The following is a 56,653-nucleotide window of genomic DNA, read 5'->3' on the forward strand; positions in this document are numbered from 1 at the left end:
GCCCGCGTTTCCTCGGTGCGGTAGTGCCACCCGGAAATCACTTCGTCGAGCGGGTGGCCTTCCGGCGGAGCCACGCGGGTCATGATTTCCATCTCGCCGTCGATGACGAGTTTGTCATCCGACGGTCCGCCGGCAATCGCCGCGCACTGTGCGCCCAACACGAATGCGACACCTGCCGCTAAAGAAAGTCTATAGGATCTGGCCAAATCGTCTCCTCCCGATTGTCCCGGCCTTCAAATGTCACGGTCTATTCGACCGTGATCTTGTTCTCTGATTCGTAGATGCTGCCATCGTCATCCACCCAGGTGAACTTGAAGGTTCCGCTGTTTTCGACCTTTGCGTTGAACTCCATGTAGGGGTTCGCCGAAACGGCCGGGTCCATGTCGCATTCAAAGACGAGCTGGCCGTCGAATTCGCACTTGAACGTGTTGATGATCTGCCGCGGGACGAGGTTGCCCTCCTTGTCCTTGCGTTGACCGGATTCCATCGGATGGCTGATAAGCGTCTTGATGGTGATGACTTCGCCCTTGGATGCCTTCTTCGGCACTTTCACGCGGGGTTTCGGATTTGCCATGATGTGTTCCTCTGTGTCCTGATCTTCTCGCTCAGCCGCCGCAGCCGCCGATGGTGACCTTGACTTCCTTGCGGTCGATGAAGGTGGAACCATCATTCATCTTGGCCACGGCAATCACGTTCTGGGTCTTGGCCAGCCGGATTCGCGTTTTGGCTTCCGCGGCACCGCTCATTGCGGTGAAGTGGAAGGTCGCAACCGCCGGACTGGGGTTGCCTTCCGCCAGGATCAGGACGGATTCCACGTAGTTGTCTGCCGTCATCGGGCTTTCAACCGAAACGCCGACCGGCACGGTGTTGCCGTTCTCGGCGATTTCCGGCGTATCGAGGGTTACGGTCCCCGTCGCCGGCTCTGCACCGCCGGTAAAGGCCTTGATGGCGGCTTCGGTATCATCTGTCGCCGCGAATGAAATCCGCGGGGCAACGGCCACGAAGGCGGCAGCGCCTGCCGTCAGGCCGAAGACTTGGCGTCGAGTAAAAGTCATCTCTTGCTCCCTGAGTCTCGAGATCAGTTGTCCTTGAGTGTCATGAGGTAGGCGACTACGTCCTCTACCTCCTGAGCGGTCAGAATGGTCTGACCGGCGTTTTCCTCGGCAACATTCACGCCGACTTTCAGCGTGTAGAAGCCTGGCATGATGGTCTGTTCGCCGAAGACGTCCTTGCTGTTCACGACGATGGCGCGCAGCTGATCCGCGCTCCAGCGGTCGGCGACCCCGTCAAGCACCGGTCCGACTTCTCCGTGAAAGAGCTGTTCCTTCAGGTCCGTGTTGGCGTGGCAGGCCAGACAATTGCCCTTCTTGCGGTCCGCGAATGCCTCGCGCCCGGCTGCCGGGTTCCCTTTTGCGTCCGTCAGCGTCTGCGTCAGCTCCATATCCACGATCGGAACGCTGTCCGGAGCCACTGTCCCGGCGGTTGCCACCGATGCGGCCATGACGGCCAGACCGGCGAGTAGTGCCGGCAAGCTCGTTAGTGTCGCGCCTGTCCTCATGATGTCGGCTTTCCTCCTCAGTGCGAAACGGCTGTTTCCGTTTCTTGGGCGGGCCCGGTTGCCGGTCCGCCCGTTCTCCTCACATTAAAAGATATGATTTTTTGCATATGTTATGCAATAGGCCTTTTTACTGAGCCGGATCAAGCTTTTTCCGCGGACCCGGCCTTACTCCGCGTCTAGACGGCCTTTCTCGCGTAACTCATTGATTATACGGGCATGATACTTTTGAAAATGTTCATCGCCCTCATAGCCCTTTTCCCGGACCCAGCGGAACATATTCAGGAAAGTCCACTTTCCGAAGGCGCCCGGCATGGTCGCGACGGCGGTTTCCTGGACCGTCCCTTCCCCCGGAACGGTCTCCGGAAGGAAGACGATTGTCGGGGTGAACACATATCCCCATTTGCGCGCCGCGGTCTTTTCCGTCAGCTCCTCGCCGTCCAGGTCGATCACCTCCTCGTCGCCGAACATGTTGTACTGGACGACCATGAAGTTCTCTTTGATGTAGTCGGTGACTTCCGGGTCGGAGAGGATCTTCTCGTGCATCTGGCGGCAATAGATGCAGCCGCGCTGCTCGAAGATGATCGCCAGCCGTTTGCCTTCGTCGGAAGCGGTCTCGATGTCCTCGGCGATGTCGCGGAAGGTTACCGTGAACCAGGGCTGCTTGTGCAGGCCGTCCTCTCCCATGGTGGCGGCGAGGGCCGTTGTGCCCAGTGCCACCGTCAACTCGATTGCCAGGACCAGATATTTCCAGATGTGCATGTTCCTATCCTCCCAGGTGCGCTCAGCCGATTTGCGAGAAAACCGGAAATGTTTCAAGAAGCCAGAAGGCGATTGCCGACATCTGGCCGGTGATGAACAGGATACCGGTCACGACCAGAAGGCCGCCCATCACCTTTTCCACCGTGCCCATGTGTTTTCGGAACCGGCCGGCGAATTTCAAAAACCGGCTGGCAAAGGCGGCTGCCAGTATGAAGGGCAGACCGATGCCAAGGGCATAAACCGCCAGAAGACCCGCGCCCTGCCATGTCGAACCGGAAGAGCCGGCGACAAACAGGATGGCGGCCAGAACCGGCCCGACACAGGGCGTCCAGCCGAAGGCGAAGGCAAGTCCCATGACGAAGGCGCCGATCAGTCCGGCCGGTTTGCGCTCCACCTGGATGCGCGCTTCACGGAACAGCAGCCCGATCCGGAAGACGCCGAGAAAATGCAGACCCATGACGATGATGATGCCGCCGGCCACATAGGAAAGGATGTCGTAGTAGCGGGCGATCGACTGGCCGATGACGCTCGCGGTCGCCCCGAGGGCCACGAACACCGCCGAGAACCCCAGCACGAAAGCCACCGCCGCGAAGATCACCCGCCGCCCGGTCTGGGCTGTCGCGGCTTCCCCCTTCAGCTCATCGACGCTCACCCCGGCCAGATAGCACAGGTAGGGTGGCACGATCGGCAGAATGCAGGGCGAGATAAAGGAGAGCAGCCCTGCGAGAAAGGCCGCCCCTAGCGAAACATCGAGCATTCCTGTCCTCCCGGTGAAACCGAAACCTGTTTTGCTTTAAAGTATTCAAAAATTCATATATATTGCAATCAAAGAAATGCGGGAGAGTTCATTATGTCGATTGTACCGCGATTTGGAGCGCTTGCCGGAACCTTGTTCAGCGGCCTCGTCCTGTTCAGCGGTCTGGTCTGGGCATCGCCATCAGGCGCTGCGGAACTGATCATGATGGAACAGCCGGGGTGTGTCTGGTGCAAGCGCTGGAACGAGGAAATCGGCATTGCCTATCCCAGGACGGAGGAAGGCCGGCGCGCACCCCTGCGCCGGGTCGACATCACGGACAGCTGGCCGGAGGACCTCTCCGGTATCTCCCGGGAACGGCTGACGCCCACTTTCGTGCTGATCGAGAACGGGGTCGAAATCGACCGCTTGCGCGGGTATCCCGGAGAACATTTTTTCTGGCCGCTGCTCGCCGGCATGCTGGAAAAGCTTCCTGAAAAGATCAACTGACAATGTTGATCGCGCCGGTGACACCGGGCATTTATCCGGGTAATAAGGGCTTTTACCAAGTGCTGATAATATTGGACAGGGACTTCCAGCTTTCATGAACCTACCGGTCTTCAACAAGGACATGGCTGCGGCAGACCTCGATCTGCTCATGACGCAGGCGCGAAAGGCCAGCGACCTCCTGAAAGCGCTGTCCCATGAAGTGCGCCTGGTGATCCTGTGTTTGCTGTCGGAAGGCGAAAAATCGGTTTCCGAGCTTGAGGAAATCCTGACAATGCCGCAGGCTGCGGTCTCCCAGCAGCTGGCAAGGTTGCGCCTTGAAGGTCTCGTGGAGTCCCGGCGCGACGGACGCATGATCTACTACAGCCTGGTGGATGACGAGGTCAGCGGGATTATCTCAAGCCTTTATGACCTGTTCTGCAAGGACGTCCGCTCCATCGAGAGCTGACTCCGGATGCCGCTGGCGCAATGTGGCATCCTCGTTGATTGCTGCGCTCAACGCTGCCTGATACGTTCCGGTAAATCGGCGGGATCTGACTGTCTTAAGTTGAAAGCAGTCAGAATGCGCTGGATCAAACTGTATTCCTGCACAGTCCTGTATGCAGGAAGGATTGAATTCAAGCGACCGTTCACAAGAAACGGCGGTGCCGCGGACAATGAACGCAGGCTGATATGGGAGGGTGCCCGCAAGATCGATGGACGGCCGATCGGAGCTGATCGGCTGCCCGAAAGTTGATCGGTCTTGGAGCAGGGCAATGATGGTAACAGGCACATGTATATGCTGGACCCGATTGTACTGACACCGATACTTGGCGTACTCGCCGGGTGCGTCCTGGGTTTCGCCGCGCGCTCGACCCATTTCTGCACCCTGTCGGCGCTTGAGCGCCACTGGTACGCCGGTGACAGCAGCGGCCTGCGCACCTGGGTGCTGGCTGCCGTTTGCGCCCTTATCGGCACGCAATTGCTCGCCGCCTTCGGTCTGGCCGATCCGGCAGCATCCTTTTACCTCTCCTCCGAATTTGCCTGGACCGGTGCCATCGCCGGCGGCGTCATGTTCGGGATCGGCATGGCGCTTGTGGGAACCTGCGGCTTCGGCGCGGTTCTGCGCCTGGGCGGCGGAAGTCTCAGGGCACTGGTGGTTCTGACGGTGATCGGGCTGTCGGCGCTCGCCGCGCAGCGCGGCATCCTGGCGGTCCTGCGCGTTCCGGTGGTGGATGACCTCGCGTATTCGTTCGACTGGGCCGGAAGCCAGTCCATCGGCGATATCCTGTCCGCACTTACGGGGCTACGCCTGCAGGAGGCTGTCGCTGCGGTGATGGCTCTTGCCGGTCTGGCATGGATATTCAGGTCCGTGTCCTACCGGCGCCAGTTCACCAGGATCGCATCGGCAGTCGTCATCGGCGCGGTGATCGCATTCGGATGGTGGGCGACCACATTCACCGCCGCCCGCTCCTTCGACCCGATCCAGATCGAAGCCGGCTCTTTCGTGGTCCCGGTGGGCGACACCATCATGCAACTCATCACCTATACCGGAACCTGGCCGGACTACGGGATCGGCCTGATCGTCGGAACTTTTTTAGGTGCGATGTTCGCGGCCTTGTGGAAGCGCGATATCCGCTGGGAAGCCTGCGACGATGCAAGAGAGCTCGGACGCCACATTCTGGGCGGCACCCTGATGGGTATCGGCGGTGTCATGGCCATGGGCTGCACGGTGGGGCAGGGGATTACCGGCTTTTCCTCCCTGGCCGTTTCCGCCCCGGTGGTCATGCTGTCCATGGCCTTTGGCGCAAGGCTCGGCCTTGCCTGGCTGTTCGAGGGCTCGATCCTCGCCCTTTTCCGGCGCAACGGCGACGACACCCGCCGGTCGCCCGCCGAATAGATTCATCAATCCTCAGCCCGTGACGAACCGGTAGCCCTGCGTGGCTTTTTCCACTTGGCCCTCGCCCGGATGCGGAAAATGGAAGCCGATGATCCTCGACTGATCGAGGGCGAGCCGGTCCAGCAGCATTTTGCGCGTGGCGATCCCCTGATCCCGGTCCTGGTCCGTGCCGGACGCCCATTCCGGTTTCTCGAAGGATATCACGGCGTTTGAAATGGCGTCGCCGACCACGAAGATGCTCTGCGAACCGCCATGGATCATGTAGGACATGTGCCCGGGCGTGTGCCCGTGCGTGCCAACCGCCTCGACACCCGGCAGCACCTCGTCTCCCGGCGTGATCATGCTCACCTGGTCTTCGATGGCTTCAAGCCGGGACTGGGCTCCCACAACGAAGCTCTTCCGTTCGTCCGGCATGTTCGCCAGCGTATCGTCCGCGCGCCAGAAATCCCATTCCCCCTGCGGCACGTGGATATTGGCCTGCGGATAAAGCGGATCGTCGAACTCGTCGAGAATGCCCCACAGGTGATCCGGATGCGCATGGGTCAGGATCACATCGGTGATGTCCGACGGATCGATGCCGGCGTCTTCCAGTTTGGACAACAGTTCGCCGGCGCTGGGCTGGAAATTCTGTCCGGAGCCGACATCGAACAGCACGAGCCGGTCACCGCTGCGCAGCAGCGTGATGTTGCAATCCGGTGTCAGCATGTTGGTCGCCATGCCGTGGGGCGTAAGCAGGGCCGAAATTTCCTCCGCACTCTGCTCGGGCAGGACGAACCCCATCGGCAGGGCAAGATGCCCGTCGGAAAAGACCGTGATCTCGTGATCGCCGACGGTCAGGTTTGCCTCGGCAAAAGCCCGACCCTGACCTCCGATCCCTGTCGCCGCCAGGGCAATGCCGCTTAGCAGAATCTCCCGCCTCGACAATTCAACGCGCTTTAAACCGGGCATCGTTTCCTCCACATATTCAAACTTTTGAATTTATCTATATGTCCCGGCGGAGGGTCAATAGTCAAACACGAACCGCCGGAAGGGGCCGTTGGCCGCGGTGCTGACAGTTGAGGGAAGGGTTGTCGGAAAGCGCTGAAAAGAAGCAAAAACAAGTACAAATTCAGGTAAAGGTGAGTAGTTCGTGAAGTGAAAGCGCCGCAATGACAGGCCGATTAACTGGATGTTATTTGTAGTGATCGGCGTGAAGACCAATCTGAAAGGGTGCGGGGAACACGCAGCCCGGCTCCGGCCGGACAGCGGGCTTCCGCCGCCTGGGACCAAGGTCCCTGTCCCCACACACCTGAAGGAGATTGGAAATGCGTGCGAACCGGAAAACCCTGTTTTCGCTGCTGGCCACGGCCATGATGTCTGCGGTCGCGATCGGCAACGCTTATGCAGACCCGAACGACCTGATCGGAGACCTGACCGGCGACAAGCCTCTTTCCCCGCGTCAGCAGAGGAATTTCAATGAAAAAGCCCTCCAGGATGCCGCCGGCAACCGTTTGCTGATCCTGCCGGTCGAAGGCAGCTACAATGGTGAGGAGCGCCTGACAGCCCATCAGCAGCACATCGCCAATGCCAGAATAAAGAGCAGCTCCGATGCACGCGCACTTCCGGTGCTGCAGTTTCAGGGCGACTGGAATGGAACCGCCAAGGCAGGTTTCCCGCACCGGTAACCGTCGGTGACGGATACCGGAAAGAAAGGGCCGCGCAACTCGCGCGGCCTTTCTTCTGTAAGCACCGCGGTTTGAAGACATACGCAAATATTCATATTTTTGAATTTTTCTATATATCCTTGAGTCAGGTCAAGGCGCGTTGCGGCCGAAAGGTCCAGATCGGACCGATGTAGCACAGGCTCGGAGATGCGCCCGGGAGACTTCGATGGATTTGACGTATCTTCTGGACCGGATCCCGGAAGCGTGGCTTCTGGCGCTTGGCGGTCTCATTGTCGGCGTGGCCTTCGGCGCGTTCGCGCAGCAAAGCCGGTTTTGCCTCCGGGCGGCCGCACTGGAGTTTTCCCGCGGTAGGCCCTCCGACCGCCTGCCGGTCTGGCTGCTCGCCTTTTCCTCCGCTCTCATCGCCACCCAGGTCCTGATGCACTTCGGTGAAGTGCAGGCGAGCGAGGCCCGCCAGCTCGCTTCGCCCCAAAGTCTGTCGGGTGCCCTGCTGGGCGGGCTGATGTTCGGCACCGGCATGGTTCTGGCGCGCGGCTGCGCCAGCCGCCTGCTCGTCCTGTCCGCCACCGGAAATCTTCGCGCGCTTCTGTCCGGACTGGTCTTCGCCGTCGTCGCGCAGGCCAGCCTGCGCGGCATACTCAAGCCTGTCAGAGAATGGTTTGCCGGGCTCTGGACGACGGTCGATATCGGCGGCAACGATCTGACCGCCCAGCTCGGGCTGACACAGGGCGTCACACTTGCCTTCGCATTCCTCTGGTTTTTCGCCGGACTGGTCTTTGCCTGGAAAGCCCGCAAGTCGGCTTGGCAGCTTGTCGCGGCGTGCGGCGCCGGACTGGCGATACCGCTAGCCTGGTGGTTCACTTCGACCATGGCACGGCAGGCATTCGATCCGGTCCAGGTGGAAGGCGTCACCTTTACCGGTCCGTCCGCAGATACGTTGATGCTTGTCCTGTCTCCGCCGGGCAACCTTCTCGATTTCGATATCGGTCTCGTTCCCGGGGTTTTCCTGGGTTCGTTCCTGGCTGCTTTCCTGACGCGCGAACTGGCGCTGCAGGGCTTTGAGGGCGGAAAGTCGATGGCCCGCTATCTCACCGGAGCCACGCTCATGGGGTTCGGCGGCATGCTGGCGGGCGGCTGCGCCGTCGGGGCAGGCATCACCGGTGCCTCGATTTTCGCGCTGACCGCCTGGATCACCCTTTCCGGGATCTGGCTGTCCGCCGCCGTGACGGACAGGCTGATGGAGGGGCAGGGCATCTTCCGGCCCCGGCTCGCCGGCGAGATCGGCAATCCCAACTGATCCGCCGGATTTCCACTCTTTGCGGATGCCCCCTTCTTGCCGGCTGCCACCCGGCCTTTTCCCCAACGCGCCTCCATGGATAATTTGTGGGTACAGCCCTGGCCCGATAAGCGGTAAACCTTGGCGAGAGACGAGGAAGGTGAAGGCAAGCGAATGAAACCGGAGGAAAAGCCGCCAACAGACAGGTTCCTGTTGCACGGACCGGTCACGGACGGCGGAACGATGATGACGCCGGACCGCGTGGCCCTGTGGTGGATCTTCCTCGATCGGATCGCCGACAGCGACTGGCAAACCCTGGAAGCGGTCGTCAGCGAAGAGGAACGCACCCGCTCGGAACGGTTTCACTTTGACCGCGACAGGCAGGTCTATATCGCCGCCCATGCCGCCTGCCGCGGACTTCTCAGCTACTGCCTGGGCGGCCGCCCGCAAAGCTGGCGGTTTTCCGTCGGCGATCACGGCAAGCCGGAACTGATCAGCCCGCCGGACGGACCCCGGATGAGGGTGAACATCTCCCATACGCGCGGTCTGGCCGCCGTCGCGCTGACGGTTGACCACGATATCGGCATCGATGTGGAATGGCTGCAGCGCAACGCGGAGACGGACAAACTGGCGAAACGCGTCTTCGCGGCACGGGAATGCAGGACGCTTGCCGCCGCGCCGCAAGCCCGCAAACTCGAGACGTTCCTCTCGTTCTGGACGTTGAAGGAAGCCTACGTGAAGGCGATCGGCAAGGGCCTGTCGCAACCGCTGGACGCGTTCTCCTTTGATCTGGACACCTTGCGGATAGACTTCGAGGACAGACTTGCCGACGATCCGGCGAAATGGCGTTTCGAACGCTATGCGCCCGGCCCGGAGCACCTGATGGCGCTCGCTGTCCGCCACCCGGAGCATTCCCGGCTGACCATCGACTGCATGGCCGCGCCGCTGGACTATCTACTCGCTCAGGGAGGCTGAAGAGACATGCCCTATTCCGGCAGGATATCCCGCAGATAGAAAGCCATGCCCTTGCTCTGGTCCCACTGGCGCGGGTAGCCCAGGGAGACCTCCTCGAAGCGGGAGCCGTCGCGCCAGTCCGTGCGGCGCGTGTGCAGGTGTCCGGAAATCACCACTTTTGCGTTGAAGCGCCGGTGCCAGTCCTCTGTCCGCCGGGTGCCGCACCAGGGCGTGAAGCGGGGCGCCCGTGGAATATGGATCAGGTCGCTGCGCAACGGATAGTGATTGACCAGGATCGTCGCGGCACCGGCGGGAATATCCCCAAGCCGCCGTTCCGCTTCCTCGCAGCGCCTTGAGCACCAGTCGTCGCGGCTGACCCAGGGGGCGGGGCTCAGATAGAGTTCATCCGCGCAAACGGCGCCCTGCTCGCGGGCCCAGCCGATCACCTCATCGCGCTCGATGTGCTCGGGCCGGAAACTGTAGTCGTAAAGCAGAAACAGCGGCGCGATGACATGCGGCCCGCCGGGCCCGCCCCAGGTCTGGAACGGATCCTCCGGCGTGACGATGCCGTAGTCGCGGGCGCAGTCGACAAGCGCGCGGTAGCGCGTCTCTCCGGTCAGGGCAGGGCCGCCACCCGGCTCCGGGATGGACCACAGGTCGTGGTTTCCCGGCACCCAGAAAACCTTCGCGAATTTTCCGGCAAGTGTCTCGAAAGCCAGCCGGATATGATCGAACCGCTCAGCGACATCGCCCGCGACGATCAGCCAGTCGTTTTCGAAGACCGGCAGGTCATGCAGCGCCTCGCGATTGGCGGGACTGGCAAGGTGAAGGTCGCTGATGGCTTTCAGTTTTGACATTTCTGGCTGCGACTTCCTTGACCTTGGCGGACTGGCACCAGGGGGCTGTCCGGGAACGTGCCAATATAGGTATGTTTTTCCTGAGGCGAAGAGGCTGCGAACAAACAGACTGGCCTCAGGACAGGCAACCCGGAAAAATCTGCATGCGGCACCGTCCCGTACGGACGGGTATTCCAATGAATTGATAAAATGGACTAACGTTCTCCGGTGCCGTAAGGCGTTAGAATTCCCGGTCCCGGAAATCGCCGCAGGGCTACGCATCGGGACCCGGATTTTCAAGGAGTAACCAATGTCCGCGACTGTCTTTACCGGCTGCATGCCTGCCCTGATGACGCCCTGCAGAGCCGACCGGACGCCGGATTTCGATGCTCTGGTGAGGAAGGGACAGGAGCTGATCGGCCTCGGCATGTCCGCCGTGGTCTATTGCGGCTCCATGGGCGACTGGCCGCTGCTGAGCGACGCGCAGCGCATGGAGGGTGTGGAACGGCTGGTGAAGGCCGGAGTTCCGGTGGTCGTCGGCACGGGCGCGCAGAACACGAAAGCCGCCGCCGCGCACGCGGCCCATGCCGCAAGGGTCGGCGCCAGGGGCCTCATGGTCATTCCACGGGTCTTGTCGCGCGGCAGCTCCGTCAGTGCCCAAAGACAGCATTTCGGCGCGGTCCTGTCCGCTGCGCCCGCGCTTCCGGCGGTGATCTACAACAGCCCCTATTACGGGTTCGCCACCCGCGCCGACCTCTTCTTCGAACTACGCGCAAAATTCTCCAACCTTGTCGGCTTCAAGGAATTCGGCGGTCCGGACGATCTGCGCTACGCGGCGGAGAACATCACCTCCAGGGACGATGACGTAACGCTGATGGTCGGCGTCGACACGGCGGTCTTTCACGGCTTCGTCAATTGCGGCGCGACCGGTGCGATCACCGGCATCGGTAACGCCCTGCCGCGGCAAGTCCTTCATCTGGTTGCGCTTTGCGGGAAGGCGGCCGAAGGCCATACGGAGGCCCGACGGCGGGCGCAAGAACTGGAAGAAGCACTCGCCGTTCTGTCGAGTTTCGACGAAGGCCCGGATCTGGTGCTTTATTACAAGTACCTGATGGTGCTGAACGGCGATGACGAATATCGTCTGCACTTCAACGAGACAGACGAGTTGACCGATGCGCAGCGCAATTATGCGAAAGCGCAGCACGATCTGTTCAGGACATGGTACGCGGACTGGATCCGCGAAGGCGGAGTGATCGCCGAATGCATGTGATCGACAGTCACACGGAAGGCGAGCCCACCCGCGTCATCGTTACGGGTGGCCCGGATCTCGGATCGGGTTCGCTGGCCGAAAAAGCGGCGCGGTTCGAGGAGAGACATGCGGAGTTCCGCGCGTCCGTCGTGCAGGAACCGCGCGGCCACGAGGCGATGATCGGGGCGCTGCTCGTGCCACCCTCCCGCGAGGATTGCGCTGCCGGGGTGATCTATTTCAACACCCTGCGGAACCTTGGCATGTGCGGGCACGCCACCATCGGCCTGGCCGTGACGCTGGCGCATATGGGCAGGCTTCAGCCGGGACGTCACAGGTTCGAAACACCCGTCGGCGTCGTGGAAGCCGAACTTCTCGACGCGAACACGGTGTCGGTGGTGAATATAGAAAGCCACCGGCTGCACAAGGATGTCACGGTCGCGGTGGAGGGCCATGGCCCGGTGACAGGAGACGTCGCCTGGGGCGGCAACTGGTTCTTTCTGGTCAAGGACAGCCCGTTCGCCCTGAAGGCGGAGAATATCCGGTCTCTGACCGACCTGACCCTGCGCATCAGGGCCGCCCTGGAACGGGACGGGATCACCGGCTCCGGGAGCGCCTGGATCGATCATGTCGAACTCTTCGGTCCACCGCAGGACCCGGCCCGCGACAGCCGGAACTTTGTCCTGTGTCCGGGTGGATCCTATGACCGCTCCCCCTGCGGCACCGGCTCGTCGGCGAAACTGGCCTGTCTTGCCGCCGATGGCCTGCTGGCGCCGGGCGAGGACTGGATCCAGGAAAGCGTGATCGGCAGCACCTACCGGCTGAGCTACCGGCCCGGTCAGACCGGCGGCGTCATTCCCACCATCACCGGGCGGGCGTTCGTGACCTCCGAGGCTCAACTTCTGTTCGATCCCGCCGACCCCTACCGGACAGGCATTCAAGTGGCTTGAGGCAGAAGCATGCGCAGCAGCAAGACCATCCACGTGATTTCCTGCCACGCCGAGGGCGAAGTGGGTGACGTGATCGTCGGCGGAGTGGCGCCGCCGCCGGGGGACACCCTGTGGGAGCAACGCAGCTTCATTGCCCGCGACCGGACATTGCGGGATTTCGTCTTGAACGAGCCGCGCGGCGGTGTCTTCCGCCATGTCAACCTGCTGGTGCCGCCCAAACATCCCGAAGCCGATGCCGCCTTCATCATCATGGAACCGGAAGACACGCCGCCGATGTCCGGTTCGAATGCCATCTGCGTCTCCACGGTGCTGCTCGACAGCGGTATCATCGCGATGCGCGAACCGGTGACGGAGCTTGTGCTGGAAGCGCCCGGCGGCCTGGTGCGCGTGCGCGCCGAATGCCGGAACGGCAAGGCCGAACGCATCTACGTGCGGAATGTCGCCAGTTTCGCCGGAAAGCTGGATGTACCGCTCGAAGTGGAGGGTGTCGGCACGCTGAGGGTCGATACGGCCTATGGCGGTGACAGCTTTGTTGTCGTCGACGCGAAGGCGCTCGGCTTCGCGATCACCGAGGATGAAGCCGCCGATATCGCCCGTCTCGGGGTCCGGATCACCCGCGCCGCGAACGAGCAGATCGGTTTTTCGCATCCGGACCTGCCGGACTGGGACCACATCTCATTCTGCGCCTTTTGCGGTCCGCTCTCGGCAACCGCGCAAGGGCTGACGGGACGCTCCGCCGTAGCGATCCGGCCCGGCAAGGTGGACCGCTCACCCACCGGAACCGCGGTCTCTGCCCGCATGGCGCTTCTGGCGGCGAAAGGGACAATGAAACCCGGCGATACATTCGAAGCGGTCTCCATCATCGGCTCGGTCTTCACCGGCCGCATTCTTGGCGAACAGACCGTTGGCGGTCAAAAGGGAATTATCCCGCAAATCAGCGGCCGCGCCTGGATAACCGGCGTGCATCAGCACATGCTCGACCCGGACGATCCGTGGCCGTCCGGCTACAGGTTAAGCGACACATGGGGCACGCGCTGACACGCGGCGGCGGTGTCGGACATGTCACGAATAAATAACCTTACTTTCCAATAATGGAAACTATACCGGTTGTTATCTCAATTTACATTGCAAATTTTGTTAGTGAAGATGAGCTTCGAGGCGTGTGCGGGAAAAGCCGGAGCAGGTGCTTTTCGGGGCGGTTGGCCGAGACTGAAAGCATATGGGCAGACCTGAAATCAAATCGCCACGCTCGACAGAAAATTCGCTCGGAGGAGGAAATATGAAAAAGATCAGGAACGCGGTTCTCGCAGCCGCCATGCTTGCCGCTGGCGCGAGTGCCGCCTCGGCGGCGGAATACGAATTCAAGCTTCACCATTTCCTTGGTGAAAAAGCACCGGCCCATTCGCAGATGCTGCTGCCCTGGGCCAAGCAGGTGGAGGAAAACTCCGGCGGCAAGGTCGCCATCGAGATCTATCCCGCCATGACGCTCGGCGGACGCCCCCCGGAGTTGATCAGCCAGGTGCGCGACGGCGTGGTGGATCTGGTCTGGACCGTCAACGGCTACACGCCGGGTCTTTTTCCGCGCTCCGAAGTGTTCGAGCTGCCCGGCATCCATACCAATGACCCGGCCGCCACGAACAAGGCTTTGAAGGATCTCTACGAAAGCGATCTGAAGGACGACTACCAGGGCGTCGAAGTGATGTTCCTGCATGTTCATGCGGGACAGGCGATCCATATGCGCGACACCGAAGTGCATTCACCGGCGGATCTCGCCGGCAAGAAGATCCGCATCCCGACCCGGACCGGCGCCTGGGTGATCGAAGCTCTTGGCGCAATTCCCGTCGGCATGCCGGTTCCCGAACTGCCGCCCGCGCTGCAGAAAGGCGTCATCGACGGAGCGTTCATCCCGTGGGAGATCATTCCGCCGCTGAAGATCCAGGAACAGACCGAGTTCCAGATCGAAGGCGTCGACAAGGAACGCTTCGGAACCACTGTGTTCCAGGTTTCCATGAACAAGGAACGCTGGGACGCCCTGCCGGAAGACATTCAGAAAGCCTTCCGGGATGCCTCCGGCGATGAATGGATCCAGAAGGTCGGTGAAATCTGGGCAGGCGCCGACGATTTCGGCATCGGTCTCGCCGTCAAATCCGGCAACACCCATGTCACGCTGACGGAAGAAGAAACCGAGGCTTTCCGCAAGGCCCTGGCGCCGGTTACCGACCGGTGGGTCGAGGAAGTTTCCTCCAAGGGCATCGACGGCGCCGCGCTCGTTGAAAAAGCCAAGGCCGCGGCCGCGAGCCACGCTTCCAACTGATGATAACCGATCCTCAAGACAGCAGCTCCGGGTTCACCGGGGCTGCTTCCCGCATAATCACGGTCTGGGCGCTTCTGGGCGGAGGGCTTCTGCTTGTGGTCGTGCTGACCAACACCTTCTCCATTGTCGGCTCGGTGTTCGGCGTTCCAGTCCCGGGCGATTTCGAACTGACGGAGATTGGCGTCGGGGTGGCGGTGTTTTCATTTCTGCCCTATTGCCAGCTTGTCGGGGCGAATGTCTCGGCCGACATTTTCACCTCCGGGGCCTCCAGGCGGACCATCGCCTTCTTCACGATGCTCGCATCGATAGTCGCGCTCGTATTCGCCGGGTTGCTGATCTGGCGCATGTATTTCGGCATGCTGGACCAGAAAAACTATGACTACACGACGACCATTCTCCAGATCCCGCACTGGATGGCGTTCGTTCCGATCCTGATCTCCCTTGCCCTGCTCGCACTTGCGGCCTTCGTTACCCTGATCCGCGATCTGAAAGTGCTGTCGAAAGGATAATAATAATATGGCGGACGCGCTTCTCCTGGGGTTGGGCGGGCTGGCGGTTCTGATCGTGCTCATCGCGATCCGGATGCCGATTGCCTATGCGATGATACTGGTCGGCGGCGGCGGCACCATGATGCTGAACGGTCCGACACTGGTCCTCAGCCAGTTGAAGACCCTGGCCTATGGCCAGTTCTCCATCTACGACCTTTCCGTCGTGCCGATGTTCGTGCTGATGGGCGCCATAGCGTCCAAGACCGGGTTGAGTCAGGCGTTGTTCCGGGGGGCGAATGCCTGGCTCGGCTGGCTGCGCGGCGGCACGGCCATGGCGGCGATCGCGGGCTGCGCCGGCTTCGGCGCGGTATGCGGCTCGTCCCTGGCGACGGCCTCGACGATGGGCAAGGTGGCCCTGCCTGAATTGCGGCGCTACAATTATTCAGGGGCGCTGGCGACGGGAACGCTGGCCGCCGGCGGCGTTCTGGGCATTCTGATCCCGCCGTCGGTGGTTCTCATCATCTATGCCATCATCGTGGAAGCGAACATCGTCACCATGTTCATGGCGGCGTTTCTGCCCGGCCTGCTGGCGGTCATCCTGTTTCTGCTGACGATCGCCATCTATGTGGCGATCAAGCCGGAATCCGGCCCCAAGGGCGGTGTCGCGGACCGGCACGAGTTCATCGCGGCCACAATGGGCATGATCCCGGTCCTGATCATCTTCGGACTGGTGATCGGCGGGATCTATCTGGGCTTCTTCAACCCCACGCCCGCCGCCGCCGTCGGTGTGTTCCTGGTGTTGCTGTTCGGACTTCTGCAGCGCAAGCTCGTCTGGCCGGACTTCGTTTCCGCGCTCAAGGAAACCGCATCCACATCCGGGATGATCTATCTGATCATCCTGGGGGCCGAACTCCTGAAGATCTTCATGTCCCGTGTCGGCCTGCCGCAGGAAACGGCCGCCTGGATCGGCGGTTCCGGACTGGAGCCGATGACTGTGCTCATTGTGCTTCTGATCGCTCTGATCCTGCTTGGCTGCCTGATGGACAGCTTGTCCATGATCCTGCTGGTGATCCCGTTCTTCTGGCCGGTGCTGGTGGACATCAACGGCGGCATTTATCAGGGAGCGGACGGCGCGGGCTTCGGCATGAGCACCGAGGACCTGAAGATCTGGTTCGGGGTTCTGGCGCTGATTGTGGTCGAGCTCGGCCTGATCACGCCGCCCGTCGGCATGAATGTCTTCGTGATCTCGTCACTCGCCCGCGACACGCCGATGATCGAGACCTTCAAGGGGGTGATGCCGTTTTTCGGAGCGGAGATCATCCGTGTGGTGCTGCTGGTGAGCTTTCCGGCAATCACGCTCTGGCTGCCACGGGTACTGAGCGGCTGAAGCTCTGACAGGAAACCGGGATTTCAGGACCCGTTTGACTTCTGCCGCCTGGCGAAAATCCGCTCCGACATTTCCCGCGCCGGTGCGATCGCTTCGCGGGGATCGAGGGCTTCGCGCCAGTCGATCCCGGCCGGGCTGCTCTTTGCCAGGGCCTCCGCGAACGGGGCGCTGCCGCTTGCCGCGGCGGCCACCAGCTCTTTCGCCCGCGCCCGGGGCACACCGTTCCCGGCAAGCAGAAAACTCGCTGCCTCCGCCATGATCTCCGGATTGGTTTCAAGGGAAGCATCCAGAGTGTCGTCATTCGGTTTCAGGCTTTCGGCCAGATCCTGGGCGTGGCGCAGGGCCGTTCCGGTGGCCAGCAGCATTTGCGGCAGAAACATCCATTCAAGCGGCCACCTGGCTCCGTCGCGTTCCTCCGCGGGGTCGGCGGCGGCGGACAGTCCGGCCTGCGCGGCGATGGCGATCCGGTTGAGCGCCAGAATGGTTTCCGCCTGAACCGGATTGGCCTTTTGCGGCATCGTTGACGACCCTCCGCCCGTGCCGCTCGTAACTTCGGCAATCTCGCTTCGCCCCAGCAGTACAAGATCGCCAGCCATCTTGGCGAGCCCGGCGCAAACCTGCTGCAGCCATCCGGCCAGCAACAGGACCGGCGTCCGGTTGACATGCCAGGAGGGGCTGTCCTCAAGTCCGAGTTCCGCCGCCAGTGCCGCGCTGACGGCCGATCCGTCCGGCGCAATAGCGCTGTTGATGCCGGACGCGCCGCCGAACTGCACCCGCAGGACGGAGGACTTCAGACCGGGCAGCGCGTTTTCGGCATCGATGAGAGGATGCGCCCATTGGGCAATCCGGTAGCCGAGTGTGATCGGCGTGGCGATCTGGCTGCGCGTGCGGCCCGCCATCAACCGGTCCGCGGTCCGGTGGCTTTGGGTTTCGAGCGTGTCGATCAGCCGGGCGAGGCGGGACTGCAGGCTTCCCAGGCACGCCCTGCTCTGCAGCACTGCCGCCGTATCCATGACATCCTGGCTGGTGGCGCCCCAGTGGAGCCATTGCCCGGCCTCTTCGCCGGCGACCTTTCTGAGAACGGCAACGAGGGCGGGAACGGGAACACCGGCCGATCGGGTGCCGCTCTTCAGAGAAGCGGGATCGACATCGGCATCCTTCAGCCTGTCTTCGATCGCCAGCGCGGCGTCCCGGGGAATGATCCCCAGCTTGCCCTGAACCTTCGCGAGCGCACGCTCGAAGCGCACCATATGGGCCACATCACTTCGCTCGCCGAGAATCTCCAGAATTTCCTCGTCGGCAAACAGGCCGGAATAGATCGTGCTGGAAAACAGGGAAACAGGCATTTATGGGTCCGTGACCTGGAATGTCGCCCTGCATTGAGAGCCAGGAAAAGACGCGGGTCAAGCGGCCTTGAGAGGAAGCTCGAGAATCTCGCGCGCCTGCTGCCATGTGGCGACGGGCCGCTCGTATTTCGCGCAAAGATCCGTCGCCCGTTTCACCAGAGCGGCATTGGACGGCGCCAGCGTATCCTTGTCGAAACGGACATTGTCTTCCAGGCCGGTCCGCGTATGCCCGCCCGAGGCGATGCTCCACTCGTTGACCGTCAGCTGATGCCGTCCGATACCGGCCGCGCACCACTGGGCATCCGGAGCCAGGCGCTCGACGGTCTTGATGTAGTAATCGAACACGTCCCGGTCGACCGGCATGGCGTTCTTCACACCCATCACGAACTGCACATAGAGCTTGCCGGGAATACGTCCGTCCTTGTTCATGGTGGCCGCCTGGTGAATGTGGCTGAGGTCGAAGGCCTCGATCTCGGGCTTCACGTGATTGGCGCGCATTTCGCCGGCGAGCCAGTCGACCAGGTCCGGCGGGTTCTCGTAGACCCTTGTTGGAAAGTTGTTCGACCCGACGGAAAGCGAGGCCATGTCCGGCTGCAGCGGCAGCATGCCGCCGCGTGCCTGGCCCGCGCCGGACCGCCCTCCGGTGGAGAACTGGATAATCATGCCGGGACAATGTTTTTCCAGGCCCTCTTTCAGGCGTGCGAATTTTTCCGGATCGGATGACGGGCTCTCGTCGTCGTTGCGCACGTGCGCGTGGACGATGGAAGCCCCGGCCTCAAAGGCTTCCTGCGAGCTTTCCACCTGCTCGGAAACGGTAATCGGCACGGCCGGATTGTTTTCCTTTTTCGGCAGGGATCCGGTGATCGCGACGCAGATGATGCAGGGTTTTGTCATGTCATTCTCTTGTTTGTCGGATCAGCATGGGGACCCGAAGCCGGCAATCGATTGTTCCTCGCCCACTTATTCCCTCATCCTGAGGAGGACCGCAAGGTCTGGAAGGATGAGCGCCTGACTTCAGGGCAGTCGCCTATCCTTCCAGACATCGCTACGCTCTTCCCCGGATTGAGGCAGTGGTGGCGTTCCGTCCGCTTTCGTCAGATATCGAAAAAGACGGTTTCGTCCTGTCCCTGCAGCTTGATGTCGAAGCGGTAGACCGGTTTGCCGTCGCGCTCGCTCTTGCGGGCGATCAGGGTCTGGCGCCGGCGCTCCCATTCGACCAGGTTGAGCACCGCGTCCGCCGCGTTGGCTTCCGTTTCATCCTCGAAATAGAGCCGGGTCTGCAGGCCGACATTGATGCCGCGCGCCACGATCCACAGGCTGATATGCGGGGCCATGACCTTGCCGTCCGGCGTCTTCACCGGTCCGGGTTTGACGGTGTCGAAGCCCCACTCGCCGGTATCGAAATCGGTAATCACGCGGCCCCAGCCGCGGAACCCCTCCTCGACCTCGCCTTCATGTTCCGGATGGGCGTAGATCCCGTTCGCGTTCGCCTGCCAGGCTTCCAGGAGCACATCCTTGATCGGCGAGCCCATGCCGTCGATGACGCAGCCCTCGACGCGGATACGCTCACCTTTGGCATTCGGGCCGGCGATATCCCAGCCGAGTTCCTGCTGGTAGATGTCGAACCCGGCGGCTCCCGGTGCCAGGCCGATATGCACATAGGGACCGGCAGTCTGGGACGGGGTCTCTTTCAGGTAATTCAGTTCCTGGCGCATGATCAGTTGCCCTCCGGACGGTTCTCGAACAGGGTGGACCTGCGACCGCGCACGACGATGTCGAACTTGTAGGCGATCGTGTCCAGCGGGATCGTTGCATTCAGATCCAGCCGGGCGATGAGTTGCTCTATGGCCTGCGGATCGGGGATCGACTTGACGATCGGGCATTTGTCGATCAGCGGGTCGCCTTCGAAATAGCACTGGGTGATCAGCCTTTGCGCGAAGGCTGTGCCGAAGATTGACATGTGGATATGGGCGGGACGCCAGTTGTTCACCCAGTTGCGCCAGGGATAGGCACCGGGCTTCACTGTTCGGAAATGATAGTATCCGTTCTCGTCGCTCAACGTCCGGCCGCAGCCGCCGAAATTGGGATCGATCGGCGCAAGATAAGTGTCCTTCTTGTGCCGGTACCGGCCACCCGCATTCGCCTGCCAGATTTCCACCAGCGTGTTGGGGACCGGCTTTGCGTTTTCGTCCAGAACACGGCCGTGCAGGATGATCCGCTCGCCGATGGGGCTTTCGCCGGACTTGGCGTAGTTGCTCAAAAGGTCCTTGTCGAGCGGGTCGATATCGTTGTGCCCGAAGACCGGTCCGGTGATCTCGCTGACGCTCGATTCAAGACTGATCATTGAATATTGCGGCGACCGCGACACGCTGGTCTTGTAGTCCGGGGTCAGTGCCGGTGGATGCCACTCCCGGTCGCGCTGGTATAAGGGGCCTGCTTTCATGTTACGTCCTCCCGTTGGGCCGGTCTGCCCGATAGCCGTTCTCTTCCATCTCCGCATAGGTTTCCTTGGCAAGCTTGAGCGCCTGATTGGCGCGCGGAACGCCTGCGTAGATGGCGACGTGCTGAAAGGCCTCGAGCACGTCCTGTTTGCTGGCGCCGGTGCGGGCGGTGGCCCGGATATGCATGGGAATCTCCTCGAAATTCCCGAGCGCGGCGAGCAGTGCAAGGGTCAGCATGGAGCGTTCCCGGTCACTGATGCCGTCCGAGGCCCACACGGTCCCCCAGGCGCCTTCGGTGATCAGCGTCTGAAATGGTTCGTCAAACGCCGTCTTGGCAGCTTCCGCACGCTCGACGTGGTCGTCTCCCAGAACCGCGCGCCTGACGTCCATGCCGCTTTCATACCTTTGTGACATGGAGGTCCTCCTTGAAGAATGTCATGAGATGGCCGGCAAATTGATGCGGCTGCTCGACGCAGGGCAAATGGCCCGCGGCGGCAATTTCAACATACCGGCTGCCGGCAACCAGAGCCGCCGTGTTCCGCACAAGCTCCGGCGGGCTCGCGAGATCGTCGGCACCGCCGATGCCGATGACGGACAGGTCGAGCTTCGACGTGGAGGCGGTCAGGTCGGTCCCGGCGATCGCCTCGCAGCAACCGATATATCCCTCGACCGGTGTACGGGTCAGCATGTGCCGCCAGGCCAGGCATTCGTCGCTCTGCCGGAATTTTCCGGAAAACCAGCGCTCGAGAATGGCGTCCGCAAGGGCATCGATCCCGCCGGCGCGGATACTCGAGATGCGCTCCTGCCACATGGCCGCCTCGCCCATCTTCGCGCCCGTGTTCGACAGCACCAGACCCTGGACCAGCGACGGCTGACGGCTGGCCAGAAGCTGCCCGATCATGCCACCGATGGAAAGCCCGACGAAAATGCAGGAGTGAACACCGGCCACCTTCAGGAGCTCCCGCGTATCCTCAACCAGGTCTTCCATCGAATAGGGGCCCGGCGGGCAGGACGACAGGCCGTGCCCGCGTTTATCGAAGCGGATCAGACGCAGGCCCTGCTTCGGCATCAGCTCGATCACCTTGTCCCAGAGCCGAAGGTCGGTCCCGAGCGAATTGGCGAAGACGACCGGCACCCCTTGCGGGTCACCGTCTTCGCACCAGTGAATGTCAGCGGAAGAAAGTCTGGCGATTTTCATCAGTAGGGTAACCCGACATAGTTCTGCGCGAACCACTTCTGCGCCGTTTCGTGGTAATGGAGGGACTGGATTTCCGCGCGCTGCATCTTCAGGTCGAATTCCGACTGATCCGGGAACCGGTGCAGCAGATTGGTGGTCGCCCAGCTGAAGCGTTCGGCTTTCCACACGCGGGTCAGCGCCTTTTCCGAATACTGATCGATGCCGTCGCTGTCCTTGTCCAGGTAATATTGGGCGAGCGCTTCATTGAGATAATGCACGTCAGACGCGGCGGTGTTCAGGCCCTTGGCGCCGGTCGGCGGCACGATATGGGCCGCATCGCCGCACAGGAACAGGCGGCCCCAGCGCATCGGTTCGCTGACGAAGGAGCGCAGGGGCGCTATCGACTTCTCGATGGACGGGCCGGTGACCAGCTCGTCGGCGATGGATTCGGGAATACGGCGCTTCAACTCGTCCCAGAACGCCTCGTCGCTCCATTCCTCGACCGTGTCGGTCAGGGCGCATTGCACATAGTAGCGCGAGAGATTGTCGTTGCGCATCGAACAGAGCGCGAAGCCGCGGCTGGAATTCGCATAGATCAGCTCGTCGTGGACAGGTGGCGTCTCGGACAGGATGCCCAGCCAGCCGAAGGGAAAGACCTTCTCGTATTCCTTGCGGACGGTTTCGGGAATCGTCTGGCGGCTGACACCGTGGAAGCCGTCGCAGCCGGCCACGAAATCGCAATCGATCCGCTGGTCCTTGCCGTCCGCCGTGAAGGTCACGTAGGGCGCGTCGCTGTCCACATCGCGGATCTGAACGCCCTCGACCTCGAAAATCGTCTTGCCGTCCGTGGCTTCCCGGGCGTCATAGAGATCGTGGGTGACTTCCGTCTGCCCGTAGACGATGACGTTCTGCCCGATAAGCTTCTTGAAATTGATGTCGAACAGTTCGTTCTCGTAGGAAATGCAGGTGCCGTGATGGACAAAGCATTCCTTCTCCATCCTGTCGGCGACACCCGCTTCGCGCATCATGTTGACGAGCCCCGTTTCCAGGATACCCGCCCGGATGCGGCGCAGAACATAGTCGCGCGTCTGGCGCTCGAGAACGACGGTCTCGATGCCCTTGCGGTGCAGCAGCTGTCCGAGCAAAAGCCCTGACGGCCCTCCGCCCACGATGACGACCTGTGTTCGCATGCGTTCCTCCCTGTATTCTCACCATATTGAATGTCCGAAAAAGAGAAGTAAAATGAGAAATGAAGCTATTTTGTTTCTAAAACAGGAAACTAATACCCACCGTGATCGACCGTCGCATCAAATTCCGCCACATCCAGTGCTTCGTTGAGATTGCCAGTGAACGCAGTCTGAAGCTGGCGGCGGACAAGCTCAATCTGACACAGCCGGCCATTTCGAAAACCCTCAAGGAACTTGAGGAGATCATCGGCGCCACTCTGATGACGCGCAACAGGGCGGGCATCGCGCTGACCAAGCAGGGAAAGGTCTTCCTGCATTTCGCGCAGATCTCGCTGGCGAGCCTGCAGCAGGGGCTGGACGGCGTCGAACAGGAAGGCGAACACGCCCGCCCCACGCTCAAGGTCGGCGCCCTGCCAAGTGTCGCCGCCAGTTTCATGCCTCCGGTGGTGCGTGAATTTTCTGAGATGGCGCCCAATGTCATGCTGCAGATCATGGATGGGCCGCATGGATACCTGATCGAGCGGCTGAAGCTGGGAGAGCTGGATGTGGTCATCGGACGGCTGGGACAGCCGGCGGCGATGGAAGGGATGTCCTTCACCCAGCTTTATTCCGAACGGGTCGATCTGGTGGTCCGGTCGGGCCATCCGCTGCTCGAGACACCCGATATCAAACGGATCGTCGACTGGCCGGTGATCTACCCGCCTGAGGGATCCGCGATCCGCCCGCTCGTCGAGCGCCTGATGATCGCCAGCGGCGTCGGCGAAATCCCCAACAAGATCGAGACCGTTTCCGGCGCGTTCGGCCGGGTCTATACCCGCAGGACGGATGCTGTCTGGGTCATCTCCTCCGGTGTGGTTCTCAACGAGACGGCGGACGGACATCTGGTCCGTCTGCCCTTCGATACCAGCATCACCAAGGGCCCGGTCGGCCTGATGGCCCGGCCTGACAGCCAGCCGGGCGCGGGTGAACAGGTGTTCCGCCTCGCGGTGCAGGCGGTGATCGATGAGCTCGGTCTGAAGTCGTAGACCGCCTTGTAGTGAAATGATTTCATCGATCTTGGAATGGGAGAGCGGACTGCTGCCTCAGAGCCCGAGCATCTTGCGGATATGCTCCAGATCCGTTCCTGAGCCGGAGAAATCGTCGAAAGCCTTGTCGGTGACTTCGATGAGGTGGTTCGCGATGAACGGCGCGCCTTCCGCGGCGCCCTGTTGGGGCGATTTCAGGCAGCACTCCCATTCCAGCACCGCCCAGCTGTCGTAGCCGTATTGCGCCAGTTTGGAGAAAATGCCGGAAAAGTCCACGTGACCGTCGCCGAGCGAGCGGAACCGGCCCGCGCGGTTGACCCAGCCCTGATAGCCTGAATAGACGCCCTGGCGGCCGTCCGGATTGAATTCCGCATCCTTCACATGATAGGCGCAGATGCGCTCGTGATAGATGTCGATGAAGGCGAGATAATCGAGCTGCTGCAGCAGGAAATGCGACGGATCGTAGTTGATCTGGCAACGCGTGTGCCCGCGGAGCGCGTCCAGGAACATCTCGAAGGTGACGCCGTCGAACACGTCCTCGCCGGGATGGATCTCATAGCCGACATCGACCCCCTGCTCGTCATAGACGTCGAGGATCGGCTTCCAGCGCTTCGCAAGCTCCGAGAAGGCCTCTTCGACAAGTCCCTCCGGCCGTTGCGGCCAGGGATAAAGATAGGGGAAGGCCAGCGAGCCGGTGAAGCTGACGGAGGCGTCGAGGCCGAGGAACCGGCTGGCGACAGCCGCCTTTTTCATCTGCTCGACGGCCCATTCCTGGCGGCCTTTCGGATTGCCATGAAGTTGCTCCGGGGCAAAGGCGTCGAAAACAAGATCGTATGCCGGATGGACCGCGACGAGCTGCCCTTGCAGGTGCGTGGAGAGCTCGGTGATCTCGACACCGGCGTCGGCGCAAACGCCCTTGATCTCGTCGCAATAGGTCCGGCTTTCGGCAGCCTTGTCGAGATCGAAAAGGCGGCTGTCGAAGGTCGGGATCTGGATACCCTTGTATCCGAGGTCCGCCGCCCATTTGGCGATGGCGGGCAGTGTATTGAACGGCGCCTCGTCACCGGCGAATTGGGCGAGGAAAATCGCAGGTCCCTTGATCAGTCCAGCCATGAGGGCCTCCCTTTTATATCGTTGAAGCGACTGCGCGCGTCACGTTCCCTTTGGTGCATATGAGAATCCGCTGAAATCCGCGGTCTTGCCGAGGCCGGTCGTGTCGAAGGCGAGCATGCCGACGAAGGCGCCCGTGAACGACCCGTGTTCGCCGCGCCCGCCCTCGTCGGAAATCACGCTTGCATCGAGTTCCGGACCGAAAGAACGCCAGTCGCCGTCCTGTTTCCAGAAAAACTGCTGGCGCGCCTTGTCGACGTCGACGGCAAGATCGATCGGACCGTCGGCAATCGCCACCGGATCGGCCGGGAAGCTGAGCCGTCCGTCCGGCCAGTCTCCCGGACAGGACAGCAGCGTCAGACAACGGCCGAGGCGCTCGTTCCAGCTCACGGCAAGGAAATGGAACTTGTGCCGATTGTAGTAGGTCGTCAGGCCCGCCGCCTGCTGATAGGTCGTCGGATCGAAGGCGGTCAGCATGGTTTCCACGCGGTAGGACAGATGCTCCTGCCGCCGGGCGACGAGCGCTTGCTCGTACCAGCTTCCGACGCTTTCCCGTCCGGTCAGCCGCAGTGCGGATCCCGTCAGCGTGAACAGCCGCTCGGGACAAGGCGTGCGCAGCCATTGAAATTCCGGCGGCAGCGTATCGCCGCTGAACTGCCGGTCTATCCGGTGCGGCGGGCGCGGGACCGCATCCCCGAGACCGGGGACTTCGAGCCGCGGCAAGGGGCCGCCCCCGCAAAGATACAGCCAGCCGTCATCCCGCCATTCGCATTTCTGGATCGCCGTCTCGCGCCCGAGCGGCGAAAACCGGCCCGGCAGGGGACGCGAGCACAGATGGGTGTGATAGACCTGACCGTCCGGCGTTTCCACGATCTGGCCGTGGCCGGCGCGCTGCAACGGACAGTCCGGATCGTCCTTCGCGGTGATCAGATGGGTATCGGGATGCATCTCGTACGGCCCGTCGATCGACCGCGACCGGGCCATGGTGACCGCATGGCCGTATCCGGTGCCGCCTTCGGCGACGGTCAGATAATACCAGCCGTCGCGCTTGTGAAGATGCGGGCCTTCGGTGAGCCCGTGCGCGCTGCCGGAAAAGATCTTCTTCGGCGTGCCGGCAAGTCCGCCCGTCTCCGACCATTCCTGCAACAGGATACCGTCGAAGGCCGGATGGCGCGGATGTCCGCCGATGGAATTGGAAATATGGTTCCACTGGAGGACCAGAAACCACTTGCGCCCGTCGTCGTCATGAAAGAGCGAGGGATCGAACCCGTGTGACGAAACATGGACCGGATCGCTCCAGGGACCTTCGATAGACGGAGCGGTCACGATGTAGTTATGCGCATCCTTGAAATTCCCGTCCAGCCGCTTCACGTCCGTATAGACCAGCCAGAACCGGCCATCCGCATGGCTGAGACAGGGTGCCCAGATGCCGCCGCTGTCCGGATTGCCGCGCATGTCGAGCTGGCTTGCGCGGTCGAGCGGCCGGCAGGCGAGGTCCCAGTTCACCAGGTCTTTCGAGCGGTGGATCTGGACGCCCGGATACCATTCGAAGGTCGAGGTGGCGATGAAATACTCGTCGCCCACCCGGCAGATCGACGGATCCGGGTTGAAGCCCGGCAGGATGGGATTGCGGATCATTGGCGTTGCGGTCCCTTGCGTTCCGAGGACGCGGCCCACAGATTGATATCCGCCTCGCGGGTCGTTTCCGCGATCTCCTTGAGTTCCGCGTCGGTGAAGTCCAGCCTGGCGACGGACGCAACGCAATCCCTGACCTGCTCCGCCCGGCTGGCGCCGATCAGGGCCGTCGTGACCCGGCCATGGCGCAGGACCCAGGCAAGGGCCATCTGCGCCAGCGACTGACCGCGTTTGGCGGCGATGTCGTCAAGCGACCGGATCGTCGCCAGGTTGTCCTCGCTCAGGAAGCGGGTCTGAAGGGACTTGCCCTGGGCGGCCCTGCTGTCTTCCGGAATGCCTTTGAGATACTTGTTCGTCAGCATGCCCTGGGCGAGCGGCGTGAAGGCGATCGAGCCGATGCCGAGGTCCTCCAGCGTGTCGAGCAGGCCGTCTTCCTCCACCCAGCGGTTGATCATGGAGTAGCTCGGCTGGTGGATCAGGCAGGGGGTGCCCAGGTCCTTCAGGATGGCGACCGCTTCCCGGGTACGCTTGGAATTGTAGGACGAGATACCGGCATAAAGCGCCCGTCCGGAACGCACGATATGGTCGAGCGCCCCCATGGTTTCTTCCAGCGGCGTATCCGGGTCGTAGCGGTGGGAATAGAAGATGTCGACATAGTCGAGCCCCATCCGCTTCAGCGACTGGTCGCAGGAGGCGATCAGGTATTTGCGGCTCCCCCATTCGCCGTAGGGCCCGGGCCACATGCCATAACCGGCCTTGGACGAGATGATCATCTCGTCGCGGTAAGGCGCGAAATCGGTTCTCAGCAATTCGCCGAAGGCCTGTTCCGCGGCGCCCGGTCGCGGCCCGTAGTTGTTGGCCAGATCGAAATGGGTGATGCCGAGATCGAACGCTGTGCGCGCGATCTCGCGCTTGCGCTCATGCGGCGTGTCGTCGCCGAAATTGTGCCACAGGCCGAGCGAGATCGCGGGCAGTTTCAGGCCCGAGTTCCCGCAGCGGCGGTATTCCATAGTGTCGTAGCGCGATTGCGCGGCCGTCCAGGTCATGTGTGCTCCAGTTTAGGTCCGTGACCTAGGCCAGCAGGCCTTGCGCAGCCTGCGGGTCGAGAGCGTCCGGCCGGCTGCAGGTTGTCTTGATGTCGATGAACCGCCCGCTCTCGCCCGAGGCGAGGATCGACGTCATCACGTCAACCACATGCAGGGCGAATTCCAGCGAGCACCGGTGCGGGCGTCCTTCCAGAATGGCCAGGGCCATGTCCGCAAGTCCGGCCGTCCGGTAATTGGCATGGGTCCGGTCATTAGTCTTTGAGAACGGATGTTTCCAGGCTTCGGTGATGTTAACGAAGCTTCCCTTCTCTGTCATGCGGACCTCGCCGCCGAAGAAGTTCGGATCCGGCACATGCAATGTGCCTTCCCGGCCGTAAAGCTCCATGTTGGAGTGGCCGTGCTGCCAGACATCCCAGCTCGCGCAATAGGTGATCTGTGCGCCTGAATGGAATTCCATCACCGCGTGGATGGTGGTTGGCGTCTCCACCTTGACCTTTTCCCCGAAGCGCGGCTGGGAGGTGATGGTCCGTTCCTCCGATCCTGAGGAACTCATGGCGGTCACCCGTTTCACGGGGCCGAGGAGCTGCACCAGGTTGGAAACGTAATAAGGGCCGAGATCGAGGATCGGGCCGCCGCCGGCCTGGAAGAAGAAATCCGGGTTCGGGTGCCAGCTTTCCATGCCCGGGCTCTGCACGAAGCAGGTCCCGGACGTCACCTTGCCGATGGCGTCGGAATCGATCAGATGCCGGGCGAGCTGATGGGAGCCGCCCAGGAACGTGTCCGGCGCCGAACCGACCCGAAGCCCTTTCGTCTCGGCGATGGCCGCAAGGGCCTGGCCCTGTTCGACGCTCAGCACGAAGGGTTTTTCGGAATAGACATGCTTGCCCGCTTCCAGGACCTGCCTGGAAACTTCGAAATGAGCCGCCGGAACGGTCAGGTTGACGATGATGTCGATGTCATCGGCGGCCAGCAGGCCTTCAACCGTTTCCGCCCGCAGGCCGAACTCTTCCGCGCGGGCTTTCGCCGCCGCTTCGTTGATGTCCGCGCAGGCGCGCACCTCGATCCCCCGGAAGAGGGGCGAAAGGCGCATATAGGCAGCGGAAATGTTGCCGCATCCCAGGATGCCGATCCCAAGTGTCTTGCTCATGGTCTGTCCTCAATAAGTGCGAAAAGCGTCGATGGAACGGCTTGCGAAACGATCGAAGTCGGAAGGCTTGTCGTGTTCCATCACAAACAGGTTGACCCCGGCGCTGCGCAACGCCGCCATGATGGATTTCCAGTCGAGCGTGCCCTGGCCGACATCCGCCCAGCCGTCTTCGTCAAGGCATTCGCCTTCCGGGGCGATGTCCTTCACATGGGCCGTGGTGATGCGGTCCGCATGGCGGTCGATCCACTCGAGCGGATCCTGGCCGCCCCGGACGATCCAGGCGACATCGGCTTCCCATTCGATGGTCGGCGCCGCGTTGAGGAGAATGTCCATCGGCAGGCGGCCGTCCGCGCAGGCGGCAAATTCGAAGGCATGATTGTGCCAGCCGAACCGTAACCCGGCATCGCGCACTTTCGCTCCGATGGCTTCCAGGCGTTCGCCGATCGATTGCCACATAACCGCGTCGGAGACGCGTTGTTCCGGCGGGACCGCCGGAACGAACAGGCGGCGCATGCCGAGCGTCCTTGCCGTGTCGATAACCTTGTTGAGATTGGTTTCGAACTGTTCCATTGGAAAGAAATGCCCGGACGGCATGGTCAATCCGTTGGCGTCGAGCAGCTTCTTGAAACCCGCGGCGTCCTCGTAGTTTCCGCCATAACCTTCGACCTGGGTGTAGCCGAGTTGCGCGAGCCGTTCGAGAACCGGTTCCCAGGGGGTGAATTCGCGCGCGGAATAGAGCTGGAAGGAGATATCCATCATACTTGTCCTGAATTTGCTGGAAAGGTCGGCTTAAAGCCGGTTTTCCGAGTTTTTGTCGAAAACATTGGCACGGGCGGCATCGAAGCCGACCGTGATCTGGTCGCCATTGGCGACTTCCGCCTGGCCATCCAGGCGGACCCAGAGGGTGTGGCCACCTGATGTCAGGCGGGCCAGGGTGTCGGAGCCGAGCGGTTCCACAAGTTCCACCTCGCCGTGCAACCGGATCGGGGCGGTTTCGGCCTCGGCGCCGCTGACCATGTGTTCCGGGCGGATACCCAGCCATGCGGGCCCCGAGACGGCGGAGCCGGACTGAAAATTATACCCATGCAGCGGGAAGGAATGACCCTCGGTGAGGAATTGCGCACCGTCGCCGCCTTCGATCTTGCCGTCGAAGAAGTTCATGGTCGGAGAGCCGATGAAATCGGCGACGTATTTGTTTGCCGGACGGTTGTAGATCTCGTGCGGCGTGGCGAGCTGCAGGATCTGTCCCCCGCGCATGATGGCGATGCGGTCTGCCAGTGTCATGGCCTCGATCTGGTCGTGGGTGACGTAGATCATCGTGTTGCTGAGCTTCTGGTGAAGCTGCTTGATTTCGACCCTGAGGTCCGCGCGCAGTTTCGCGTCCAGGTTCGACAGCGGTTCATCGAACAGGAACACATCCGCGTCGCGCACCAGCGCACGGCCGATCGCCGCTCTCTGGCGCTGACCGCCGGAGAGCGCCGCCGGTTTGCGCGCCAGCAGCGGTTCGATCTGCAGGACTTTGGCCGCCCGGTCCACCCGCTCCTTGATTTCGGCTTTCGGCAGGCCGGCATTCTTCAGACCGAAGCTGAGATTTCCGCCGACCGTCATCTGCGGATAGAGCGCGTAGCTTTGAAACACCATGCCGATGCCGCGTTTCGAAGGCTCTTCCCAGGTGACGTTCCGGCCGCCGATGAAGATCTGGCCTCCGGTGATGTCCAGAAGACCGGCGATGCAGTTGAGCAGCGTCGATTTTCCGCAGCCCGAGGAACCGAGCAGAACGAGGAATTCCCCCTGTCCGATCTCCAGGTTCAGATCTTTCAGAACGTCCAGGGCGCCGAAACTCAGAGAAAGGTTCTTGATAGAAATACTGGCTTCCATGGGACTTTTCTTCAGCCTTTCACAGCGCCGGCGGCGATGCCGCGGACAAAGAGTTTACCGGAGAGGAAGTAAATGGTGAGAGGAACCAGGCCCGTCAGGATGGTTGCGGCCATGTTGACGTTGTATTCCTTCACCCCTTGGGTGGAGTTGACGATGTTGTTGAGCTGCACCGTCATCGGATAGAGATCCGGTTTGGTGTAGATCACACCGAACAGGAAGTCGTTCCAGATCCCGGTGACCTGAAGGATCATCGCGACGACGAAGATCGGCAGGCTCATCGGAACCATGATGCGGAAATAGATCGACCAGAAACCCGCGCCGTCGACCCGTGCCGCCTTGAACAGCTCCTGCGGAACCGAGCCGAAGTAGTTGCGGAAGAGCAGGGTCAGGATCGGCATTCCGAAAATGGTGTGCACGAGCACCAGCCCGGACAGGCTGCCGTAGAGCCCGATTTCCCGAAGCAGGATGACGATCGGATAGATCATCACCTGATAGGGGATGAACGCGCCGACGATCAGGATGGCGAAGAAGGTCTCGGAACCCTTGAACCGCCAGTTGGCAAGGGCATAGCCGTTGACCGAGGCGATCGCGATGGACAGGATCACCGAAGGGATCAGGATCTTCACCGAATTGAAGAACCCGCGCGAAAGACCGTCGCAGTTTAGGCCGGTACAGGCTTCCGCCCAGGCTTTGACCCACGGCTGGAAAGTGACCTCGACGGGCGGGGCGAAGATGTTGCCGATCCTGATTTCCGGCATGCCTTTCAGCGATGTCACGACCATCACATAGAGCGGCAGCAGGTAGTAAAGGGAGACCATGATCAGCGTGCCGTAGATGAAGATGTTCCGGCGTGACAGGATCTTCCGGGGCTTGCGCCCGTATGGACTGCCGGGTTCCCGTTCCGCGGCGCCGGTACTGGATTGCGCTTCGCCGTATTTCATCGAGTGCTTGATGAGTTGAGGAGCCTTGGTCATTTCCGCTTGCCTCCGAATTCGAGGTATGCCCAGGGCACGACGACAATGATCACTGTAAGCAGCATCATGGTGGAGGCGGCAAATCCCTGACCGAGGTTCTGTGACAGGAACATGGCGTCATAAACGTATTTTGCCGGAACTTCCGAGGAGATACCTGGTCCGCCGCCGGTCTGGGCGACGATCAGGTCGTAGACCTTGATGATGCCGGAGGTGATCAGGACGATGGCGGTAATGAAGATGCCGCGCATCATCGGAATGACGATAAAGATATAGGTCTTCCACATCGGGATCCCGTCGATCCTGGACGCCTTCCAGATGTCTTCGTCGATGCCGCGCAGGCCCGCCAGCATCAGGCACATGATAAGCCCGGTTTCGTGCCAGAGCCCGGCGATCAGCACCCCGTAGATGACGATGTCCGGATTATAGAGCGGGTCGAAGGAAAAATTCTCGAATCCGAGGCTGCGCACCACATGCTGAATGCCGAAGTCCGGATTGAGAATCCACTGCCAGGCAAGGCCGGTGACAATGAAACTCAAGGCGAAGGGATAGAGAAGAACCGTCCGGAACGTGTCTTCATAGCGGATTTTCTGGTCGAGAAGCGTGGCGAGGATAAAGCCGATCACGAGCGCGAAGATGAGCGAAAGGATCCCGTAGATTGCGAGGTTCTCGATGGAGATCAGCCATTTGTTGCTGCTCCAGAGCCGCTCGTACTGTGCAAGGCCGATGAATTTCTCCCTCGGCAAAAGCTTGGAATTGGTGAAGGAGTAGACAACCGTCCAGGTGGTTCCTCCTATGAAGATCACCAGAGCGGTGGCGATCATGGGGATCGCCGCTATCTTGGCACTGATATTACGATGCCATCTCGCGGGGCCCGTCACTGCGGCCATGCTTCACATTTCCTCATTGATGCGGTGGTGTCCGGGATGTGCATCCCAATCCCTGCGCGCATGAAATACGCGCAGGGCTGGAGGACGCCGCCCAGGCGAAGCCCCCGACGTCTGGGTGGCGGAGCGGTGTACCGGACCCGGACCAACCCGCTTTCATGTGCGGGCACATGAAAGCGGAAAGGCTGAGCGTTCCGGATTGCGCCTTAGTCGGCGTTGCCGACGATGGAGACGAAGAGCGCCTGGGCGTCTTCGGCCGACATGTCCGGATTGTTGAAGAACTCAACGAACAGGTCGTTCACCTGGGTCAGGCTGTCAGCGGACATGAGCTGGTCCGGCGACTGGATGATTTTGCCCTGGGAAAGGATGTCCAGTCCCTTGCGCATGCAGTCGTTGGCTGCGGCCAGATCCACGTCGCCGCGTACCGGCAGCGATCCCTTTTTCAGGTTGAAGGCAACCTGTGTCTCGGGCGAGATCATGACTTTGGCGAGTTCGAGCTGAGCGGCGGTGATATCCGCATCATCCACTTTCGGGAAGTAGAATGCGTCGCCGCCCGTCATGATCACCTCGTTCACGCCAAGGCCCGGAAGGCAGGTGTAGTCTTCGCCCGCAACCAGATCCGCGACCTGGAACTCGCCCTGCGCCCAATCGCCCATGATCTGGCCGCCGGCTTTGCCGGTGATGACCATGGTGGTGGCATCGTTCCAGTTCTGGACGTTGGAGTCCTTGGCCATGTTCCGGGCGGCGTCGGCGGCCTGGAAGACCTTGGCCAGCTCAGGGCCACCGGCAAGATCGACATCTTTCTCGCCGAAGATCTTGGTGTAGGCTTCAGGTCCCGCGAGCGCGGTCAGGATGACCTGGAAAGCCAGTGTCGTCTGCCAGGGCTGTTGGCCCATGGCCAGCGGCACGATGCCGGATTCCTGAAGCTTCGAAGCGGCCGCGGAGAACTCGTCCCAGTTGGTCGGAACCGCAACGCCGGCATTTTCGAAGACGGAATTGTTGAGCCACAGCCATTGCTGGGAATGGATGTTGACCGGCACGCAGTAGATGCGGCCGTCGACCGTGCAGCTGTCAAGCAGGCTGCTGGGACGAATGATGTCGCGCCACTTGCCTTCTTCCGCGATCTCGGTGAGATCGAGCATCAGACCGGCTTCAACCAGCTCTTCCGCCTGACGTCCGTGGTTGAACTGTGTGGCTCCCATCGGATCGCCACCGGTGATCCGGCTGATGATGATCGGGCGGGCGGTGCCGCCGGAACCGGCGATGGCGCCGTCGACCCAGTTGTTGCCGGTTGCGTTAAAGGCCTTGGCAAATTCAGCGACGGCTGCGGCTTCGCCGCCGGATGTCCACCAATGCGTGACTTCAAGATCGGTTGCGTTTGCTGCGGTTGCTGCGCAAAGGGCAGTGGTCGCGGCGAAAACTGCGCGTAATGCTTTCATATCATCCTCCCACCGAACAGGTCTGTTCGATTGTGCTCACGATGCGGCCTCCACCGCATTTTAAATCGATTACATTTGGTTGTTTCTCTCTATGTAATCGATTACATTTATAATTCTCAGGAAACGGGCTTATGTCAACCCGAAATTGTGAGAGAAGAAAAAAACACAACACGCCGGAGATGGGTTTGGTTCAAAAAAGCGCCAGAATTCAGGATGTTGCCAGGCAGGCAGGTGTTTCGACCGCAACGGTCAGTCGCGCCCTCAGCAATCCGGAGCTCTTGACGGAGGCAACGCGCGAATGCGTGTTTGCGGCAATCCGGTCCACCGGCTACCGTGTCAACAGGGCGGCGCGGAACCTGCGGACGCGGCAGGCGGGCGCGGTGCTCGTGCTGGTCCCCAATCTGGGAAATCCGTTTTTCTCTCAAATCCTGGCGGGAATAAGCGAAGCGATCGGCGAGCGGGATTACTCCGTCGTGATAGTCGATACCAATGACCACACCTCCACCGGAAAACTGCTGGTCGACTATTTCCTGGATTCGCAGATCGACGGCATGATCTGCCTGGATGGATCGGTTTCGAACCACGACTTGCAGCAATTTGAGGAAAACGGCGTTTCCGGGCAGATCGTGTTCGCCTGTGAATGGGTTCATGGTTCAGACCTGCCGTCGGTTCGAAGCGACAACAATCGCGGCGCCCGGCTCGCCGTGCGGCATCTCTATGAACTCGGGCACCGCAAAATTGCCCATGTCACCGGACCTGAGGACAATGTACTGACCCACGCCAGGCGGGAGGGCATGCTTGCCGAGCGGGAACGTCTTGACCTGCCGTTCCGGGAGGAGTGGATCATCCGCGGGGACTTTTCCCTGAACTCGGGCCGCAATGCCGTGGAAAAGATCCTGGCGATGGACGAAAGGCCGACGGCTGTCTTTTGCGCGTCGGATCAGGTGGCCTTCGGCCTGATCTCTACGCTGGCAGCGAACGGGATCAGCGTGCCGGAGGATATTTCCGTCATCGGCTTCGACGATATCGAGCTTTCCGAATATTACGTGCCGGGACTGACAACCATCCGCCAGGACCGCCGCGCTTTGGGTGTTCAGGCGGCCGCGCTGCTGCTGCAGGGCATGGATCCGGCAGGCGCCGTCGCAGGCCGGCGGACTTCCCCCGTCTTGCTTGATGTGGAGCTGGTTGTCCGTGCAAGCGCCGCCGCCCTCGACCGTTAAGACCCTCCCGGATCATCGGCCACTTGTTCGATTGCACATGAATCCGCGGTTGGTATAACTTCTCGATAAACTAGATAAAATCATCAAATCAAAGAGTTATGGCGAGAAATATTTTCAAGTCCCTGAAAACTAGGGTCGTTCGACGATTGTCCGGTTTGCGAAAAATACCTCTACGAAGATACCTCGCTTCAAATGACTGCCGCTTTGAAAAAAAGGCATGACTATTTAGTCAGGTAATAAAGGCTTCAAAGAGATGGATAAATTTTAAACTATTATGCTGCGCCGCGATAAGAGAAATATTATTGTCTACATAAAGATAATTTCTGTAAAAAACAAAGATGCAACCAAATTAATAATCGAGTTGTATTTCAAATATCTGCAAATAAACCATTTTTATTCTAAATTATATTTATGATTTAGTAATTAGTTAACTTGAATATGTCAGATTATCAAGCGTGGACAAGATTAGGTGGTAAATATGAGCGTTTTGACCTTCGCCTTGGTGTTCTCGCTTGGCGCATTCCTGCAACTGACCCCTGCTGCGCTCGCGGATTCCGAACTCAAAGTCGTCGGTACCGGTGACGGCCTTGAAATGCTTCAGGAGATTGGCAACGGTTTTTCGGCTGCTTATCCCGCTATTGAGTTGTCGATCCCCCCGAGCATCGGCTCCGGGGGTGGAATTGCGGCGGTCAGCTCCGGTACGGAGCGGCTCGGCCGGGTCGCCCGGCCTCTGAAGGACAGCGAAGTTCAATACGGTCTGATCTACCTGCCGATCGCCAGAATTCCGAGTGCTATTTTCACCCATCCCTCTTCCGGGATTAAAGGCCTGACAAGTGAAGAACTCGTAAAAATCTATACCGGTGAAATTACAAACTGGTCGGAACTGGGTGGCGCGGACCTGCGGGTGCGCGTCGTTCGGCGGGAGGACGCCGACAGCACGCTGCAGGTCTTGCGCGGATCGATGCCCGGCTGGAAAGACCTGGAGTTCTCGCCGCGTTCCAAAACGGCGCTTACCACGCAGGACGCCATTTCAAGCGCTCGCGAGGTTGAAGGGGCCATCGCATTCGGCCCCTATTCCCTTCCTCTTGAGGAGGGGCTTGTCGTTCTTGAGATCGATGGACATCATCCGACAGACGACAGCTATCCAAGTGCCGTGACGCTGGCTCTGATCTACAAAGACGGCACCATGGATGCCCAGATGGAGGAATTCATCGACTACGCTCAGTCCGATCAGGCGCGGGGCCAGATCCGGGACTTTGGCGGCGTACCCGTTCCGAAATAACTTCAAGAATGAGCATGATACGTCATTCGTCCCTTCTTTGGCATTATACCTACGGTGCTGTTTTCACGGCGCTATGCGCGTTTGCCGGACTGATCGGGCTTGTGGCTTATCAGCTTGAGGGCAGCATGGCCCGCCAGGAGACCGAACTGCTGCAGCTGTCGCAGTCCCGTCTGCAGGAAAAACTGTCGGCCGATGTGGAACTCGCAGGAACGCGGCTGGAATTTCTTTTTCAGGACAGGTACCGCCGGCTGAATTCGATCGCCGAGCGGGTCGACACCGCGAAAGCCATCGCGTCCAGGAATGTCGTCGCCATGTCCGAACTGCTCGGTCCGGCCGCCGTATTGGCGGATGTTGACGGGATCATCGTTCTGGACGAGGAGGCAAGGGTCATCGGCGCCTCATCCTACAGCGCGGATCTGGTGACATTGGGATCTAAGATCCAGGGCTTCAGTTTCTATCCCGAAATGGCCCGGTCGCTGAAGGTAAGTTTCCCCGGCGAGAAGCGCACGGTCTCGAAAATCCTTCCCATCGCCGACACGCAGGTGTTCGTCCCGGACGAGACCGTCAACGCCGTATCGCAGATCATCTTCGTGCCGGTCTTTGACGACTTCGGATATGTGATCGGCGGGCTTCTGGCGCAGCGCTGGTTACGCCCGGAAGAAACCCTCCTTGCGGCGCTTGCCCAGATCAATGCCTTCGAACTGGCCATCGTCTACGACGAGAGGATCATCTCGAGGGCGAATTTCGGCGGCACCGAATCCGATCTTGTCAGTTCGCCCGAAACGCCGAACCTGACGTCCAACGGTGAAAGGGTCATCGAATGCGGCGTACCGGTTCTGCCGCTGTCGATATGCGCCCTGATGCCGATCGAGGCCCTGACGGAAACCCAGAATGAACTCACCAGGATCGGCATCGAGGAAGAGTCCAAGATGCTTAAATGGCTCTTTCTCTTCGGACTGCTGACCCTTGTCGCATTCGCGACCGTTGCCTTTCTTCTGGCCCGTCAGGTCACCCGTCCGCTGACAAACATAACTCGCGTGCTTTCCGGAATTGCCGACGGTGATTTCGAAAGCAAGGTGGTTGGTACCGAGCGCAGCGACGAAGTCGGCGATATCGCGCGCTCCGTTGTTTCCCTCCAGCGATCCGTCAAGGAACGGGACGCACTGCGCCTCAGGGTGAACGAGAAGAACCTGATCCTGAAATCGCAGGAAGCCCGGCTCCGCGAACAGAACGTCCTCTTCGATGCCGCTCTCAGCAATATGTCGCACGGTCTTTGCATGTTCGACGCGGCCGGCAAGCTGATCGTCTCGAACCAGCGCTACGCGGAACTTTTCGAACTGGAGCCGGGCGGGATCAGGCCAGGCATGACGGCGGCCGAACTCTCCGCATTCCAGAACGTCGAGACGCTCGAGCCGGAGAATCCGGGTTCCGCGGGCGCGCCATCCGCCCAGCGGAAGCCGTCTTCGGGAACGCAGAGCACGGAAATGGTGAAAATCCGCTCCGGCCGGATCGTTCTGACCACGCGCCAGCCGCTGTCCGACGGTGGCTGGGTGGCGATCTCGGAAGACATTACCGAGCGACAGGAAGCCCGCGACCGGCTGGCCTATCTTGCCCGCCACGACATCCTGACCCAACTGCCGAACAGAATAGAATTCCGCGACCGGAAGCAGGCGCTTCTCAAACGGCAGCAGGTTGAAGGAGGAGAGTTCGCGATCCTTTGTCTCGACCTCGATGAATTCAAGACCGTCAACGATTCCCTCGGCCACCCCATTGGCGACGAACTGCTGCGCCAGGTGGCGGCCCGGCTGAAGGCGCTGGCGAGCGGCAGCGAAATTGTCGTTCGTCTCGGCGGCGACGAATTCGCGATCCTGACCGGACTGCCTTCCCAGGTGCAGGAGATCGACGAGCTCGCCCAGACGATCATCTGGGAATTGTCTCAGCCGTTCCAGATCGCCGATCATGAGATCGTCATCGGCGTGAGCATCGGGATCTCGCTTGCCAGGGGAGACGGCACGGCGGGTGACGAGCTGTTCAAACAGGCCGATCTGGCGCTTTACAGGGCCAAGGAAGACGGACGCAATATCTATCGCTTCTTCGAAGCCGACATGGGCGTCGCGGTGAAAGACCGGCGTGAGCTGATCACCGATCTTCGCAATGCGGTCGGTAATGGCGAACTTGAACTCTATTTCCAGCCGCAATACTGCCTTCGGAGTTTCTCGATTTCCGGGTTCGAGGCCCTTGTCCGCTGGAACCATCCCACCCGAGGGCTTGTATCTCCCGCGGATTTCATTCCGCTTGCCGAGGACACCGGCCTGATCAACCCGCTGGGGGAATGGGTTCTGCAGGAAGCCTGCCGCATCGCGGCGGACTGGCCGCAGCACCTGCGGGTGGCCGTGAACCTGTCGCCGCGGCAGCTGCGCGGTCACGCTTTCGGTCCAGTGCTGATCGAAAGCCTCGCCAGATCGGGACTGCGGGCGGAGCGCCTGGAACTGGAAGTGACGGAAGGTGTTCTCCTCACCGACTCCGATGATGTCCTGAACGCCCTGCATCAGGCCAAGTCCCTGGGGGTCAAGGTATCGATGGACGATTTCGGAACGGGGTATTCCTCCCTCAGCTACCTCCGGCGCTTCCCGTTCAACAAGATCAAGATCGATCAGTCCTTCGTCAGGTCGATGGCCTATTCCGATGACTCCATTTCCATCGTGAAGGCGATTATCGGGCTGGCACAAGATCTCGATATGTCGACGACCGCCGAGGGGGTGGAAACCAAGGAATTGCTGGACATGCTGGTGGAAATCGGCTGCACCGAAGCGCAGGGTTATTACCTCGGTCGCCCCATGCCGGTTGCCGAAGCCCAGGAACTGATCTTCTCAGTTGACCAGGCGATATCGACGGCGGCCCAATAGGGCGCCCGCTGTGTTCCGCTGAGTGACCTAACCGGCCGTCGTGGATGTGAACTGCGTTGCCGCCTTCCGCAACAGGGCGCCGGCAAAAGCCAGCACGCCTTTGTCCTCTTCCGCGACATAAAACGGATCGGCGTAGAAGGTGGCCCCCGACTTGCGGGCAAGGTCCCGCATCGCTTCCACATGCGCCGGCGCGCCTGCCGAATAGATGACATGGTCCGGGGTCAGGTCGCCGACAAGTTCGTGCGGACGCGCCGACAGCACGGTCTCGTCGTCGCCGTCGCTTGCCGTCAGCGAAATCGTAATGCCGCGATTGCGCAGCCAGCGCACCGCGTCGCGCATGTAAAGACCGTCTCTGGTCCGGGCCCCGGCAACGATACGGATTTCCCGGCCTGGCTGACCCATGCTCGCGGCAACGGCAATGGACCATATCGGTGCGAACCCGGTCCCGGTCGAGGTCAGGAGAATCGGCTCCGGTTGCCGGCGCAGGAACGCGTTGCCGAAAGGACCGTGAAGCTTGACGCTGTGGCCCTTCTTGATGTCGGTTCCCAGTTTTGAGGAAACGGCGCTGTCCGGATAGACCTTGATGTGGAAGACGATGATGTCCAGTTCCGCATCCAGGTTGAGCGGTGTCGTCGGGCTGTAGTCCCGGGGCGGATAACCCGCGAATGTGGCCCGCAGATACTGGCCGGCAAGCCAGGTGACCGGCCGTGCCACGCGAATGCGGACTTCCAGATAGTCTTTCCTGACTTCGCGGATGGTTTCAACGATGCCTTTGGCGGTTTTCACCACTGGCACGGGGTCATAGGATATTTCCGCATCGCCCGTGAGCACGGATATGCACCCGAGCACGGTGTCCTTTTCGCGCGTTCCCAGATCGTCGATCCCGCCGTTCAGCACACGAACCCGGCAGGTCTCGCACTGGCCCGAGCAGCAGTCGTGCGGGATGACGAGACGTCCCCCCAGACCGGCGTCGATCAGGGTATCCCCGACATTGGCCTTGATCTTCTTGCCGTTGATCGTGACGGTGCATGTGCTCTTTGACATGTTTGGCGTGTCCGTGGTGTGAAGCGTGCCGGCCGGTTCAGTTGCCGGTTCAGTTGCCGGTTTAGTTGCCAGTTTTGTTGAACGTCAAACGCACCGGGCGCGAATGCCGTGTATGGCGGGTCTGATTGTGATCGAAGACCGACATCCACATGAACAGTCCGTCCTTCATGGCCAGATCCTTTTCGTAGCCTGTATCCATATCGCGGATGACTTCAAGCGTCCAATACCCGTCTTGCCATTTCGAGCCGCCCTGAAGGTCTGCCCGGTTGCCTGAATATTCGCCCTGGATCAGGACACCGGGAAGAACCGTGCCTACGGGAATTTCGGCGTCCTTGTCCAGCGAATAGGGAACGCTTTCTTCCTCCAGCATCCACCAATGTGCCCCCTGGTCCTCGCTGGTATTCACCGACAGGTCGATGTTTCCCATGAGGGCCGCCGTCTTCTTGTAGTCGATGGGAAGACGGCGGACGCCGACGGTGCCATGATAATGGGTCTCCGGATCGCCTATGTAGTTGTAGATGTAGAAGGCCTTGCCGTCATCCGAAGTGTAGCCGGCACTGTAACGGGCCTTGCCGGCCACCTGCGCTTCGGTCGGTTCGACGGGCGTGCCGAACCACATGTCGTCGACTTTGCCCAGCATGCCGCCGCGCGCGGCCTTCCACTGCCAGACATCGACCAGGCTGCCGTCGGTGGTGTAATGCAGGCCGCGCCCGTGAAAGGCCGCCGGTTTGTTGTCGAGCGGTTTGGGGCCCATATGCGTCGCACCGCCACCGCCAAAGACGTCGCTGGTCGAAAAGGCCACGGAAAACTTGTCTTCATAGTAGGCCGTTTCGTCCGAGATATCCGCGCGGTTGTTCAGCATGCGCCAGCCGTCTTCGGTCTTGATGAGCGGGTGCCGTTTCAGCGAACGGGTAGGATCTTCCCAGCGAAAACCGAAGGCGATCTTGTCGCCGACCTGAACGGCGCGGATTTCGACGGTGGATACACCTGCGCCGTCGAGATTTGACCCCTGCTGGGTTTTGACAAACACAGGTTTGGCAGCCTGCCAGAGCGCATCGTCGAGATTTCCGTCAAGCGTCGGCAATTCGTCCGCCCGGGCTACGACAAGGTCAGACCTTGTTCCGAAATCCAGCGTAACGGCGGCGGCGACGATCACCGCCCCGAGGGCGACGGCGATTGCAAGCGGACGCCGCGCCATGCCCGGATACCGGCGCAGGGACTGCGGTCGGAACAGCCGCAGAAGCTGCTCCAGTCCGCCATAGCAATAATGAAGGACAACATGCGTGCCGATATAGGTCAGCACGACCACGGCCGCGGTAAAATGGACGGTCACCCAGATGCCGCCATACCCCATGTAGAGCAGGACACCCGTGGCCGACAACGCGATGACGGAGGCGAACAGGATCCAGTAGGCGATGACGCTGACCGCCGCGATACGCAGCTTGTTGCTGGCGGGCAGGGTCAGGACGACTATTTTCTTGGAGGAAATCCGTCTTTTCAGACGCGCCAGTGACATATAGGCGGCATAGGCGAAGATAAGGGCCAGCACGAAGACGGCGGAGACATAGTGCCAGGTCCAGATCTCGCCCTGGGGCAGAATTGGCTCGAACAGTTTGGAGAACCACGCGCCTTCCGCGTCGGCGGACAGTCTGAGGCCGGTCAGAAGGCTGACAAAGATGGCGGTCACAAGCGTCCAGTGGAGCAGGATGGTGCCAGGATCGCTGCGAACCGGTACCTTGCTGCTGGGCGGCCTGCCCGCGGTGGAGCGGCTGTCCTGCTGCGGTCTGGCTTGTGTTGACGATTGTGGCGGAGCCGTGAGGTCGAGGGGATGGTTTGTCACGTGGTCCGTCAACATGGCCTCCTAATCCGAACCGATTCACGTTCATGCGTTAAAACAGCGAATCATGACGGAAATACTACTAGAGAAGTCAATGATTAAGTCTAGAGAATAACATTTTGAGAAGAATGTGAAGCAAAAATATGGGACGCAACTTTCAATAAACCTATCCGAGCGGTAGGGCGCATGCGTTAATATCACGAGAAAGTCCGGTGAGAATTAAATTCTCCTGCCTTCTTGTTATAGAAATATAGTATTTATTAATTATTCTTGATAGAAAGTCTTGAGAATATGTATCAGCCAATAATATTTCCCCGCCAAGCTGAAAAAATGCGACCGGGAAACTGCATAGTTTCGGAGTGGAATGAAATATCGGCATCGCGTAGGCGGCAATTTTGACAAGTTGAATTAGAAAATCAGTCTTATTTAATGTGATAGTATTTTCGGAAAAGGTAAATTTCCGTAAGGGAAGAGAAATTTGTTTTTCGAGACTCTTTATGGATTGCCGCGCTGGCGCATTTCGCCCGGAAGGGCCGGCCGGGCCTTGCAACATGTAATATCTGCGTCGGCAGAACGCCGCCGGCCGAACGGTTCCGTTGATTGATACAGGTCATATGCGCGCGAAAATATCCTGTTTAACCTCATGCGGGTTGACCGGCATTGATGGTTTGCCGGATCTGTTTGAGTGTAGAGACCTCAAGAACCCGCCTAAGATGGATTGCCGCTAAGTGGTGATAAAGGTTCCGAAACGCCTGATGTTCGATGCCGTTCACGCCCTTTATGTGTCCGTGACCTAATCCCCAGGGGGCGATGATGCTGGTCTCCCATAGCCGAATTATCGATATCGTCGGCGATATCATCCGGATTGCGGTGTCGTCCTCAAGGCCGGGGTCGGAGGGGCGCCCGTGTCTGGGCGATCTGGCGCTGGTGGATCCAGGCAACGGCAACACTTCTCTCGCGCAGGTCATCAATATTGACGGCGAAATGGTGTCCCTTCAGGTGAATTCCGGCACCAAGGGACTGGCGAACAACGCTTCTGTCCGTTTTCTGGGCGAGCCGGCGAAGGTCACCTATTCGGGCAATATCCTTGGCCGGGTGTTCGACGGTGCCGGTCAACCCATCGACCGGGGGCCGGACCTTTCGAGCGATCCGTCCGTTCCGCTCGGCGGTCCTTCCGCCAACCCGATGAAGCGCGTTCTGGCCTCGCGCCTGATCCGCACCGACGTGCCGATGATCGATGTCTTCAATTGCCTGGTGGAAAGCCAGAAGATCCCGATCTTCTCCGTATCGGGCGAGCCCTACAATCCCTTTCTGGCGCGTATCGGAATTCAGGCCGACGCCGATATCGTCGTCTTCGGCGGGCTTGGCCTGATTTTCGACGACTATGCCTTCTTCCGCAAACAGTTCGAGGACGCCGGTGTCTTTCCCCGCACGGTGATGTACATCAACCAGGCGTCCGATCCGGTGGTCGAGCGACTGCAGGTTCCGGACATGGTGCTGGCGGTTGCGGAGAAATTCGCGGTCGAGGAAGGCAAGCGCGTCCTTGTGCTGCTGACCGACATGACCGCCTTCGCGGATGCGCTGAAGGAAGTCTCCATCGCCATGGAGCGGGTCCCGGCGAACCGCGGCTATCCGGGCGATCTCTATTCCCAGCTCGCCCGCCGCTACGAAAAAGCCTGTGATTTCAAAGGGGCGGGCTCGGTCACAATCCTGACAGTCACAACCATGCCCGGCAATGATGTGACCCATCCCGTGCCCGACAACACCGGCTACATCACTGAGGGCCAGTTCTACCTGCACAGCGGCGTCATCGATCCCTTCGGTTCGCTCTCCCGCCTGAAGCAGCATGTGATCGGCAAGGTGACCCGCGAGGATCACAACCAGATCATGAATACCATGATCCGGTTTTATTCCGGGGCGCGGGACGCGGAACAGAAACAGTCGATGGCCTTCGAATTGTCGGACTATGACCGGCAACTGCTGAAATTCGGCGCCCTGTTCCGAGAGCGTTTCATGGATATCGAGGTGTCGAAACCGCTGGAGGAGGCGCTGGATCTGTGTTGGCGGACCCTGGCGGAATGCTTCGAACCCGACCAGCTTCTCATGAAGCAGGCGCTGATCGACAAGTACCTTCCGGACAGGGCGCCGCCGGTGAAATCCGCTGACGGGGAGGCCGCCTGATGGCAAGGCTGGCGCTCAACAAATCGTCCCTTGCCAGGGAAAGCGCGCAGCTGGCGGAGTATAATCGCTTCCTGCCTTCGCTGGAGCTCAAGCGCCTTCAGATCGTCGCGGAGCGTGCCAAGGCCAAGGATACGCTGAAGCGGCTGGATGAGGAATATCGGCGGAGTTTCGATGACATCGCCGCATCGCTGCCGATGCTCGCCAACAGACTTGTGCCTCTCCAGGGCCTGGTAACGATCAGGAAGCTGGTCAGGGGAGAGCAGAATCTTTCCGGAACCATTTTGCCGACGCTTGAAGACGTCGAGCTCGAAACCAGACCCTATTCCCTGCTGGCACGCCCCCACTGGGTCGATCCTTATGTGAAGGGTATGCGGGACCTGTTGCGGCTGAGCCTGGAGCTTGAAGTCGCCACAGAGCGGGTGAAGCGTCTGCTGGAGGCGGAGGCCGTGATTTCGCGGCGGGTCAATCTGTTCGAGAAGGTGCTCATTCCGCAGGCTGCGCGCAACATCAGGAAAATCCGCATGGCCCTGGCGGATGCGGAGCGCGACGCGGTGGTGCGCGCGAAGATCTCCAAACGCAAGACGGCCGCCCGCGCAGCCGGGGCAAGGATGGCCGAACTATGAGTATCGTGCCCCTTGTCAAGGTGAGCCTGATCGGCGTTCTGGACGACAAGGACACGGTTCTGGAAGCCACACAGCGCTTCGGCGCCCTGCATCTTATCCCGCTTGCCTCGGCGCAAAAGGAGCTGGAAGCCGTTCCTCCCGGCGGTGGCCGGGAAGCGGTTGAAGCGCTGCGGTGGCTGGTGGCCTGTCCTTCCCAGCGCCGCCCGGTCACCGACCCGGACCGTTTCGATCTCGAAAGCGTCGTCGTGCAGACCCGGAAGAACCGCAGTGCGATGAAAGACTGCGAGGATCTTGTCGCCAAGCTCGACCGGCGCATCCAGGATGTCGAACCCTGGGGAGAATTCAGCTTTTCCGATCTCGCGGAGATCGGCGACAACCGGTTGTGGTTCTATGTCGTGCCGCTTGCAAAGCTCAGCAACATCGATACCTCCGGCAAGGTTCTGGAGATTGTGCACAAGGACAGGTACCGCGCCTATATCGTGCTCCTGGCGCCTGAAGAGCCGCCGGTCGGCGCCATGCCGGTGCCGCGGGTGCATGTCGGCGCTGAATCTCTGTCGACCCTGAAACACAGTTATGAAGAAGCGGTCATCGATCTCGAGGAGTTGCAGCTCGAGCGGCAGGCCCTGACGAAATGGCGCTATGTCCTGGCGCGGAACCTGGCCGCCGCTCGCGACCATTCCGCCCGCCGCCGCGCCGCTCTCGAGACGGCCGACACCGACCGCGTATTTGTGCTTCAGGCCTGGGCGCGGCACGACCGGATCGCGACGGTAAGGGATCTGGCCGGTCAGCTCGGCGTTGCGGCGCTGTTCGATGAGGTTTCGGAAAACGACGCGCCGCCGACACTTCTGGAAAACGATCCGTCCGTCGCCGCCGGGGAGGATCTGGTCGAGTTCTACCAGACGCCCGGCTACCGCGACTGGGACCCGTCCCCGGTCGTCTATGTCTCGTTTATCGTCTTCTTCGGCATGATCATGACGGACGCGGGTTACGGCCTGTTGCTGCTGCTGCTGCTTTTCCTGTTCCGCAAGCGTTTCGCCGGCTCGGCCCTTGGCCGGCGAATGTTCTCGATGTCCGTCTGGCTCTCGGTGTCCACCGCCGCTTTCGGCGTGGCCACGGGGAGTTATTTCGGCGTGGAGCCACCAGAGGGGAGTTTTCTCGCGCATCTCAATGTGCTGCCCCTGAAGAATGTCGATGCGATGATGAAAATCACGCTCACCATCGGTGTCCTGCACGTGGTTCTGGCCAATCTCATGCGCGCCTGCCATGAAAAAACGCTGAGTGGCCGGCTCCAGCCCGTCGGCTGGTGCCTCGTGGCGCTCGGTGGACTGGCCACCTTTCTTGGCCAGGGCACCCTGCTGGACAAGGCCGGACCGGCAGCGGTGATCGTCGGTCTCCTGGTCGTGGGGATCTTCGGCAGCGACCGCAAGGTCAACTCCCTGAAGGCGGGCGTCTTGCGCGTCTTCGACGGGCTCACGTCGCTTGCCCGGTTTATCAATATGTTTTCCGACGTCCTCAGCTACATGCGTCTCTTCGCGCTGGGGCTGGCGGCGGCCTCGCTCGGCGAGACGATCAACACCCTGTCGGGTCAGTTGAACGATGCGGTTCCCGGTGTCGGGATACTGATTGCCATTCTGGTTCTGGCCGTCGGGCACGCGATCAATATCGGGCTCGGGCTGATTGCCGGCTGCGTGCACGGCTTGCGGCTGAATGTCATAGAATTTTTCAATTGGGGTCTGAAAGACGAAGGCACCCCCTTCCGTCCCTTCAGGAAAGAGGAGACACGCCTGTGAACGAATTCATTGTGGTTCTCGGTTGGTTCGGACTTTACGCGCCTGTCGCGTTTGGAGCGATCGGCAGTTCCTGGGGGTGCACGCTCGCCGGCAGCGCCGCCATCGGTGCAATGCTGGACAGCGATGGAGGCTACGGCCGGTTTGTCGGCGTGTCGCTGATGCCGTCCTCCCAGGTGATCTACGGCATCGTGATCATGTTTTCTCTTCAGCGATCCAGCATCGACGCGGCGAACGGAGCGGCGCTTTTCGCGATCGGGGTTCTCTCAGGGGCCACGATGCTGTTGACCGGGATCCGCCAGGGAGAGGTGCTCGCCTCCGCCATCAACGCCTCCAAGGCCAAGCCGGAGATCTTCGGGATATCGCTGGCTCCCGCCGCGGTGCTGGAAGGCTTCTCGGTTTTCGCACTGGTGTTCGCATTGGTTCTGGCGGGTTCGATCCCGGCTTAGGAGGCGGTAATGTCCAAACATGACGCGGCGGATGATCTTGAAAATGCCGCAGGCGCCGGTGTCCAGGCGCTGATCGAGCGCCTGAAAGCCGAAGGCGTTGCCGCCGGACAGTCCGAGGGCGAGGAAATTCTCGCCAAGGCCAGGGCGAAGGCGGAAGAAATCGTATCCGCGGCTCAGAAAAAAGCCGAAAGGCTGCTGGCGGAGGCGCGCGCCGAGGCGGTTAAGGAGAAGGCGGCGACCGAGGATGGTCTGAAAGTCGCGACCCGCGACCTGGTTCTGAGCCTGCGCAACGAACTCGGCGAGCGTATCCAGCAGGAAGCGGGCCGTCTGGTGGCAACGACGCTTGCCGATGAAGCCTTCCTGCGGAATCTCATTCTGGCCATGGCGGCCAATGCCAGGGAGAACGCTTCCGTCAGCGAAACCGAGCCGATGGAAATCGTACTGCCGGAAAAGGTCGTCTCGTTCGAGGAGCTGAGACAGTCGCCGGAAGCGGTTGAGCCCGGCACCTTGACGCATTTTGTCATCGCGCTTGCCGGAGACGTCCTGCGCGAAGGCGTGACCTTTTCCACCGCGCCGGGTTTCGACGGCATAAAGGTCAAGCTCACGGACAGGGACGTTTCCATCGATCTTACCGAAGAAGCGATCGCGGCTCTCCTGAAACGGCATCTGCAGCCACGTCTGCGTGCCATCATGGAAGGGGTCCTGAGGTAACGATGTCCCGGCCGCACCAATACATCATGCTGGTCACCAGCCTGCCGCATCTGGGGAAGATGTTCACCCGGAAGGAGGTGCCGATTTCCGAATTCCGATTGAAGCAAAGGCTGTCGATGCTTCGGCCCGATCACCTGCGCCTGTTGCGGGAATTGGTGGAAGTGACCGCCTGGGCGGGCGTCGCCCGCTATAGCCTCGACAGCGAGGTGCTCCGCCGTGCCAGGGAAGTAATAGGGGATCTGAAGGATTACCCCGACCTTCAGCATCTGGTTGGCGCACGCATGGAGACACGCACCGTGATCGCCGCGCTCCGCCGCCGCCGGGACGGTCAGGAAACCGCCGGCGACATTGAAAACTGGGGCTTCGGCCGCTGGTGCGGCCGGATCGCGAACCACTGGAGCGATCCGGGACTCGGCCTCGGCAATTTCATGCCCTGGGTCGCGGAAGCGCACCGCCTGATGCAATCCGGCAATCATATCGCGATGGAGCGCCTCAGCCTGACCCAGATTTTCCGTCAACTCGACCACTACGGCATGCTGCACGAGTTCGATTTCGAGGCGGTGGCGATCTATGTGCTGCGCTGGGTCATCGTCGAGCGCTGGTCGCGTTACAGCGAGGATGCGGCCCGGGAGCGGCTGCAGCTTCTGGTGACTGCCGCGCTCGGTGGCCCCAACGCGCCCGGTGGCCCCAGCGAGCTGGATGGGATGGCCGCCGACGAACCTCCTCCCGGCCAGGGTTTATTCGCGGACGCCTCTTCAGCCCTTCAGGAAACCCTTTCATGACCAGTCACGCTCAGCTTCCCGAACCGACCGCCCGGATCGTCGCCGTGCAGGACGACCTTGTGACACTCGCCCCGCTCGACGATGCGCCGCTGATCAAGAACGAAGTGGTTTATATCATTCCCCATGGTCCGGAACGGGACGGCAAGCCGCGTGAGTATCTGAAGGCGGAAGTGCTGCGCGTGCGCGGCAGCACGGCAGAGGCACAGGTCTTTGAAAGCACCGCCGGCGTGCGTGTCGGCGACCGGGTGATCCAGAGCGGCGAGATGCTCTCCGTGGCGCTCGGACCGGGCCTGCTCAGCACGGTGTTCGACGGTCTGCAGAACCCGCTTGCGGATATTGCCGCCGAATACGGCTTCTTCCTGCCGCGCGGCGTTCTGACCAACGCGCTCGACCAGAATCGCAAATGGGCCTTCGAACCCAAGGTCAAGTCCCGTGATCCGGTCAGGGCCGGCGATACGCTCGGCACGGTTCCTGAAGGACGCTTCGAGCACAAGATCATGGTTCCGTTTTCCCTCACCGGAAACTGGACGGTTGAGCGGGTCCGCGAAGGCGCCTTCACGATCAACGAGGTTGTCGCCACACTCCGCAATGAGCGGGGCGAGACCCGCGACCTGACCATGGTCCAGCACTGGCCGGTGCGCCGCGCCATTCCCGAAAAACTGGTCAGGTCGGGACAATGCGAACGGCTCTATCCGAACGAACCCCTGATCACCACCCTGCGTCTGATCGATACGTTCTTTCCGATAGCACGCGGTGGCATGGGCTGTATCCCAGGTCCGTTCGGCGCCGGCAAGACGGTGCTCCAGTCGCTGATATCGCGCTTCTCTGCGGTCAATATCGTCATCGTCGTTGCCTGCGGCGAGCGCGCCGGCGAGGTTGTCGAGACCATCACCGAATTCCCGCAGCAGCCGGACCCTTCCGGCCACGGCACGCTGATGGACCGGACGGTTATCATCTGCAACACGTCTTCCATGCCCGTCGCCGCACGCGAAGCGTCTATCTATACCGGTATCACGCTGGGCGAATACTATCGCCAGATGGGCTATGATGTTCTGCTGATCGCCGACAGCACCTCGCGCTGGGCGCAGGCGATGCGCGAAACCTCAGGGCGTCTCGAGGAGATCCCGGGAGAGGAAGCTTTCCCGGCCTATCTGGATTCCGCGATCAAGGGTGTCTATGAGCGCGCCGGTGTCCTGAGAACCGCGACCGGGGAAACCGGCAGTCTCACCATGATCGGCACGGTCTCGCCCGCAGGCGGCAACTTCGAGGAACCGGTCACCCAGTCGACGCTCGGCACGGTCAAGACATTCCTGGGCCTGTCCTCCGAACGCGCCTACAAGCGCTTCTATCCCGCGGTGGATCCCCTGCTGTCCTGGTCTCGCTATCACACCCAGCTCGCAGCATGGTATGACAAGAATATCGGCCCCGATTGGGTGCCCAGGGTGGAGGAAATGATCGACCTGCTCAAAAAGGGGGATGAAATCAACCGCATGATGCAGGTGACCGGGGAGGAAGGCGTTTCGACCGAGGATTTTGTCCTGCAGCAGAAGGCGCTGTTTCTCGACATGGTCTATCTTCAGCAGGATGCCTTTGACGATGTGGACGTGTCCGCGCCCCTGGCGCGCCAGCAGGAAACGTTCGATCTGGTCTACAAGATCGCCAGAACCGGCTTCGCCTTTGACGGCAAGGACGCGGTCCGGCGGTTCTTCACCGAACAGACATCCCTGTTCAGGAACCTCAATTATGCCGCGGACGGCAGTCAGGACCGCAGGGATCTGCTTGAGAAAATCTGCGAAAATGTGAGGTCCGCTCCGCGGCATGTGCCGGCGTGAAGTTTTCCTTCGGTCTTCGCTGACTACGCATTGCAGAGAGTTTTCTCAAAATAGTTGGCTAGGTAGTACCCTGAAAAAGGGCATACGTAACACACGACGATAAAAGCGAGGAATTTCTTCGTGTTCCACGGGTAAACAGGATACCAGCCGTTCAACAAATTTTCTGGATTTTTGTAAAAGTAATAAACAAAAATGCAGATAAGAAGAAAAATGTATGTCCCCCAAATAAATCCCGTTTCACAATTTGGTCGAGTCATTTTACTTTTGGCTTTGGAGTTTAAGTGATGATGGTACTTAGGTTGTAAGAGATGATTGTCGCGCTGACTTGGGATATGCATAGGATTGTTTGAGTGGGCCTAATTAAGGCTCCGCGCGTTCACCCCTCGAACACGCTCAGGATTTCCTCAAGTGGTTTTTTGATCTTGGCAACTGCGGGCACCGTCGCGTCTTCGTCCGGATGGCCGACGGCGAGGATCATCACCGGTTTCTCCGCCTCCGGCCGATCCAGGATCTCGTTGAGAAATTTCATCGGGTTCGGCGTATGGGTCAACGTCGACAGCCCGGCATGATGGAGGGCCGTGATCAGCAGACCTGTCGCGATGCCGACGCTCTCCGGAACATAATAATGCTTATAGCGGGTGCCGTCGTCATAGGTGCCCCAGCGCTGGGCGAAGATCACGATCAGCCACGGTGCGATTTCCAGATGCGGCTTGTCGGCGTTGGTACCGATTGGCTCGAGGGCCTTTATCCACGCGTCTCCGGCGCCACCATCGTAGAAGCGGCGTTCTTCTTCTTCCGCTGCTTCGCGGATCTTGCGTTTCAGCTCGGCGCTGGAAATCGCCACGAAATGCCACGGCTGGTGATTGGCCCCGCTCGGGGCGGTGCCAGCTGCCCGGACACAGGTCTCGATCACCGTCCGATCTACCGGGCGGTCTGTGAATTCCCTCACGGTGTGCCGTGTGCGGACGTCCTCCAGAAATGCGTCGGCCCGTGTCTGCATTTCCATGTCGGTAAACTGCCTCCGGTCCGGCAAGGGCAGCGGCTGATAGTCCAAAGGAGCTTTTGTGATCATGAATCGTTGTCCATTGGCATTGTCCACACTGCGGATAGTGCCGCGCAGTTCCGCCAATCTCCTCCCTTGTGAGCGGAGAAAGTATGGACCAGATACCGGCACGTCAGGCAATAAAAAATTCAGCAATGCCGAGACAACCTGGCGCGAGGGTATAAAATCACTGATCAGGATATCTAAATAGGCCTGATGAAAAAATAACCTTGACCAACGACACGGCAGCTTCCTAGATTTTCTTGACCAATTGGTCAGCGATGGGTGTAAGCAAGCAAATGCCCGGGCAATTTCAAAGTGACCGGGGCACACCGCTTTCCAGAAAACGCGGAATGTTCGGGTTGCGGTCGAGGTACAGGAAGCCGGCATGGCGTATGGGAAGCGCCGCGAGACCGGACCGTCAAAAGGTTGATAAGTTCCAGAGAGGGCGGGCCGGTTGGCTCTGCCCGTAACAAGTAGGGGAATGGCAATGAAGGCATTGAAAAGTCTGGCGCTCGCGTCCGTTTTGGGAGCGGGCCTGACCTCGGGTGCGGCGCAGGCCGCGGACGAACTGACGCTGCAGCTCAAATGGGTCACGCAAGGTCAGTTTGCCGGCTACTATGTGGCGGAAGACAAGGGCTTCTACGACGAGGAAGGCCTCGATGTGACCATCAAGCCGGGCGGTCCGGACATCGCGCCTCCGCAGGTGATCGCCGGTGGCGGAGCCGATGTGATCATCGACTGGATGCCGTCGGCGCTGGCGTCGCGCGAAAAGGGCGTGCCGCTCGTCAACATCGCCCAGCCGTTCAAGAAGTCCGGCATGATGCTGACCTGCCTGAAGGAATCCGGCATTACATCTCCGGAAGATTTCAAGGGCCGGACCCTTGGCGTCTGGTTCTTCGGCAACGAATATCCGTTCCTGTCCTGGATGAGCCACCTCGGCATCCCGACCGATGGCAGTGACGGCGGAGTAACCGTGCTGAAACAGGGCTTCAACGTCGACCCGCTGCTGCAGAAGCAGGCCGACTGCATCTCCACCATGACCTACAATGAATACTGGCAGGTGATAGATGCCGGTATCCCGGAAGAAGACCTGATCGTCTTCAAATACGAGGACCAGGGTGTCGCGACGTTGGAAGACGGGCTTTACGTGCTGGAATCCAGCCTGGATGACCCGGCCATGGTCGATAAGCTGGCGCGTTTCGTGAAGGCATCCATGAAGGGTTGGGCCTATGCCGCCGAGAACCCGGAAGAGGCTGCGGAAATCGTTCTTGAAAACGATGCCACCGGTGCCCAGACCGAAAAGCACCAGATCCGCATGGTCGGCGAGATCAACAAGCTGGTCGACGGTTCCGACGGCACGCTCGACATGGAAGCCTATGAGCGCACCGTGAAGTCGCTGCTGGCCGGCGGCTCCGACCCGGTCATCACCAAAGAGCCGGAAGGCGCCACCTCCACGGCGGTTACCGACAAGCTCTGAGCGACACTTCAAGTAACGCTTGCAGCCAGAGAGAGGCCGTCCTTCGGGGCGGCCTCAGTTGTTTGACGGAGTCCAAACCTGCTTGTCGTCGCAGGCTTTCATTTTATTCGCGTCAATTGGTGACGCGCTGCTTCGATTTCAGAACCTTGTGCCGACGCGCACGGTGAAATTTGAACGGTATGCAAAAAACTTCAACGCAATAGAAAACCAGACACCTGAACCCAGACCCCGGACCGCCTGTGCAACAACGTCATAGCGCCCTCTCGACTTATCCTGGCTGGTGGTGCTCCTATCTGAGGCCAAGCCGTTTTACGCCAAGGACTGATCCGGTCTGATCCTCGATCCTTACCTCCCACTGGGCGCCAATTGTCGCCGTCTGAAATATCCACACCGGACCGGTCTCCACCGTTTCCAGGGAAACCAGAACCAGATTTTCCGAATTGGCTTCGTTCACAAGGGCCGTTTGCGCAAGTGCCCGGGCTTCGTCTTCAGTCAGGCGCGTCAATACCGGGCGCGTGGGGCGGCGTGATAACCACTGAACTAATTTACCCAACACGGTATCAGTGCTCCTCGGTTGGTAAAACCGGTTTGGCAGGATCGAACCATATGTCGAATTCGATGCTTTCAATCAGAATTCCGCTGGCAATCAAACCCGCCGTTTCAGTCAAAATACCGGAGCCGGTAAACGCGGAATTATAACCGCCACCCCGGACCAGATAAACATATCCCTGCTGCACCGGAAATTTAATCCCGGTAAAAAACTGCCGGAAACCACTCACTCCTATCTGTGCCACCGTTTCAGCAAGCGCTTCCTCCAGATATCGCCTCAGGGAGGAACGCATGTAGGATCCTGCCCGGCTTTCGACGCGGAATTGACGCAGCAGATAGAGCCTGGGCGTAAGGAACTGGTGCACTTTTTCATGTAGCAGAACAATTCGCTGGTCGTTTACTGTACCGCGGATACTAACGACGATGTTGCCCCACATGCTGGTGCTGCCCGTACCGGCTTTTAGCGTCGATGAAGGCTGAATAGTTGGCTTGTAGCGAAGACCCGGCGTCCGTGCAGGTGCAGAACCCACTGGAGCCCGGCCTCCCTTGTAGGTTCGCGGTGCGCCTCGGAACAATACCGCGAGCACCGCTTGAATTCCCAGGATGCTCACCGCTTTTGCAAAATGATCAGCCGCGGTATCGAGATCCCGTTCTGAGCTTGCGTTGTAAGTTCCCGACGCAAAGTCGTATAAGTGATCGAGGCCGGAGAAAACCGCCAGTCCAATGGCAACGGCTCCGACAGCAACAAGTATAATATCAATAATTTCCCCAACGCCAAATGCATGAGAAGCAACCCAGGCAACCAGAACCGCTGCCACTATCGCGAGTGCCTCCGGTGTAAGAATTGCTTCGACTTGGCGGCGCGCCTCGGGACCGAGCTTATCCAAAGAACGTCTCAAAACTGCTTCAAGCTTGCGCACAAATGGCCAACCGGCAACATGGCTCATGTTAAGCCTCCATCTATTGATCGAAATTGGTTTCATAAAACGACTTAAAAAACTGGCGGTATGATATTACACGCGGACGTTGCATGCGAGCAGTAATGTAGTTGCTCCGTTCAGCTGACATCGGCATCTCCTTTCGATGCCGTCTACATAGTGCTCTCTGAAAAGATGGATCTGCCCGAAAAGCAGGAAGATCGGTCTGTCTGGAAGTTGTGGCGCCAAAACGGCATGTTGGAGAAAATTGTTTTTGGTTGTCTTCCCGGACAGGCAAAGCATGAGCCGGGACCAGGGAGGCACAAGTCTTTGTTGTCGCGATAGGTGTTCCATCGCCAATCCGCGTCCCCGTTCCCGGATCTTCGCGTCACGCCGCCCGGCAAACCGGGACAATGCCATCAAACGGGTGCCTATTAATCGCCGTCTTCTGGATCTTTCCTCATCACCAGCCAGATCATGGCGCCGATAAAGGCGAACGTGCCGAGGTTGAGCAGCGTGTCGAGTGGGTCACCGATCAGCATGGGTTGGCTTCCTTTTCGCGTCCTGCAACAGCGCCCGGACGAGGCAGGCGAAAAGAAGAACGGTGATGAAGACAAAGGGCAGGGCCCCAAGGGCAATCAGCTTTTTGACGGCCTGCAAAGAGCCGGACAGGATCATGGCCGCCCCCAGAACGCCAAGCAGACCGCCCCAGATCACCCGCACCCTGACGCTTGGGTTCGGATCTCCGCCCGTGGAAAAGGTGCCGAGCACGAAAGCGGCGCTGACCACGCTGGTGACGATGAACAAAAACGCCGCCAGCACTGTGACAAGGGTTGTCAGCGTCGCGAAGGGCAGCCGGTCAAACAGGGCGAATGTCATGCGTTCGACGCTGGTCTGGGTCATGGCCAGCAGCTCACCGTTTCCGTTGAGGGTCTCATAGAGACCGACACCGCCGAAAGCGCCGAACCAGATGGTGGAAAAGAGTGTCGGCCCGATCAGCACGCCAAGCACAAACTCCCGGATGGTGCGGCCCTTGGAGATGCGCGCGACAAATACGCCGACAAATGGGCCCCATGCGATCCACCAGACCATGTAGGTCAGCGTCCAGTCACGGAACCACATGTTGGCCTCGTTCCCGTAGAAGGTGAAGGTCTGCAATCCACGCGGGATCACAACGGATATGTAGGTGCCGATGCCACCGATGATCGAGTTCATGAGATACTCGGAAGGACCGAGCACGATCGTGTAGCCCACAAGCGCGATCGCAAGTATCATGGCGATGTTCGAAAGCCTGGCCATGCCGCTGCCCAGATCCACCAGGAGCGGCGGAATATAGGCGGCGATCATCACGAGGAACACGGCTCCGATCAGAACCGGACCGGCTGTCTGACTTCCGAAGAGAACGGAAATTCCGTCGGCAACCTGGAAGACGCCCATGGCGACCGATCCGGCCACCCCGATGGCGATGGCGGCAATCGCCATGAAGTCGGAGAACCAGCCGACGATAATTGCCCAGCGTTCTCCCGGAAACAGGTTCTTGACCGGTGCGCTGACGAGCATCGGCGTGCCGCGCCGATAGCTGAAATAGGCAATCGCAAGCGCTGTCGTTCCGTAGATCGCCCAGGCATGAATGCCCCAGTTGAAATTGGCGGCAAGCAGGGCTTGTTCCGCGGCGATCGGCGCCGGGAACACCTCCCTGGCGAAATGGTAATGGGTCAGCGGTTCCGCGACGGCCCAGAACAGGAGACCGACCCCCATCCCGGCCGCGAACAGCATGGCGATCCAGGTCGGTGTCGGGTACTCCGGCCGGTCCGTGTCCGCGCCAAGGCGGATGTCGCCGAATTTCGTGAAGGTCAGGCCGAGGCAGAACAGCAGCATGAGCGTGACCGACAGCATCACGAACCAGCCGCGACTGACGAAATACTGATCGACGATTGTGCTGGCAATGGCAAGCAGGCCCGCCGGGTCGATCACGCCCCAAAGGCCTATCAGGGCGCACAGGCTAATCGAGGCCGTCAGCAAGGAACGTGAGGCTTGCATGCTGTTTCCCGGTGTTCAGGTTCAGTCGGACCGCAGTTTCGCGCCTCGTCTCCGTTTAATCAATCCCGGCCTTTTGTGCCCGCTTGCCGGGACCTCGCTTGGCAGGACCCCGCTTGCCAGGACCCCGCTTG

General features: G+C 60.4%; 54 protein-coding genes (1 of these 54 running past the window's edge). 24 read left to right on the top strand and 30 right to left on the bottom strand.

Features of this window, described 5'->3' with window-relative positions; translation table 11 throughout:
* The 6 genes from soxA to CLV41_RS00575 form a co-directional block, all read right to left on the bottom strand.
* Window positions 1-161, bottom strand: the 5' portion of a protein-coding gene (gene soxA / locus CLV41_RS00550) for a sulfur oxidation c-type cytochrome SoxA (protein WP_235867029.1). 658 nt of this gene lie to the left of the window's left edge; the window shows 161 of its 819 coding nt (coding positions 1-161); it begins with the start codon at window positions 159-161; its stop codon lies off the left edge, out of view.
* Between the two features lie 86 nt (window positions 162-247).
* Window positions 248-574 carry a thiosulfate oxidation carrier complex protein SoxZ gene (gene soxZ, locus CLV41_RS00555; protein WP_103220348.1) on the bottom strand — a complete coding sequence of 109 codons (327 nt, stop codon included), beginning with the start codon at window positions 572-574 and terminating at the stop codon, window positions 248-250.
* Window positions 575-605: 31 nt separating this feature from the next.
* On the bottom strand, window positions 606-1,055 hold the full coding sequence (gene soxY, locus CLV41_RS00560) for a thiosulfate oxidation carrier protein SoxY (RefSeq protein ID WP_068415611.1): 450 nt from the start codon (window positions 1,053-1,055) through the stop codon (window positions 606-608).
* 23 nt (window positions 1,056-1,078) lie between these two features.
* Window positions 1,079-1,558 carry a sulfur oxidation c-type cytochrome SoxX gene (gene soxX / locus CLV41_RS00565; protein ID WP_103220349.1) on the bottom strand — a complete coding sequence of 160 codons (480 nt, stop codon included), beginning with the start codon at window positions 1,556-1,558 and terminating at the stop codon, window positions 1,079-1,081.
* Between the two features lie 165 nt (window positions 1,559-1,723).
* Window positions 1,724-2,317 (bottom strand): thioredoxin family protein, encoded by a 594-nt coding sequence (locus CLV41_RS00570; RefSeq protein WP_103220350.1) that lies wholly within the window; start codon window positions 2,315-2,317, stop codon window positions 1,724-1,726.
* 22 nt (window positions 2,318-2,339) lie between these two features.
* Window positions 2,340-3,074, bottom strand: a complete 735-nt coding sequence (locus tag CLV41_RS00575) for a cytochrome c biogenesis CcdA family protein (protein ID WP_103220351.1) — start codon at window positions 3,072-3,074, stop codon at window positions 2,340-2,342.
* 93 nt (window positions 3,075-3,167) lie between these two features.
* Between CLV41_RS00575 and CLV41_RS00580 the strand changes: the two genes are divergently transcribed.
* The 3 genes from CLV41_RS00580 to CLV41_RS00590 all read left to right on the top strand — a co-directional run bounded on the left by CLV41_RS00580 (window position 3,168) and on the right by CLV41_RS00590 (window position 5,436).
* Window positions 3,168-3,560: a thioredoxin domain-containing protein gene (locus CLV41_RS00580; protein WP_103220352.1), complete on the top strand. Its 393-nt coding sequence runs from the start codon at window positions 3,168-3,170 to the stop codon at window positions 3,558-3,560.
* A gap of 94 nt (window positions 3,561-3,654) precedes the next feature.
* Window positions 3,655-4,005: an ArsR/SmtB family transcription factor gene (locus tag CLV41_RS00585; RefSeq protein WP_103220353.1), complete on the top strand. Its 351-nt coding sequence runs from the start codon at window positions 3,655-3,657 to the stop codon at window positions 4,003-4,005.
* Between the two features lie 324 nt (window positions 4,006-4,329).
* Window positions 4,330-5,436: a YeeE/YedE family protein gene (locus CLV41_RS00590; RefSeq protein WP_103220354.1), complete on the top strand. Its 1,107-nt coding sequence runs from the start codon at window positions 4,330-4,332 to the stop codon at window positions 5,434-5,436.
* Window positions 5,437-5,448: 12 nt separating this feature from the next.
* Here CLV41_RS00590 and CLV41_RS00595 read toward each other — a convergent pair whose 3' ends face one another.
* The gene (locus CLV41_RS00595) at window positions 5,449-6,384 is read right to left on the bottom strand and encodes an MBL fold metallo-hydrolase (protein ID WP_103221443.1); all 936 of its coding nucleotides are present in this window, start codon (window positions 6,382-6,384) and stop codon (window positions 5,449-5,451) included.
* A gap of 356 nt (window positions 6,385-6,740) precedes the next feature.
* Between CLV41_RS00595 and CLV41_RS00600 the strand changes: the two genes are divergently transcribed.
* From CLV41_RS00600 to CLV41_RS00610, 3 genes are all read left to right on the top strand, one after another.
* Window positions 6,741-7,100, top strand: a complete 360-nt coding sequence (locus CLV41_RS00600) for a hypothetical protein (RefSeq protein WP_103220355.1) — start codon at window positions 6,741-6,743, stop codon at window positions 7,098-7,100.
* A gap of 205 nt (window positions 7,101-7,305) precedes the next feature.
* Window positions 7,306-8,397: a YeeE/YedE family protein gene (locus CLV41_RS00605; RefSeq protein ID WP_103220356.1), complete on the top strand. Its 1,092-nt coding sequence runs from the start codon at window positions 7,306-7,308 to the stop codon at window positions 8,395-8,397.
* Window positions 8,398-8,550: 153 nt separating this feature from the next.
* Window positions 8,551-9,351, top strand: a complete 801-nt coding sequence (locus CLV41_RS00610; RefSeq protein WP_235867030.1) for a 4'-phosphopantetheinyl transferase family protein — start codon at window positions 8,551-8,553, stop codon at window positions 9,349-9,351.
* Between the two features lie 11 nt (window positions 9,352-9,362).
* Here CLV41_RS00610 and CLV41_RS00615 read toward each other — a convergent pair whose 3' ends face one another.
* On the bottom strand, window positions 9,363-10,187 hold the full coding sequence (locus CLV41_RS00615; protein WP_103220357.1) for a metallophosphoesterase family protein: 825 nt from the start codon (window positions 10,185-10,187) through the stop codon (window positions 9,363-9,365).
* Window positions 10,188-10,476: 289 nt separating this feature from the next.
* Here CLV41_RS00615 and CLV41_RS00620 point away from each other — a divergent pair, with 289 nt between their 5' ends.
* From CLV41_RS00620 to CLV41_RS00645, 6 genes are all read left to right on the top strand, one after another.
* Entirely contained in the window at window positions 10,477-11,436 is a 960-nt protein-coding gene (locus CLV41_RS00620) for a dihydrodipicolinate synthase family protein (RefSeq protein ID WP_103220358.1), read from the top strand.
* Window positions 11,427-12,362, top strand: a complete 936-nt coding sequence (locus tag CLV41_RS00625; RefSeq protein ID WP_103220359.1) for a 4-hydroxyproline epimerase — start codon at window positions 11,427-11,429, stop codon at window positions 12,360-12,362. Before CLV41_RS00620 ends, CLV41_RS00625 begins: the two co-directional genes overlap by 10 nt.
* Before the next feature lie 9 nt (window positions 12,363-12,371).
* Window positions 12,372-13,400 (top strand): trans-3-hydroxy-L-proline dehydratase, encoded by a 1,029-nt coding sequence (locus tag CLV41_RS00630; protein WP_103220360.1) that lies wholly within the window; start codon window positions 12,372-12,374, stop codon window positions 13,398-13,400.
* A 241-nt stretch (window positions 13,401-13,641) separates the two neighbouring features.
* Window positions 13,642-14,676: a TRAP transporter substrate-binding protein gene (locus CLV41_RS00635; protein WP_103220361.1), complete on the top strand. Its 1,035-nt coding sequence runs from the start codon at window positions 13,642-13,644 to the stop codon at window positions 14,674-14,676.
* A complete protein-coding gene (locus CLV41_RS00640) occupies window positions 14,676-15,185 on the top strand; it encodes a TRAP transporter small permease (RefSeq protein ID WP_103220362.1) in 510 nt (169 codons plus the stop codon). Before CLV41_RS00635 ends, CLV41_RS00640 begins: the two co-directional genes overlap by 1 nt.
* A gap of 7 nt (window positions 15,186-15,192) precedes the next feature.
* Complete coding sequence (locus CLV41_RS00645) at window positions 15,193-16,551, top strand: TRAP transporter large permease (protein WP_103220363.1); 1,359 nt, start codon at window positions 15,193-15,195, stop codon at window positions 16,549-16,551.
* Window positions 16,552-16,574: 23 nt separating this feature from the next.
* Here CLV41_RS00645 and CLV41_RS00650 read toward each other — a convergent pair whose 3' ends face one another.
* The 7 genes from CLV41_RS00650 to pobA form a co-directional block, all read right to left on the bottom strand.
* Window positions 16,575-17,897, bottom strand: a complete 1,323-nt coding sequence (locus CLV41_RS00650; RefSeq protein ID WP_103220364.1) for a lyase family protein — start codon at window positions 17,895-17,897, stop codon at window positions 16,575-16,577.
* A 57-nt stretch (window positions 17,898-17,954) separates the two neighbouring features.
* Complete coding sequence (locus CLV41_RS00655) at window positions 17,955-18,791, bottom strand: BKACE family enzyme (RefSeq protein ID WP_103220365.1); 837 nt, start codon at window positions 18,789-18,791, stop codon at window positions 17,955-17,957.
* Window positions 18,792-18,991: 200 nt separating this feature from the next.
* Window positions 18,992-19,612 (bottom strand): protocatechuate 3,4-dioxygenase subunit alpha, encoded by a 621-nt coding sequence (gene pcaG, locus CLV41_RS00660; protein ID WP_103220366.1) that lies wholly within the window; start codon window positions 19,610-19,612, stop codon window positions 18,992-18,994.
* Between the two features lie 2 nt (window positions 19,613-19,614).
* Window positions 19,615-20,340 carry a protocatechuate 3,4-dioxygenase subunit beta gene (gene pcaH, locus CLV41_RS00665; RefSeq protein WP_103220367.1) on the bottom strand — a complete coding sequence of 242 codons (726 nt, stop codon included), beginning with the start codon at window positions 20,338-20,340 and terminating at the stop codon, window positions 19,615-19,617.
* Window position 20,341: 1 nt separating this feature from the next.
* Window positions 20,342-20,752 carry a 4-carboxymuconolactone decarboxylase gene (pcaC, locus tag CLV41_RS00670; RefSeq protein WP_103220368.1) on the bottom strand — a complete coding sequence of 137 codons (411 nt, stop codon included), beginning with the start codon at window positions 20,750-20,752 and terminating at the stop codon, window positions 20,342-20,344.
* Entirely contained in the window at window positions 20,736-21,536 is an 801-nt protein-coding gene (pcaD, locus tag CLV41_RS00675) for a 3-oxoadipate enol-lactonase (protein ID WP_103220369.1), read from the bottom strand. Before pcaD ends, pcaC begins: the two co-directional genes overlap by 17 nt.
* Window positions 21,536-22,705, bottom strand: coding sequence for a 4-hydroxybenzoate 3-monooxygenase (pobA, locus tag CLV41_RS00680; RefSeq protein WP_103220370.1), 1,170 nt, complete (start codon window positions 22,703-22,705; stop codon window positions 21,536-21,538). The genes pcaD and pobA overlap by 1 nt, the downstream gene beginning before the upstream one ends.
* 101 nt (window positions 22,706-22,806) lie before the next feature.
* On the opposite strand from pobA, the gene pcaQ reads away from it, so the two are divergent.
* Window positions 22,807-23,727, top strand: a complete 921-nt coding sequence (pcaQ, locus tag CLV41_RS00685) for a pca operon transcription factor PcaQ (RefSeq protein WP_103220371.1) — start codon at window positions 22,807-22,809, stop codon at window positions 23,725-23,727.
* A gap of 57 nt (window positions 23,728-23,784) precedes the next feature.
* Here the strand turns inward: pcaQ and CLV41_RS00690 are convergent, their stop codons facing one another.
* The 9 genes from CLV41_RS00690 to CLV41_RS00730 all read right to left on the bottom strand — a co-directional run bounded on the left by CLV41_RS00690 (window position 23,785) and on the right by CLV41_RS00730 (window position 33,840).
* Window positions 23,785-24,840, bottom strand: a complete 1,056-nt coding sequence (locus CLV41_RS00690; protein ID WP_103220372.1) for a sugar phosphate isomerase/epimerase family protein — start codon at window positions 24,838-24,840, stop codon at window positions 23,785-23,787.
* Between the two features lie 39 nt (window positions 24,841-24,879).
* Window positions 24,880-26,475: a glycoside hydrolase family 43 protein gene (locus CLV41_RS00695; protein WP_103220373.1), complete on the bottom strand. Its 1,596-nt coding sequence runs from the start codon at window positions 26,473-26,475 to the stop codon at window positions 24,880-24,882.
* Window positions 26,472-27,518 carry an L-glyceraldehyde 3-phosphate reductase gene (gene mgrA / locus CLV41_RS00700; protein WP_103220374.1) on the bottom strand — a complete coding sequence of 349 codons (1,047 nt, stop codon included), beginning with the start codon at window positions 27,516-27,518 and terminating at the stop codon, window positions 26,472-26,474. The genes CLV41_RS00695 and mgrA overlap by 4 nt, the downstream gene beginning before the upstream one ends.
* A 25-nt stretch (window positions 27,519-27,543) precedes the next feature.
* Entirely contained in the window at window positions 27,544-28,665 is a 1,122-nt protein-coding gene (locus CLV41_RS00705; RefSeq protein WP_103220375.1) for a Gfo/Idh/MocA family protein, read from the bottom strand.
* 9 nt (window positions 28,666-28,674) lie between these two features.
* On the bottom strand, window positions 28,675-29,424 hold the full coding sequence (locus tag CLV41_RS00710) for a sugar phosphate isomerase/epimerase family protein (protein WP_208987218.1): 750 nt from the start codon (window positions 29,422-29,424) through the stop codon (window positions 28,675-28,677).
* Between the two features lie 30 nt (window positions 29,425-29,454).
* Window positions 29,455-30,543, bottom strand: coding sequence for an ABC transporter ATP-binding protein (locus CLV41_RS00715; protein ID WP_103220376.1), 1,089 nt, complete (start codon window positions 30,541-30,543; stop codon window positions 29,455-29,457).
* Between the two features lie 11 nt (window positions 30,544-30,554).
* Entirely contained in the window at window positions 30,555-31,484 is a 930-nt protein-coding gene (locus tag CLV41_RS00720) for a carbohydrate ABC transporter permease (RefSeq protein ID WP_103221446.1), read from the bottom strand.
* 29 nt (window positions 31,485-31,513) lie between these two features.
* A complete protein-coding gene (locus tag CLV41_RS00725; RefSeq protein ID WP_103220377.1) occupies window positions 31,514-32,404 on the bottom strand; it encodes a carbohydrate ABC transporter permease in 891 nt (296 codons plus the stop codon).
* Window positions 32,405-32,607: 203 nt separating this feature from the next.
* The gene (locus tag CLV41_RS00730) at window positions 32,608-33,840 is read right to left on the bottom strand and encodes an ABC transporter substrate-binding protein (protein WP_103220378.1); all 1,233 of its coding nucleotides are present in this window, start codon (window positions 33,838-33,840) and stop codon (window positions 32,608-32,610) included.
* Between the two features lie 185 nt (window positions 33,841-34,025).
* Between CLV41_RS00730 and CLV41_RS00735 the strand changes: the two genes are divergently transcribed.
* The 3 genes from CLV41_RS00735 to CLV41_RS00745 all read left to right on the top strand — a co-directional run bounded on the left by CLV41_RS00735 (window position 34,026) and on the right by CLV41_RS00745 (window position 39,248).
* A complete protein-coding gene (locus tag CLV41_RS00735) occupies window positions 34,026-35,060 on the top strand; it encodes a LacI family DNA-binding transcriptional regulator (RefSeq protein ID WP_103221447.1) in 1,035 nt (344 codons plus the stop codon).
* A gap of 478 nt (window positions 35,061-35,538) precedes the next feature.
* Window positions 35,539-36,342, top strand: coding sequence for a PstS family phosphate ABC transporter substrate-binding protein (locus CLV41_RS00740; protein WP_103220379.1), 804 nt, complete (start codon window positions 35,539-35,541; stop codon window positions 36,340-36,342).
* 14 nt (window positions 36,343-36,356) lie between these two features.
* Complete coding sequence (locus CLV41_RS00745; protein ID WP_103220380.1) at window positions 36,357-39,248, top strand: putative bifunctional diguanylate cyclase/phosphodiesterase; 2,892 nt, start codon at window positions 36,357-36,359, stop codon at window positions 39,246-39,248.
* Window positions 39,249-39,275: 27 nt separating this feature from the next.
* Here the strand turns inward: CLV41_RS00745 and CLV41_RS00750 are convergent, their stop codons facing one another.
* Together CLV41_RS00750 and CLV41_RS00755 are read right to left on the bottom strand one after the other, a co-directional pair.
* Window positions 39,276-40,292, bottom strand: a complete 1,017-nt coding sequence (locus CLV41_RS00750) for a 2Fe-2S iron-sulfur cluster-binding protein (RefSeq protein WP_103220381.1) — start codon at window positions 40,290-40,292, stop codon at window positions 39,276-39,278.
* 61 nt (window positions 40,293-40,353) lie between these two features.
* A complete protein-coding gene (locus tag CLV41_RS00755) occupies window positions 40,354-42,147 on the bottom strand; it encodes an ethylbenzene dehydrogenase-related protein (RefSeq protein ID WP_103220382.1) in 1,794 nt (597 codons plus the stop codon).
* Window positions 42,148-42,942: 795 nt separating this feature from the next.
* Here CLV41_RS00755 and CLV41_RS00760 point away from each other — a divergent pair.
* From CLV41_RS00760 to CLV41_RS00790, 7 genes are read left to right on the top strand one after another with little or no spacing between them, the layout of a single operon-like run.
* A complete protein-coding gene (locus CLV41_RS00760; protein ID WP_103221448.1) occupies window positions 42,943-44,310 on the top strand; it encodes a V-type ATP synthase subunit B in 1,368 nt (455 codons plus the stop codon).
* A complete protein-coding gene (locus CLV41_RS00765) occupies window positions 44,310-44,933 on the top strand; it encodes a V-type ATP synthase subunit D (protein ID WP_103220383.1) in 624 nt (207 codons plus the stop codon). Before CLV41_RS00760 ends, CLV41_RS00765 begins: the two co-directional genes overlap by 1 nt.
* A complete protein-coding gene (locus CLV41_RS00770; RefSeq protein ID WP_103220384.1) occupies window positions 44,930-46,723 on the top strand; it encodes a V-type ATP synthase subunit I in 1,794 nt (597 codons plus the stop codon). The genes CLV41_RS00765 and CLV41_RS00770 overlap by 4 nt, the downstream gene beginning before the upstream one ends.
* Window positions 46,720-47,169, top strand: a complete 450-nt coding sequence (locus CLV41_RS00775; RefSeq protein ID WP_103220385.1) for an ATP synthase subunit C — start codon at window positions 46,720-46,722, stop codon at window positions 47,167-47,169. The genes CLV41_RS00770 and CLV41_RS00775 overlap by 4 nt, the downstream gene beginning before the upstream one ends.
* 9 nt (window positions 47,170-47,178) lie before the next feature.
* A complete protein-coding gene (locus CLV41_RS00780; RefSeq protein WP_103220386.1) occupies window positions 47,179-47,880 on the top strand; it encodes a hypothetical protein in 702 nt (233 codons plus the stop codon).
* A gap of 2 nt (window positions 47,881-47,882) precedes the next feature.
* Window positions 47,883-48,662 carry a hypothetical protein gene (locus tag CLV41_RS00785; protein ID WP_103220387.1) on the top strand — a complete coding sequence of 260 codons (780 nt, stop codon included), beginning with the start codon at window positions 47,883-47,885 and terminating at the stop codon, window positions 48,660-48,662.
* Window positions 48,659-50,494 (top strand): V-type ATP synthase subunit A, encoded by a 1,836-nt coding sequence (locus tag CLV41_RS00790; protein WP_103220388.1) that lies wholly within the window; start codon window positions 48,659-48,661, stop codon window positions 50,492-50,494. The genes CLV41_RS00785 and CLV41_RS00790 overlap by 4 nt, the downstream gene beginning before the upstream one ends.
* Before the next feature lie 376 nt (window positions 50,495-50,870).
* On the opposite strand, the gene CLV41_RS00795 is transcribed toward CLV41_RS00790, so the two are convergent.
* The gene (locus CLV41_RS00795; protein WP_103221449.1) at window positions 50,871-51,566 is read right to left on the bottom strand and encodes a nitroreductase family protein; all 696 of its coding nucleotides are present in this window, start codon (window positions 51,564-51,566) and stop codon (window positions 50,871-50,873) included.
* Window positions 51,567-52,026: 460 nt separating this feature from the next.
* Between CLV41_RS00795 and CLV41_RS00800 the strand changes: the two genes are divergently transcribed.
* A complete protein-coding gene (locus CLV41_RS00800; RefSeq protein WP_208987220.1) occupies window positions 52,027-53,016 on the top strand; it encodes an ABC transporter substrate-binding protein in 990 nt (329 codons plus the stop codon).
* Window positions 53,017-53,305: 289 nt separating this feature from the next.
* Here the strand turns inward: CLV41_RS00800 and CLV41_RS27390 are convergent, their stop codons facing one another.
* From CLV41_RS27390 to CLV41_RS00810, 3 genes are all read right to left on the bottom strand, one after another.
* Entirely contained in the window at window positions 53,306-53,521 is a 216-nt protein-coding gene (locus CLV41_RS27390; protein ID WP_146048468.1) for a hypothetical protein, read from the bottom strand.
* A 55-nt stretch (window positions 53,522-53,576) separates the two neighbouring features.
* Window positions 53,577-54,512, bottom strand: coding sequence for a hypothetical protein (locus tag CLV41_RS00805; protein WP_103220390.1), 936 nt, complete (start codon window positions 54,510-54,512; stop codon window positions 53,577-53,579).
* A 498-nt stretch (window positions 54,513-55,010) separates the two neighbouring features.
* Entirely contained in the window at window positions 55,011-56,522 is a 1,512-nt protein-coding gene (locus tag CLV41_RS00810; RefSeq protein WP_103220391.1) for a BCCT family transporter, read from the bottom strand.
* Window positions 56,523-56,653: the final 131 nt, after the last annotated feature.

The organism is Roseibium marinum (assembly GCF_002906165.1).
Taxonomy (GTDB): domain Bacteria; phylum Pseudomonadota; class Alphaproteobacteria; order Rhizobiales; family Stappiaceae; genus Roseibium; species Roseibium marinum.

Bases quoted from the DNA above. Each gene is read 5' to 3' on its own strand.
- soxZ (WP_103220348.1), bottom strand. From the start codon at position 574: ATGGCAAATCCGAAACCCCGCGTGAAAGTGCCGAAGAAGGCATCCAAG.
- soxY (WP_068415611.1), bottom strand. From the start codon at position 1,055: ATGACTTTTACTCGACGCCAAGTCTTCGGCCTGACGGCAGGCGCTGCC.
- soxX (WP_103220349.1), bottom strand. From the start codon at position 1,558: ATGAGGACAGGCGCGACACTAACGAGCTTGCCGGCACTACTCGCCGGT.
- CLV41_RS00570 (WP_103220350.1), bottom strand. From the start codon at position 2,317: ATGCACATCTGGAAATATCTGGTCCTGGCAATCGAGTTGACGGTGGCA.
- CLV41_RS00575 (WP_103220351.1), bottom strand. From the start codon at position 3,074: ATGCTCGATGTTTCGCTAGGGGCGGCCTTTCTCGCAGGGCTGCTCTCC.
- CLV41_RS00580 (WP_103220352.1), top strand. From the start codon at position 3,168: ATGTCGATTGTACCGCGATTTGGAGCGCTTGCCGGAACCTTGTTCAGC.
- CLV41_RS00585 (WP_103220353.1), top strand. From the start codon at position 3,655: ATGAACCTACCGGTCTTCAACAAGGACATGGCTGCGGCAGACCTCGAT.
- CLV41_RS00590 (WP_103220354.1), top strand. From the start codon at position 4,330: ATGTATATGCTGGACCCGATTGTACTGACACCGATACTTGGCGTACTC.
- CLV41_RS00595 (WP_103221443.1), bottom strand. From the start codon at position 6,384: ATGCCCGGTTTAAAGCGCGTTGAATTGTCGAGGCGGGAGATTCTGCTA.
- CLV41_RS00600 (WP_103220355.1), top strand. From the start codon at position 6,741: ATGCGTGCGAACCGGAAAACCCTGTTTTCGCTGCTGGCCACGGCCATG.
- CLV41_RS00605 (WP_103220356.1), top strand. From the start codon at position 7,306: ATGGATTTGACGTATCTTCTGGACCGGATCCCGGAAGCGTGGCTTCTG.
- CLV41_RS00610 (WP_235867030.1), top strand. From the start codon at position 8,551: ATGAAACCGGAGGAAAAGCCGCCAACAGACAGGTTCCTGTTGCACGGA.
- CLV41_RS00615 (WP_103220357.1), bottom strand. From the start codon at position 10,187: ATGTCAAAACTGAAAGCCATCAGCGACCTTCACCTTGCCAGTCCCGCC.
- CLV41_RS00620 (WP_103220358.1), top strand. From the start codon at position 10,477: ATGTCCGCGACTGTCTTTACCGGCTGCATGCCTGCCCTGATGACGCCC.
- CLV41_RS00625 (WP_103220359.1), top strand. From the start codon at position 11,427: ATGCATGTGATCGACAGTCACACGGAAGGCGAGCCCACCCGCGTCATC.
- CLV41_RS00630 (WP_103220360.1), top strand. From the start codon at position 12,372: ATGCGCAGCAGCAAGACCATCCACGTGATTTCCTGCCACGCCGAGGGC.
- CLV41_RS00635 (WP_103220361.1), top strand. From the start codon at position 13,642: ATGAAAAAGATCAGGAACGCGGTTCTCGCAGCCGCCATGCTTGCCGCT.
- CLV41_RS00640 (WP_103220362.1), top strand. From the start codon at position 14,676: ATGATAACCGATCCTCAAGACAGCAGCTCCGGGTTCACCGGGGCTGCT.
- CLV41_RS00645 (WP_103220363.1), top strand. From the start codon at position 15,193: ATGGCGGACGCGCTTCTCCTGGGGTTGGGCGGGCTGGCGGTTCTGATC.
- CLV41_RS00650 (WP_103220364.1), bottom strand. From the start codon at position 17,897: ATGCCTGTTTCCCTGTTTTCCAGCACGATCTATTCCGGCCTGTTTGCC.
- CLV41_RS00655 (WP_103220365.1), bottom strand. From the start codon at position 18,791: ATGACAAAACCCTGCATCATCTGCGTCGCGATCACCGGATCCCTGCCG.
- pcaG (WP_103220366.1), bottom strand. From the start codon at position 19,612: ATGCGCCAGGAACTGAATTACCTGAAAGAGACCCCGTCCCAGACTGCC.
- pcaH (WP_103220367.1), bottom strand. From the start codon at position 20,340: ATGAAAGCAGGCCCCTTATACCAGCGCGACCGGGAGTGGCATCCACCG.
- pcaC (WP_103220368.1), bottom strand. From the start codon at position 20,752: ATGTCACAAAGGTATGAAAGCGGCATGGACGTCAGGCGCGCGGTTCTG.
- pcaD (WP_103220369.1), bottom strand. From the start codon at position 21,536: ATGAAAATCGCCAGACTTTCTTCCGCTGACATTCACTGGTGCGAAGAC.
- pobA (WP_103220370.1), bottom strand. From the start codon at position 22,705: ATGCGAACACAGGTCGTCATCGTGGGCGGAGGGCCGTCAGGGCTTTTG.
- CLV41_RS00690 (WP_103220372.1), bottom strand. From the start codon at position 24,840: ATGGCTGGACTGATCAAGGGACCTGCGATTTTCCTCGCCCAATTCGCC.
- CLV41_RS00695 (WP_103220373.1), bottom strand. From the start codon at position 26,475: ATGATCCGCAATCCCATCCTGCCGGGCTTCAACCCGGATCCGTCGATC.
- mgrA (WP_103220374.1), bottom strand. From the start codon at position 27,518: ATGACCTGGACGGCCGCGCAATCGCGCTACGACACTATGGAATACCGC.
- CLV41_RS00705 (WP_103220375.1), bottom strand. From the start codon at position 28,665: ATGAGCAAGACACTTGGGATCGGCATCCTGGGATGCGGCAACATTTCC.
- CLV41_RS00710 (WP_208987218.1), bottom strand. From the start codon at position 29,424: ATGATGGATATCTCCTTCCAGCTCTATTCCGCGCGCGAATTCACCCCC.
- CLV41_RS00715 (WP_103220376.1), bottom strand. From the start codon at position 30,543: ATGGAAGCCAGTATTTCTATCAAGAACCTTTCTCTGAGTTTCGGCGCC.
- CLV41_RS00720 (WP_103221446.1), bottom strand. From the start codon at position 31,484: ATGAAATACGGCGAAGCGCAATCCAGTACCGGCGCCGCGGAACGGGAA.
- CLV41_RS00725 (WP_103220377.1), bottom strand. From the start codon at position 32,404: ATGGCCGCAGTGACGGGCCCCGCGAGATGGCATCGTAATATCAGTGCC.
- CLV41_RS00730 (WP_103220378.1), bottom strand. From the start codon at position 33,840: ATGAAAGCATTACGCGCAGTTTTCGCCGCGACCACTGCCCTTTGCGCA.
- CLV41_RS00740 (WP_103220379.1), top strand. From the start codon at position 35,539: ATGAGCGTTTTGACCTTCGCCTTGGTGTTCTCGCTTGGCGCATTCCTG.
- CLV41_RS00745 (WP_103220380.1), top strand. From the start codon at position 36,357: ATGATACGTCATTCGTCCCTTCTTTGGCATTATACCTACGGTGCTGTT.
- CLV41_RS00750 (WP_103220381.1), bottom strand. From the start codon at position 40,292: ATGTCAAAGAGCACATGCACCGTCACGATCAACGGCAAGAAGATCAAG.
- CLV41_RS00755 (WP_103220382.1), bottom strand. From the start codon at position 42,147: ATGTTGACGGACCACGTGACAAACCATCCCCTCGACCTCACGGCTCCG.
- CLV41_RS00760 (WP_103221448.1), top strand. From the start codon at position 42,943: ATGCTGGTCTCCCATAGCCGAATTATCGATATCGTCGGCGATATCATC.
- CLV41_RS00765 (WP_103220383.1), top strand. From the start codon at position 44,310: ATGGCAAGGCTGGCGCTCAACAAATCGTCCCTTGCCAGGGAAAGCGCG.
- CLV41_RS00770 (WP_103220384.1), top strand. From the start codon at position 44,930: ATGAGTATCGTGCCCCTTGTCAAGGTGAGCCTGATCGGCGTTCTGGAC.
- CLV41_RS00780 (WP_103220386.1), top strand. From the start codon at position 47,179: ATGTCCAAACATGACGCGGCGGATGATCTTGAAAATGCCGCAGGCGCC.
- CLV41_RS00785 (WP_103220387.1), top strand. From the start codon at position 47,883: ATGTCCCGGCCGCACCAATACATCATGCTGGTCACCAGCCTGCCGCAT.
- CLV41_RS00790 (WP_103220388.1), top strand. From the start codon at position 48,659: ATGACCAGTCACGCTCAGCTTCCCGAACCGACCGCCCGGATCGTCGCC.
- CLV41_RS00795 (WP_103221449.1), bottom strand. From the start codon at position 51,566: ATGATCACAAAAGCTCCTTTGGACTATCAGCCGCTGCCCTTGCCGGAC.
- CLV41_RS00800 (WP_208987220.1), top strand. From the start codon at position 52,027: ATGAAGGCATTGAAAAGTCTGGCGCTCGCGTCCGTTTTGGGAGCGGGC.
- CLV41_RS00805 (WP_103220390.1), bottom strand. From the start codon at position 54,512: ATGAGCCATGTTGCCGGTTGGCCATTTGTGCGCAAGCTTGAAGCAGTT.
- CLV41_RS00810 (WP_103220391.1), bottom strand. From the start codon at position 56,522: ATGCAAGCCTCACGTTCCTTGCTGACGGCCTCGATTAGCCTGTGCGCC.